We start from the raw sequence: 57671 nt of genomic DNA, 5'->3' as shown, positions 1-57671 counted from the left end.
CCTGACCCGGTCGCTGGCGGGCGGTATTGAGCAGGGCCTGGCGGATGTGCTGCTGGACGGGGCGGATTGGCAGGATGTGCTGTGTATTGAGCAGGCGACCGGCGCCCATATCCTGCCGAACCGGCCGGGCCGGGCGGTGCATACCGGCGAACTGCTGGGCGGCCCGGCGATGGAACATCTTCTGAGCACCTGTGCGGCGGTCTATGACTGCGTGATCCTTGATCTGCCGCCGCTGGGTCCGGTGGTCGACGGGCGCGCGGTTCTGCACAATCTGGACGGGCTGTTTTTTGTGGCCAAATGGGGCGCCGCCGATGTGAACCACGCCGCCGCCATCCTGGGCAGCGACCCGCGGCTGCGCGGCAAGTGCTACGGTTCCTTTTTGAATATGTTCGACGCGAAAAAGGCCGCTGCCTATGGCAGTTGCGAGGGGTCGTCTTATGGCTGCGGGAGGGCCTACGGCCGCTATTACAATGACAGCTAAAGCCCTGCTTCTGGCGCTGGCGGCCTTGTGCGCAGGGCTGCAATGGCAGGGTTTGCGCAGCCATCTGGCCCACCAGGCGCATCACCGCCTGGCCGCAGAGGCCGGGGCCGGGCGGCTGGAGATGGCGGACAGCGGGTTGGTGGCGGCGCTGCTGGCCGCGCCAGCCGGTGCGGCAGCGCTGTTTGATCCGCATCTGCACCGCAGCAGGGCGGTTTTGCATCAATATGCGGCGGATCTGATAGCAGCGGCAAACGGGCTGGACCCGCTGCGGCCTGCGCCGGACCCGGAGGCAGTTGCGGCCCGCAAAGCCGCCCTGCGCCAGCTTGAGGCGGCGGCGGCCCGGCAGCCGCTTGACGGGGATCTTTGGCTGCGCCTGGCTGTGACGGGGCGGACACTCGGCCTGCCTGAACGGCAGCTGGAACGCTATTTGGAACGCTCGCGGCTCTCAGCTCCTTATGAGGGCTGGATTCTGAGGCGGCGGGAAGCGTTTTAATTTGTTAAACAACTTATGAATGTTTAACTGTCCGCACTTTACGAATCAATTGACACAATTTTGACATAATAGATAATTGCCTGATGTTTACCCGCCTGATTGCGGCGGATGGTTAAAACTTCCATTAAACCTTGGGTGTTAAAGTTAAATGTTCGACTTTGAAGTCCCGGAACGGGATCTGCCTTATAATTCAGTTGGTCCGCCGCCCCGCAGCACCCTGTCCGGATTTGTGTTTGCCGGGGTAAAGCGCACGTTTGATCTGGTTGTCAGTTGCGCGATCCTGCTGCCGCTGGCACTGATGTGCGCCGCAGGTCTGCTGCTTCTCAATCCGTTTTGGAACCGGGGGCCGCTGCTCTATTCGCAGCGGCGCATGGGGCGGGACTGCCGCCCGTTCACCGCCTATAAATTCCGGACAATGCGCCCCGCGCCGGAAATCCGCCGCACCGCTGATTGCCCGCTGGAAGAAGAGCGGATCACCCCGCTCGGGCGGTTTCTGCGCCGCGCCCGTTTGGATGAGCTGCCGCAGATAATCAATGTTTTTAAGGGGGAAATGAGTCTGATCGGGCCGCGCCCGGACTATATCGGCCATGCACGCCGGTTTCTGTCTGACGTGCCGGGATATCAGGAGCGGCACGCGGTGCGCCCCGGCATCAGCGGCTGGGCCCAGGTGGAGCTGGGGTATATCGAAGGCGTTGATGCCACCCGGAACAAGGTGCGCGCCGATCTGCATTATATCGCCAATGCGGGCTTTGCCATGGAAGCCCGCATCGTGTGGCGCACCCTCAGCGTGATTGCGCGGCGCGGCGGCGCCTGACGCGAGTGCGGTCCTGCGGCAGCGGGGCTCAGGACAACCCGCCCCCGGCTTGCGGCGCGGCAACCGAATACCAGGCTTTTGGATCTGTTTCCGATTGGATTTTCAAAAACCGGTATCCGGTTTCCCGCCAGGGCCGGATTTCATTTGTGAGATTATCCAGGGCAAAATCGCCACCGCGAAAACGTATAATCAATACGGCGTGGCCGGTGCCGGCCGGTGTCAGCACCGTTGCCAGCCGCAGCGATGCGGACGGCCAGCCCAAATCCATTAATCTTTTACGCTTTAAAAGTGCATAATCTTCGCAATCACCGCGCACCGTATTCAGCCGCCATTCATCGGCAATCCCCTGCACGGTGCCGTCCGCTTGCGGGGTGATGTCCCGGTTGACCGCCAGATTAACCGCCACCACCCCGGCCAATTGCGCCTGAGCGGAGCCGGCAGGCTGCGGGCTGCCGCTGCGCACGGCGCATTGACCGGGGTGGCGCAGACAGAAACGGGCATGGGCCAGAGGCGGCAGCACTTGCCGGGACACCGGCACCAGGGCAGGGGGGACCTCTGCAGAAGGCAGCGGCTGGGCGGCGGCGGCGGACGCGGCTGTCACCACTGTCAACAGGCCGGCGGCCAGCACTGCATGGATGCCGGGCAGCAGCCGCTGCCGCATGCGGCGGCCAAAGCCCTGCCCAGTGCGGGTTTCCGTTTGCTGCTGTGCCATTGCGTGCTCCTCGCAGAATGAATCCGGTCGAGGGCAGGTCTATTGGCGCAATCGAGAATGGTTGCGGGACTGCTGTGGCTAGAAAGTGGCTCTTGTTTTCAATTTGTTAGGAATTGCTATCAAACCGTTACCCATACATCCGCAAGCCGCGCCCCCGCGCCGCGCAGCGGCGCCGGGCCCAACCGGAAGAGGCTATCTGTGATAGCGGATGACGGGCGGGAGCCTGCCGCCTACTTCAGGAGCCCTTCGAGATAGGCACCATAGGCGTTTTTGGCGAATTTCGCGGCCCGTGCCTTCAACTGGGCCGCATCAATCCAGCCCTGGCTATAGGCGATCTCCTCCAGGCAGCCGGTCTGCAGCCCCTGGCGTTCCTGCAGGGTGCGCACGAAATTGCCCGCATCCAGCAGCGAGCCATGGGTGCCGGTATCCAGCCAGGCATAGCCGCGGCCCATGGTTTCAACCCGCAACGACCCTTCCTCCAGATACATCTGCAAAAGGTCGGTGATCTCCAGCTCGCCGCGCGGCGACGGCGCGACCTGCCGGGCCCGCTCCGGCGCCGTGCCATCCAGGAAATAAAGGCCCGTCACCGCATAGTTCGAGGGCGGCACCGCAGGTTTTTCGATGATCTCGCGGGCGCGGCCCTCATCGTCGAAGCCGACCACGCCATAGCGTTCCGGATCTGCCACGTGATAGCCGAACACCGTGCCGCCGGCGGACTGCGCATCGGCGGCGGCCAGCAGGTCCGGCAAACCATGGCCAAAGAAGATATTGTCGCCCAGAACCAGCGCCGAAGGGGCGCCCGCCAGGAAATCCTCGGCCAGGATAAACGCCTGCGCCAACCCGTCGGGCGAGGGCTGCACCACATAGGTGAGCGACACCCCCCACTGGCTGCCGTCGCCAAGGAGGCGGGTGAACTGCTCCTGATCCTGCGGCGTGGTGATCACACAGATCTCGCGGATGCCCGCCAGCATCAGCACGCTGAGCGGGTAATAGATCATCGGCTTGTCATACAAGGGCAGCAGCTGTTTCGAGACCGCCATGGTGATCGGATAAAGCCGGGTGCCCGAGCCGCCCGCCAGAATGATGCCTTTGCGACCCGCGCCGGGCTTGCCGTCAGTCATGCCAATTCTCCCAAATCTTTCAGAATCTCAGTCAGCCCCATCGGCCAATCCGGCTGCGGGATGCCGAAAACCGTCTCCAGCGATGTGCAGTCGAGACGTGAATTCAAGGGGCGTGCCGCAGGCGTGGGATAGGCGGAAGCGGGAATGTCCTCCACCTCGCAGGCAATCCCGGCCCGGGCAAAAATCGCGCGCGCGAAATCCGCCCAGCTGGTCCAGGGCGCGCCTGCCAGATGATAAATGCCTGATTTGCCCGGATCCTCAGCCAGTTGCTGCGCCATGGCAAGGCAGGCCGCCGCAATGTCCCGCGCCGGGGTCGGCGCGCCGATCTGGTCGGCAACGATCATGAGGCGCTCGCGCTCCTTGCCCAAGCGAAGCATGGTTTTCACGAAGTTGCTGCCATGCGCCGAGACCACCCAGGAGGTGCGCAGGATGGCATATGCGCCGCCCGCCCCGCGCACCATCTCCTCGCCTGCCAGCTTGGAGCGGCCATAGGCGTTGAGGGGGCTAACCGCATCGGCAGGTTTCCAAGGAGCATCGCCGCTGCCGTCAAAGACATAATCGGTGGAGACGGTGACAAAGGGAATGTTCAGCGCGGCGCAGGCCCGTGCCATGGCGCCGGGAGCATCGCCGTTTATGACGGCGGCCAGTGCCTCTTCGTCTTCTGCCTTGTCGACGGCGGTATAGGCCGCGGCATTGATCACGGCCTGCGGCTGCGCCTGCCGGATCGCGTCGGCGCAGGCTGCGGGATCAGACAGATCCGCCTGATTGCGGCCCAGGCAGGTGATACCCTGATGCGCCGTCAGTTCGCGGGCCAGCTGGCCGGTCTTGCCGAAAACAAGGATCATATGCACCTCCCTTTGCGCCACAGATACAAGGCCCACCCCCAGATGCCCAGCTCCAGCAGGAAGGTCCAATGCAGCAGGAAGGACAGCACCCAATGGGGCTGGCTGGCGGGCACTTCCACCAGCGCAAAAAGATGACCGCTGAAAGGCGCGCCCCACAGGATGCCGCCGCCAACGCTGTCCAGCACCATGTGCAGGAAGAGAGCCGCAAAAAACACCAGCCCCGGGGCCAGCAGGGCGCGGGACCACAGAGCCAGAACAGGCAATAGAAGAGCCGCAACCGCGGCCCAGAAGACTGGCACATGCACCCAGTAACGGTGATGATGAATGCTGCCCTGGTCAATGAGATAAAACCACAGCATGTCGAAATCCGGCAGCACCGCGCCAATCAGGGCGGCCGGCAGCAAGAACCGGTGCCCCTCAGGCGCCAGCCGCGCCAGCACATAGCCAGACGGCAGATGCGCAGTCAGCATGGCAGCCGGCCCGGCCGGCTCACTTGCCGGTGCCCAGCCGCTGGCCGACGCCGTCGCGGTCCTGCAGGGCGCGCCACCAGGCCTCATTGTCGAGATACCATTGCACGGTGCGCTCCAGGCCTTCCTCGACCGTCACCGAAGGGCGCCAGCCGAGTTCGTCGCGGATGCGGCTGGGATCGATGGCATAGCGCGCGTCATGGCCGGGACGGTCGGTGACAAAGGTGATCTGGTCCTTGTATGACTTGCCGTCGGCACGGGGCCGCTTTTGATCCAGAATCGAACACAGCGTCTGTACCAGCTCCAGGTTCGAACGCTCATTCTCGCCGCCGATATTGTAGCTGCGCCCCAGCGCGCCCTTTTGCACCACCAGCAGCAGGGCGTCGGCGTGATCCTCGACATAAAGCCAGTCGCGCACGTTGGAGCCGTCGCCGTAGATCGGCAGCGGCTTGCCCGCCAGCGCATTCAGGATCACCACCGGGATCAGCTTTTCCGGAAAGTGATAGGGGCCGTAATTGTTGGAGCAATTGGTCAGCACCACCGGCAGACCGTAGGTTTCGGCCCAGGCGCGCACCAGATGGTCGCTGGCGGCCTTGGAGGCGGAATAGGGCGAGCGCGGATCATAGGCGGTGTCTTCGGTGAACATCACCGCGGGATCCGCGGGCAGGCTGCCGTAGACCTCATCGGTCGAGATGTGATGGAAGCGGAAAGCCTCCGGCTTGCCGGCCGCGGTCCAGTATTTCCGGGCGGCTTCCAGCATCTGATAGGTGCCGGTGATATTGGTCTCGACAAAATCGCCCGGACCGTCGATCGAGCGGTCGACGTGGGATTCCGCCGCCAGATGCATCACCGCATCGGGTTTATGGGTGTCAAACACGCGGTTCAGTGCGGCGCGGTCGCGGATGTCGGCCTGTTCAAACGCATAAAGCGAGCTTTGTGCAGCCTCGGCCACATTCGCCAGGCAGGCGGCATAGGTCAGCGCATCCAGGTTCACCACCTGATGGCCGCGCGCCACCGCCAGCCGCACCACTGCCGAGCCGATAAAACCGGCCCCGCCGGTTACCAGAATTTTCATGCCGCGCCTCCGGCTGCAAGTATCTTCATTACTTATCCTTCCCAGGCAAAGGGGCTGTCGAAATCCGCCAGCGCCGGTGCGCTTTTGTCTTTGTCCGACAGGACGGGCGTGCCGTCAAATGCCCAATCGATGCCGCAGCTGTCCCAGGCCACCGCGCCGTCGCACTCGGGCGCGTAGTAATCGGTGCATTTATAAATCACCTCGGTGTCCGGCGCACGGGTCAGGAAGCCGTGCAGGAACCCTTTGGGCACCAACAGCTGCCTGCCGTTCTCAGCGCTCAGTTCAATACCGAACCATTTGCCGTAAGCGGGCGAACCTTTGCGGATATCCACCGCCACGTCGAACAGAACCCCCTGGCCGCAGCGCACCAGCTTGTCCTGGGCATGGGGCGGGGATTGGAAATGCAGGCCCCGCAGGGTGCCGGTTTGGGCCGAAACAGAATGGTTGTCCTGCACAAAGTCCAGATCGATGCCCTGGGCGGCCAGCCGCTGCCGGTTCCAGCTTTCGCTGAAAAAGCCGCGCGCGTCGCCGAACCGTGCCGGTGTCAGCACCTTCAGCCCAGGCAGCCCTGTTTCGTCTATCTGCATCGCCTCTGACCTCTTGTCTTCTGTGTTTCCGCCTGCATCAGGCCGAAGTACTGCTGCCCGATCCGGTCCCATCTGTAGCGCCGCCGTGCAACGTCGCACAGGGCTGCTGCTGCGGCGGTATCGTCAAATCCGCTGGATATCAACTCTGCCAGCGCCGCGGAGGAGGTGAAAAAGGCGGCCTGCTGTTCGGTGGTGAAGCGGTTGAAGCTGCAATCATAGGCCAGAATCGGCAGGTTGAAATGCATCATCTCGACCAAGGCGGGATTGGTGCCGCCGGCCGAGTGGCCATGCACATAAAGCGATGCGTTCGAGCGCAAACGGCAAAGCGCGGCGGGATCGTAAACCGGGTCCAGCAGATGCAATGCGGGATGGCCGCCGAACTGCGCCCGCAGCCTGCGCCCGAAGGTGCTGTTGTTCCAATTGCCGGCAAAGACCAGCGGCTGCCCGGCCTGCGCAAAAGCTGTCAGGATCATTTCGGGATTGTTCTCAGGCTCAATCCGGCACAGCGCCAAAGCGTAGCGGGCGGGCAGCGCGGTATCATCATCTGGGGAGACGCCAGAACCGGCAAGCGCGTGATCGCCTCCATAGGCGATGACTTCGGCGGTGACGCCGTAGGTTTCACGCAAGTAATCGGCAATGCCCTGGTTGTCGGCAATGACCTGATGCGACCAGCGCACCGCAAGCCCTTCGGACCAGCGCAGGAAACGGCGGGCGAGTCCTTGCCATTTTGCCCGCTGCCATTCGATCCCGTCGACATTGGTGATGATCCGCGCGCGGGACACCAAGCGGATCAGCGGCAGCACACAGGCGCCCGAAACCCCCAGCAGCAGCAGCACGTTGTGGCCGCGCCGCACCGCATCCAGCGCTGTCATGGCATCATAAAGGATGCTTTGAATGCCGTTGGCGTTCAGCCGCGAATAGCGCAGCCGGGCGTTCAGGAACCGGGCCGGGCGGCTGGGGTAGGCGCGGGCGCTGCAATAGACGGTCAGATCCGCCTCCTTGCGGTGTTGCGCCATGGAATAGCGCACCAGGTTTTCCGCCAGCGTTTCAAACCCGCCATAGCGTCCCGGCACCCCGACGGTGCCGAGAATGGCGGCTTTCATCTGCGGGGCAGGGCGTGTCTGCTGCGGCGCGAGGCCTGCCAGAAACCGTGCCTTGAAACCCTGCAGGGTAAAGCGGGCCTCGTATTGCGCCCGGTTCTGGCGGGCGCCGTCCGGGTCTGTCCCGGCCAGTTTGGCGGCCAGCGCCTGTGCCAGCGCTTCGGCATTGCCCGGTGCCACCAGCGTGCTGGCGGTGCCTTGCAGTGCCTCGGGCAGACCGCCGGTATCGGAGGCCGCGACCAGGCAACCCGCGCGCAGCGCCTCCAGCGCGGTGGTCGGGAAGGGGTCGGCAAACAGCGACGGGATGCAGGCCACTTTGCTTTGCGCAAAGAAAGCCGCGGCGTCGGGGCGTTCGCCCAGATAATCCAGCTGCAGATGGGTAAAGCCTGCAAATGTGCCGGGCGGCAGGGTCTCGCCGGGCAGGCAGCCGCCCAGGATCAGGATTTTGGCGCCCCGGTGCCGGGGCGTGTCCAGCAGGCGCAGGGCGTTCAGAAAGACGTGAAACCCCTTCTGCGCCGTCAGCCGCCCGGCAAAGGCGATGTCCCAGGGGCGGCTGTCGCCGGTGGCGGCGTAGCTTTTGTCCAGATCGGGGATGCCATTGTGAATGACCTGCACCTGCGCGGCGGTTTCCAGCCCCCAGGAATCTTTGATGGCTTGTGAGACGGTTATGACCTGCAGGCCGGACAGCTGTATGGCCGCCTTCAGCACCGCTGCCGCCGCCGGGCCGGGGGCAGTTTCATGCAGATGCAGAATGCAGCGGCGGCGCAGCATGCGGGCAATCAGAGCGGCGGGCAAGGTCGCGAAAGTGTTGCAATAGAGGGTCCGGTGGCGTGGAAAACCTCTGCGCAGCAGGGCGGCAAAACGGACGGAGTTGCGGATCACCTTGGCCAAGCTTTTGAACGGCGCCTGCCGGAAGTCCCGCATCACCAGGACCGGGAGATCCGCCCGTGCGGCATAGCGGGCGGCGGGGTCGTTGTGTTCCACCGCGACCAGCGCATCCACACTATATCCGGCGTCTTCCAGAAAGGTGATGATGAAGCGCGCGATGCGGGACGATCCGTACATGTCGGAGACCGAGTCCAGAAACAGGACCGGCGCGGTGCTATCTGCCTGAGGGGCCGCGCCGGGCGTGGTTTCTTGCGTGGTTGCCGCCGTTCTCCGCGCAAGCCGCCAGGAGGGTTTCAATGATCTCATCAACAATGTGTTCAATATCCCTATCAACTTGGACCGCCGCAAAATGGTGGTTTTCGCGGGCCATCTGCTGCAGCAGATCCACCTGTCTGGCGGTTTCCTGAAGCTTGAGTTCCGGTTTTCTGCCGTGCAGCACCTCTGGCGGGCCATGCAGCGCAAAGATGATGTCAGGTCTGGGTGCCAGACGCTCGATCAGCCGCAGCAGCCGCGCCGGAACAGTCATGCGGTAGCGCAGCTGGTCAAGGCGGATGTCGTTCAGGAAGCGGTCGAAAATCACCAGATCCTTGCGGATCATCCGGGGCAGGACCACCAGGAAATGCCCCAGGATGTAATCGCAGGAAAAATACAGCAGCCGCGCCAGCGACACCGCCCGCCCATGCGGCACCACATCGTGGGGGTTGGGGTTTTCCTGTTTCTCAGGCGCCGGGTTCCAGAATTTGAGCCGCCCCGGCGTTGGCAGCAGCCGGGGCCGCCAGTAGAGAAGAGTGACGCCGTGAAAAACCGGTGACAGCCTTTTGTGCAGTGCGGCGATCAGGGTGGATTTGCCAGAGCCGTCCGGCCCCAGAAATGCGACGCTGCAGCCCACCGGGTGGCGGATCCGCTGCAGGTGCCGGCGGGTTTCCTGCACCGCGGCAATCAGGCGGCGGCGGCGGCCCATGCGCGCCTTGCCATAGCGGGCCAGCCGCCGCCGCAGCGCTGCGCCCTGTTCCGGCAGCCGGCGGGCTGCTGCGGCCTCGGCCGCGTCCAGAATGACAGGGGGAAAGGCGGATTTGAAGGCGTGCATGTCCACGGTGGCGTGCAGGTCCCCGATCCGGGCGGCGCGGTAGGCCCGGTTGTCGTTTTTCAGCACATGCCGGACCGCCAGATAGGCCAGCTCGGATTGCGGCGACAGGGTCCAGAACATGCCGTTGTAGACTCTGTTGCGGGCAAGTTCCGCGTGGCGCAGCACCTCGCCGGTGCGGAAGGAGCCGTAGCCCGCCATGATGTCCAGCTTCAGCATCACCCGCCCGGCGCTGCCGCGCTGGACCAGCGTATAGGCACGGCTGCAGGTGCCGGACCAGATATCAAACAGCAGCAGCAGCCCGTTATCCTGCGCGAACTGCCGCACCAGCCTGGCAATCAGTGCCCGGTCGCCGGGGGCGGCTGAGATATCCACGTCCAGATCATATTCCGGGTTCTCGGCCGCGAGGCCGGACAGCACGCAATAAGAGACACCGTGCTCGTCAAGGCAAGCAAAGAACCGGAGCAGAATCTGGTCGCGCTGCGGCAGGCTGAGGCCGTTCATGTCAGCTCCTGTTCGTTGGTTTGCGGCAGCAGTCAGGCGCCGGTTCAGTAGACTTGCAGCACATTGCGCGGCCCCCAGATCAGGATTGTCCCGGCTGCCAGCATCAGGAAAAAGGCAAAGCCGCCGACAGCGAAAAGCGCGTCTTCGCGCAGCACGCGGCGCAGGAACAACGCCAGGAACAGCGGCTCCATCATCTGGGCGGGCAGGTAGATCCGGTCGCGGAACAGCACATTGTCCCAGAACACAGCCGCCAGGATCAGCAGCGCCAGATAATAGCGCAGCAGCAGTTTTTCGGTGTCCTGCAGTCGCTGCCATTCCAGCAGAGCGCCGAGAAACACCAAAAGCGGGATTGCGTGCTGCGGTTTCAGCGATGCGTTTTCATAGGCGAACTGTCCGGTGGCGGCGTAATGCTGGTAATCCTCGAACCGCTCGATCCAGGGTGCGGCGCCGGCGGAGACATAGGGAAAGAGCAGGAACAGTGCTGCGGCAGCGCAGATCAGGGCACCGGCGGACAGGGCCGCGCGACGGGCGGTGGACAGATCGGCGGCGGACAGGAACAGCGCATGACCCAGTGCGGAATAGTGAAACCCGCCGCCCGCCAGCGCCAGGGCGAAAAAGCTGCGGCTGCGCCCCGCAGTAACCAGGATCAGCGTGGCATGCAGGATCAGCGCCGCCGCCAGGCCGTTGCGCAGGATCAGGATGTTCACGGTCCAGAACACCGGCGAGGCGCAATACATCGCAAAGGCAAACCCGGCCAGCCGGGGGTTGAAGCGCGTAAAGCCCAGGTAGACAATCAGGTTGGCGGCAAGGGCGCTGGCGAACAAGTAGAACGTGCCATCGGTGCTGAAGTGGCGCAGCAGGCGGAGCGCGGCGATATAGGCGGTCTCGACAAAGCGCTCAAACCGTTCGGGGTGGCTGTACATTTCCAGATAGATCCGGGTGTCGGCGCCAAGCTGGACATCGCGCCAGCTGACCGCCAGCGAAACCAGGGCAACAACCGGCAGGCCGGCCAGCAGCTGCCCCGGCCGGCCTTTGACTTGCAGCGCCGCCAGGGATGCGAGGCCCGCGGCCAGGACAATGGCAAAATAGATCAGATGCACCGGCGCGATCATGCGGCGTCCTGCGCGGGTGCTGCCAGCAGGCGCTGCAGCATTACCGGGCTGGCGGGGCAGGCATTGCCCCGGAAAATCCGGTCCAGAAGATAGGCGATCAGCAGGAAGCGGGCACCATCGGGCGATCCGCGGTGCCAGCGTGCCTGCATCAGGCGCAGCAGTGGCGCCGGATCGCCCAAGGGCGGCGCGGCACCGATGCTGAGCAGGAAATGCAAATGGTCCCAGCCCAGCGGGCGGCGGGCCGACAGCTCCCAGTCGAAGACATAAAGGCGGGCGCCGGTTGCGGTGCAGTTCCAGGGGGTGAAGTCGCCATGCGCCAGGGCGGCAGGCACCGTGCTGCGGGCAAGGATACGGCGCAGGGTTTCCAGCCCGCGGGCGGCCAGATCGGTTGACGCCGGCAGCAGGGATTTTGCTGCCGCGGCGTGCTGCTGCTGCAGACCGTAAAGGTATTGCCCGCTGAGAGGGGCTGCCGTTTTTGCCGCCATTTCGTCCAGAAAGCCGGAATGGCTTTGGCCCAGGGAGCGGGCGGGTTTGAAATCCGGGCGGGTCTCGTCGCTGCAGATATACGCCCGGCGGGGGCCGAACCGGGTATATCCCAGCACGGACGGCAGCAGCGCCGAGGACAGGTCCAGCTTGCGCACGGATCGCAGCGCCCGCACCTCATTTGCGATCAGCGTGTTGGCAAGCGGCGAGCAGGCCAGTTTCAGATAGGCGTTTTCGCGGCTGTGCGCGCCGCGCAGCTGCACCGTTATCTTGCGCTCAGGCCCCGGTGTGCCCGAGAAGAAAGCCGCCGATGGCCAGCTGTGCAGGCAGGAAGCGTGCGCACGCGCCTTCAGATAGATGCGGTTGCGGGCCCAGACCGGGCGCAGCCCCGCGCCGTTGAGGGCCAGCACGGCGGATTTCGCCAGCCGCGCGCGGCGCGACATCGGGGTCAGCATCCGCAAGGCATCGGCCACAGCCGCGCGCCCCAGAAGCGGCACCAGCAGCCAGCGCTGGACGCTGGCGGCCCTCAGCACTGCAAAGGCGGTGGCGCCGGGATCAGCGGCGGCGCAATGTTCAATGCCCAGCAGGTCCAGTTCTTCGATGAAGCCGGGGAAGCCGGGCTGCGTGACGGGAAACATGCAAGGGTTCATAGCAACGGCAGCCGCAGGCCAAGGGTCCGGTAACCGCCGGCCGCCAGCGGCAGATAGGCCGCCAGAACACCGGCCGTGGCGGCCATGCCTGCGCCCTGCAAGCCGTAGTGCGGCACCAGCAGCCAAGTGGCGGTGGCAAGAACCGCCGCGCCGGTCAGCTGGCTGGCCACGCAATAGGCCTGATGGCCGGTCATCAGCAGCATCACCGTCACCGGCCCGAAGGCTGCGCGCACCAGCTGCGCAGCAAGCAGCAGCAGCATCACCGGGTAGATGCCGCCGGCATATGTTTGGCCCAGCAGCAGGCGGATGATCTCTTCGCCAAAGACATACAGCGGCGCGGCAATCAGCAGGGCCGCTGCAAACCCGGCCAGCGTCAGGGTCAGGTACAGCTTCCGGAGGCCGTCAAAATTGCCCTGCGAGTACAGGCTGACAACCCGGGTGGCCATCAGCAGCTCCAGGATACCGACCGGCAGCGCGGCAAACTGCGCCGCCTTATCCGCCAGATTGTAATAGGAGACGTGCTCCTCCTGCAGCAGGACGCCAACCATAAGCAGGTTCAGCTGCAGGCCCAGGATCATCAGCACCGCATAGGCGATGTAGGTTTTGCTTTGCGCGGCGACCGGGCGGACCAGGGCGGGGGCGCGGGCGGTATCGGCGGTGCCGCGAAACCCTGCGGTCAGCCGTCTGAGCCGCCATTGCGACAGCACCGCGCCCAGCCCATAGCCGGCGGCCATTGCGGCCAGCGCAGCCCAGGCGGTCCGGCTGCCGGTGAGGGAAATCATCAGCAGCAGGGCAGCAGCCGAGGCTGCCGGGGCCAGGATCAGGAGGCAGAGCTGCCCTTCGGCGGCCCGCTCCAGCCCGCGCAGCGCGGCACTGCCGATGTTGATCACCCCGATAAAGGCGGCAACCAGAAAGATCAGCGCAACGGTGCTGCCGGTGAGCGGCAGCGGCAGGGCGCGGGCGCTCCAGCCGGCGGCGAGCAGCAGCAGGAACACCAGCGCCGCAAGGCTGACCAGCAGCATCGCGGCGGCAATGTGCGGCCGGATTTCAGGCTGCCGGCCGCTCTTGTGAAGCTCTGCCACCCGCCGGGTCAGAAATTGCGACACCCCGCCGGAGGCCGCCGCGGCGCCGATCGCGGCCAGCGACCAGGCGATGGCATAGACGCCGTATTCCTGCGGCCCCAGCCAGCGCGCCAGCAGCACCGAGATCGACAGCACCAGCGGCACCGACGCCAGTTTGATGATCCCGACAACAGCGCCGTTGCGCAGATAAAAGGAAAGAGTGCCTGCCGGGCGGGGCTTGGGCCGGGTCTTGGGCCGGGGGCGGGCTGTGGAAATCATTCCGGTTGCTCAGACAGATCCGGCTGCCGTGCCGGACTGCGCCAAAAGGGAGCAGTAAACGTCTGAGTGCCGTGCCGTGATTGCATCATAATTATACCTGTTCAAAGCCAGATCCATTGCAACCTTGGCTTTTAATTGCCGCAGATCTTCATCCCCGGCCAGCGTCAATAATGCCTGCGCCAGCACTCTGGCAGCATCGCCGGAGTGCGGCGGCGGCAGGGTTATGCCGGCCTCCTGACCCACCGCCCGGCCAATGGCGTCCCCCTCCAGGCAGACGGTGGGCAGGCCGGTCAGCATGGCCTGCAGCAGAATGGTCGCCAGCCCGTGGTGGTAGCTGGGGTAGAGAAAGACATCAGCGCGGTTCAGCTCGCCCAGCAGCGTCTCCATCGGCAGTTTCCCGGTCAGGGTTACCGCGGCATCCAGACCGTTGCGGGTGATTACCTTGCGGATCGCAGTCTCCTGGTTGCCAGCGCCAACCATCGTGAGCCGGGATTGCGGATAGGCGGCATGAAATGCGGCAAAGGCGCGGACTGCCAAAAGCGCGCCTTTCCAATCAACAAATTCACCTGCATAGATAATCCGGATCACCCTGCCGCGCTGCGGCTTGGATTTCCGCAGCGCCATCCGCGGCGCAGGTTCAATCCCGGTCTGCACAAAAGGCACCACTTTGTTCTGCAGTCCAGCGGGGAAATTGCCCGGCGTGTGCGACAGGATCACATCCGCCCTGGCGCGGGTGCGGCGGACGGCGGGGTCCAGATTGCGCAGGCAAAAGCGCAGCGCAGAGCGGGTGGTATCCTTGAGCCGGGCGCGCCAGGGCATCTGCCTGCGGATCAGAGGATGGGTGTTTTCACTGCCCACCGGCCCCCAGACAAACGGCTTTTTCTGAAAGGCGGCGCCGGAGGGCATCCAGTCCATGCCGCCGGTCAGATGGTGGATGACATCAAAGCCGTATTGCCGGTCAAACCGGCGGATTGCGGCGGCAGAGCCAAGCTGCCAGAGGTAGTAATACAGCAAAAAGTTCTTTTTTCCGCGGCCCTTCAGGGCGGTGAACAGGCGCGGCAGGTCGTAATAGAGGAGCTTCAAATCCGGGTTCCGGTTTGCCGCGGCCAGGGCAGGGTGGTTATTGCTGCGGGTCAGCACCCAGACCTGATGCGCGCCTGCCAGCCGGTTTGCCAGCGCCCAGCCGATTTCGCCTTCACCGCCTTTGCCCGGCTCGCAGGCATATGCCAGAATGAGTACTCTCAAAATTCCCTCAGCAAAATGGCGGGGGTGCGGCACCCACCCCTGTTTCAGAGGCGGAGTGCATCCCTTCCGATCGGTTGCGGGTCAGGGCGGGCCGCCGGGGCGGCGGCATAAAACTGCGTTTATTGATACTGCAATGCTGCTCAATCTGCTATGCAAGCATGGCGCGAGTAATCATTTATTATGGTTTTTTAATAATTTAATCAAAATGGATACTGCCTGAGGGCCTCCAGCCGGAAAAGCGTATTCCTCAGCTCTGGGTAAAGGACCTGGAGCAGGCTCAGGACCCGTTCCTGTTTGATAACCGGAACATGACGGTTGCAGCGAAAGCGGTGGCAGCCAAGAACACCTTTGGGCAGTGGCCGGATCAGGTTGCAACCCGGCGCACCGCTGTCAGCATGGAAGGATCAAGCCCTGCTGCACCGCCCGGACCACTGCAAAGGTCCGGGTGTTCACGCCCAGGGCAGCCATCGCATTTCTGATGTGAAAGTCGACTGTGTGGCGGCTGATGTTGAGGATGATCTCGATTTCCGCTGAAGATTTCCCCAAGGCTGCAAGCTGCAGGCATTCCAGTGCCCGCGGAGAAATGCCGCCGGCTGACTGGGCTTCGCCTTCAGAGGGAACGGTGTCGCTTACCGCCTGGCCGATCAGCTGACCGTAATAGGTCGCACGGGACAAGTCCTTGTCTGAATATGCTTTTTTCCGCGAGCTGGAGAAGGACACGATCTGAATGCTGCCATCGAACTGCCGCGAGGACAGCAGCACCCCTGAATGAATGCCGAAATCGCCGGCCGCCTTGTAAACCTGATCATGTTTTTTCTGAAACGAGGCGCAATTCCGCACGGTTTGCCAGCAAATGGCCCGGCTGGTGCGGGGGGCGAACTGGATGACCGGGTCAGAGCCGATCAGGCCGGTGCTGCGGTAATGCGCCGTCCACTCCTTGGGGAAGTTTGTTTTCATGCTCTGCTGCGCTGCAGTGATGCCGCGGGTGGTTTCCGCGGTTATGTGGCAGGCGGCGAAATACTCAAAATCCGTGTTTTCCTGAAGTTCGCTGAACAGGCTGTCCACAATGGAGCCGCGCGCGTTGCATCCGCTAGTAACAGCATTCTGCATCACCAAATCCTAAAAAATTAACCTTACGTAAGGTTATTTCAGGTCCGCCCTGGGCGCAACTTATAATTGTGGCTCAGCCCTGCGCGGATCTGCTATGCGGGATGTCGGAAAGAACACGCCGATACAGGCTCTTTTCCTCACCCAGGGTTGCATTTCCAGACCATAACCACACTTGTGGGTGAAGCATCCCTAGCAGAGACCCGACTTCAGATGGCCAAGAAATTTATCACTTTCGCAATCGCCCTTTTACTGGCCGGTCTGGCCGTCACAGCCGCCTTGCGGGTCTGGCCCGCGCAGAGCGCCCGGGCGATGATCTCTGCCTTTGTCTATGTCTCCGGATTGGCGGCGAAACAGGCTGAAACCAAGGTTGGCACTGTGCATTATCTTGAGGGCGGCGAGGGAGAAACGGTTGTCCTGCTGCACGGTATATTTGCGCGCAAGGAACATTGGATCGACATGTCCCGGCAGCTGAGCGGCGGCTACCGCGTTATCGCGCTGGATCTGCCTGGGTTCGGGGACAATTCCGTGCTGCCGGAAGGGGAGTATGATTATGCCGGGCAGGCGCAGAACCTCATGGCGGTGCTTGATACGCTTGGGGTGGAGCGCTTTCATCTGGCGGCAAATTCGATGGGCGGGCAGATTGCCGGCCTGGTGGCCACGCAGTTTCCTGACCGGGTCGCCAGTGTTGCCTTTATCGGCAGCCCCGTCGGCGTGAATTCGCCGCAGGAAAGCAAGTTTGAGGCGGCAATGCGGACAGAGCAGAAAACCCTGGTGGTCGACAGCCGGGAGTCCTTTGAGAAGCGCAACGCCTTGTTGTTCCCGGAAAAACCATATGTGCCTGCAGTGATTGAAAACCTGTGGGCGGGTCAGGAAATTGCCAATGCGCAGGCAAACCGGCGGATTTGGAAAGAGGTCAACGGCTCGGATACGGTTCCCCTGCAGAGGCTTGCCACCCGTATCACCCAGCCGAGCCTGATTGTCTGGTGCCGCGAAGACCGGATTTTCGATCCCAGCGGCGCGGCGGTACTGGCCGAGGCCCTGCCGGATTCCGAACTGGTCTGGCTGGATCAATGCGGCCATGTGCCGATGCTGGACCAGCCGGCCGGGTCGGGCCGGGCGCTGCGCGCCTTTCTGGATGCGCAGCACTAGGGCCGGACGAATCCCGGCACTCCCGGCCGGGGCAGCGGGACCAGGGCCGGCCGGAGTGCACGCAACTATCAGGTTACAGTGTTTACCGCTGCCGGGATCATCCTGACACTGCCACTCAAATTCAGCGAAGCGGGGCTTGGGTGACATGCGGACTATCATCGTGAACAATCAGAATATCGGGAAATACGCGCACTACTGGCGCGCGCATTTCAAGCTGCGGCACCAGATTTTCGTTGAACGTCTGGGCTGGGACCTGAACAGCTACGACGGCATGGAGTTCGATGAATTCGACACGCCGGCAACCGAATATGTCCTGTGCATCAACAACGCCGATCAGGTGGTCGGCGTCTCGCGGCTGCTGCCGACATCCTGCACCTATATGATCGAAAAGAGTTTTTCGCAGGAATATGACGGACCGCTGCCCAAAAGCGACCGCGTCTGGGAAGCAACACGGTTCGGTGTTTGCCGGTCGCTGAACGGCGCCGAGCGGTCTGAGGCAATCGACGCCATCACCAGCCGGATCTACAATTTCGGCCAGCAGCAGGGCCTGTCAGAGTTTCTGCTGCTGATGCCGTTGTTCATCTATTCACGGATCCTGATCCCGCGCGGATACGATCTGAAGGTTCTGGGTAAGCCCTGGCGCTGCGGCAATATGACCATCGCCGTTGCCCGCGTCCGGGTTGAGCAGGCCGAAAGCACAATCCGCCTGACAGCCTGACGGCCCGTCCGGCGTGCGGACAGCGTTTATCACAAAAAGGAAGTTCGATTATGCCTGAGGATACCCTCGAGGAGTTTTCAATCGCGCCCGGAGACCGCATTTGCGTCACCGGCGGCGGCGGCTATCTGGGCCGCCATGTGGCCGCGGCCCTGCTGGCCCGGGGATTGCGGGTGGTGATTACCCTGCGCGACATTCAAAAGGCCGGCCCGGTCCGCGCCTCGCTGCAGGACTACCTGGGCAAGGACAGCCTGCCGCTGGAATTCATCGAGGCCGATCTGACCTCTGACAACGGCTGGGATCTGGCGGCGCAATCAAGCCGGGCGATCATCCACACGGCCTCGCCCTTTCCTGACCGCCCGCCGAAGAACCCGCAGCATCTGGTGAAACTGGCGGCGGAAGGCACCGAACGGGTGCTGCGCGCCGCCGCCGCCCATGGCACCCGCCGCGTTGTGGTGACGTCTTCCATCGCCGCGGTCACGATGAAACCGCTGGAGCCGGGCCGCCTGTGTTACGACGAAAGCGACTGGAGCGACCCGGAGGATCCCCGCACCGATGCCTATGCCCTGTCGAAACTGAACGCCGAGCGCCGGGCCTGGGAACTGGCGGAGGAACTGGGGCTGGAGATGACTGTCATCAACCCCGGCCTTGCCTTCGGGCCGCCCATCGGCAGCAGCGGCGCGACGTCTATCGGCGTCATCCAGCGGTTCCTGAAGGGCCGCGATCCGGCGCTTCCCAATGCGGGTTTCCCCTGTGTCGATGTCCGTGATGCAGCCGAAGCCCATGTGCAGGCACTGCTGCGCAACGGCGCCTGCGGGCAGCGGGTCATCGCCGCCAGTGAAACCCGGACGATGGTTGAAATTGCCAGGGTGATTGCCAAGCAGTTCCCGAGCCGGGCCATCAAGACCGGTGCCGCCCCGGATTCGATGGTGCGGGCCGCGGCGAAATTCGACCCGGTTCTGCAGAATGTCCTGCCGCATCTGGGCGTGGCGCCGGAAGTATCCTGCGACCGTGCGCAGAGGCTGCTGGGCCTCAGCTTCCGCCCGATTGATGACAGCATCGCGGAAACCAGCCGGGTGCTGATGCAGCAGGAACTGGCCGCCGCGGATTAATCCGCGGCCCAGTCCGGCGGGGCCGGCATAATACCGGTTTCCTGGGCGATCCTGTCCCGCAGCAAGCGGGCCAGGACGCTCCGGAACCGCAGCGAGGTCCCGCCCATATTGGTCACCGGCATGATCAGCCGCAGGCTGTTGCAGGCAAAAACCTCATCCGCGGACTGCAGCTCAGTAGCGGTGAGCGAGGCTTCTTCGGCGGTCAGCCCGGCGTCTGCCGCCAGACACAACAGAAGCCCCCGCGTCACCCCCGGCAAGACCCCGTCGTGCACCGGCGGGGTGATCAGCCTGCGGTCTTTGATGGCAAAGATGTTTGCCATCGTGGTGCAGGCGGCAAACCCGCGGGTGTTCAGGAACAGCGCATCACCAAGCCCTTTCTGGCGGGCGGTGCCGGTGGCCAGGATCGCATCGAGATAAGATGCGGCGGTTTTCCACTGGCTGAGAGGCGAGGTCTCGTTTCTGGCGGCTTCGGCAATATCCAGCGCAACCGGCTGGAATTGCAGCGACGGCGGCAACGGCGACAGCGTGGCGGTCACCCGGCTGTAGTGCGACAGGTCGGTTGCCAGCCCGCGTGCCCCTGCACCGCGGCTGATGGACACCCGCAGGATCGCAGCTGCGTCCGTTTCGGCGCAGATGCCGTAAGCGGCTGAAATCAGGCGGCAGTCCGCACGATGGGCAAAGAAATCCGCCGTATGTTCCAGCCGCCGCTGGTGGGCCTGCCGCAGCACTGCCTTGCCGCCGAGGCAGAGCACCGTGTCAAACACCGCATCGCCAAGCGTGGCGCCGCGTTCGGATGCCGCATAGACCGGGCTGCCGGGCGGATGGAATTCGCCGTCCGACCACAGCAGCGGCAGCGCCTTGCCGCCGGTCATTCCGCAGCCTGCGGCTGGCTGCCCGCAGCCCCAAGCCCGATGGAGCGCGCCAGCGCATCTTTGAAGGCAGGGATCATTTCATTTTCCATTTCGGCACAGGACACCGCGTCTTCGTCCCACAGGAAGACGGCGCGCAGGCTGTCCGGAGTTGTGGTGATCAGAAGCATGATCTTGCCCGGCGGAAACAGCTGCGGAAAGCTGAAGTACCTGCGGGTCTGCAATGCCGAGGCGTTCAGTATCTGCGGCGGTACAGGGCCGATGTTGGACAGGATAAACGGCGATTTCACCACCAGCATCAGCACCAGTTTGGTCGCCAGCACCTTGGGCAGAAAGGCAATCACCTTGTGGTAAAAGGCGTAGCGGGTAAGGTCGTCCAGCACCTTGCCCGCGCGCAGGGTCTCAACCGTTTCAAAAATCCGCTCGCGCTGGGTCCGGGTTGACGGGCCGGAGGGAACCTCGATCGCGTAGGGCACGGCGCAGATGTCATAGTAGCCGTCCAGATCCTGGTCCGAAAACGGCCTGAGCGAGAAATTGTCGATCAGCTTGACCTTGCCCTTGGGCTTTTGCCCCCTGGCGGCATTGAAAGCGGTGATCGTTTCAACCCAGGCCGCCAGATAAAACGGGTGCCGGCTGATCTGTTCGGAGCGGGCGAACTGGCGCAGGTGCTGCCAGACATCGGGGCCAAGATCTTCGAAACGCACCCGGGTCCGTCCGCGCTGCAGCTTGCTGCTGGTGTTGCCCGCCAGCGCCACCGGGGCGGTCACCGTTTCGCGCAGCATGTCCAGCATCGTCGCCGCGAATGATCGCAGATGGCGCCAGGCGGACCATTTGGGCATGAACAGTTTGGCATTTGCCCTGTCCGGAACCCCGGCCGGGCTTTCAACGGGGACCTCGTCGCGCGTCAGCGCCTCATAGGCGCTGACCAGCTGAACCGAGATCAGGTTGGCGGATTTTCCGCAGGTGTAGATATGGCTGGTGACGCTTTGCAGGATGGTCAGGTCGTCATATTCGGTGACAAAGATCCGCCATGGCGGGCCATTGGCGTGGTCCAGCGGCTCACCCCAGACATTTTGCGGCACCAGCTGGTCGGCGGCCTGTTCCGGGCAGCGTCCCCGCGTGCGCACATAGCGGATGTCGGGCTGCGCCTGCGGGTTGCGGGTCCAGCCCCACCCGGTCAGCCCGGCAAAAGAGCCGGCCGCCTGCAGGGCCGCATGGCGCCGGGCCACCGAGGCCGCGGCCTGGCGCAGGATATCCAGATCCGGTGCGTTTTCCAGTTCGAACCAGTCGCAGGAATTGCCGTTCAGCCCCTGACGGGCAAGCATCTTTTCATAATAGATGTAGATGCGGTTCAGCGTCGTCATCGGGTGGCGTTCAGGCATTGGCCAGTTCCTTGGCCGCTGCGGGCTTGCCTTCCGGTGTTTGCGGCTGTGCGGCGTCCGCTGCGGGCTGCTGCCGCAACTGTTCGCGGATTTCGCGTTTGAGCACTTTGCCAGTCAGCCCGCGCGGCGGTTTGGCGCCCTCCGGCAGGATGATCACCTCCGACAGGTGCTGCGCCCAGCTGCAGTTTGCTTTCACTGCTGCTAGCAGATCTGCAGGGCTGCCCGCATGTCCCGGCGCCATCTGCAGCAGCAGCACTGCCTCGTCCGCACCGGAAGCCGGGCGGGCCGCGAGAGCGGCTTCTTGCACGAATGGCAATTTCAGCGCTTCTTCTTCAACCGGCAGGCCGTAGACCGGGCCCTGGGCTGTGTTCACCGTGTCGACATCGCGGTCGATCTGGTAAAACCGCCCGAAATTGTCCCGGAAGCCGACATCCCCGGTCCACCACCAGCCGTCGCGGACCACATCATGGGTGCGGTCATGCTGGTTCCAGTAGCCTTTGAACAGTGTCGGCCCCTTGACCATCATCCGCCCGACCTTGTGGGCCGGCAGCCGGCGGCCTTCGGAATCGGCAATTTTCACCGCCGGGCTGGCCGGTGTCGGCCGCCCCACCATCCGGCCGAAATTCCGGGTCCGCCGTTCACTGATCTTCACCAGCGCCGCAAAGCCGATTTCGGAGGTCCCGAAGAACTCCATGAACAGGGAGCTGACCAGCGGTTTGCCGAACAGCCGCAAAAAGGCGCCCTTGGCCGTCAGCTGCCGGATGTAATGTTCGTGCATGGCGTCGCCGCTGGACATCCACATCCGGACCGACGACAGGTTGTAACCGTCCAGGCCGGTCTGACACATGTTCTGGTAGATGTCGGGAAAGGCAAAGAACAGGCGCGGCTGCCAGTCGCTGATGGACTGCAGGATGTGTCCGGCGCTTAGGTCCGTCACCACATGGGTCCGCACCCCGGCCGCAAGCGAGGTGATGCAGCCGGCCTGGCTGATATGGTGGTTCATCCAGCCTGCGAACATCACCGGGTTGCGGCGGGTAATGAACTGGATCCGCATCTGGCCCTGGGCCGCCAGAATAAAACTGTCCGACCCGTGCAGAACCCCCTTGGGGAAACCGGTGGTGCCGGATGTGTGGCAGATCATGACATGCTGATCGCGGTCCATATGCGGCGGGGTGTATTCCACCGCTGCCCGGGCAAAGGCGTCCGGTACCGGGATCACCTCGACACCCGGGACGGCCAGGCTGCCATTGGTCAAAAAGACCCGCTCAATCCCGTCCAGCGGCAGGCCGCTGTCCAGCAGGCTCTGCAGTCCGGCGCAATCGGTTACAACTGTCCTGGCGCCGCTGTGGCGGATGAAGTTCAGGAAATTCTGCACCGGCATCCGGCCATTGACCGGAACCGAGATGGCGCCCCGGCGCATCGCCGCATAGCTCCACAGAAAATAATCCAGCGAGTTGCCTTTCCAGATTGCCACCCGGTCGAACCGGCGGACGCCATGGCTGTGCAGCATGTGGCACAGCCGGTTGACGGTACGCCGCAGCCCGCCCCCGGTCAGCCCGTCATCCGGGATGCCGTACTGCGGCAGCTGCTCGTCGGTGGTGAAAAAGATCTCATGCTCGCGTCCCGCGATTGCGGTGTCCATCAGGGTTGCGATATTGACAGTGCGGTCGAGAATGAATTGCAGACGTTTCGGAAACACGGTTAAGCCCTTTCCTTTAAAAGAATATCCGGTATTCGATGCCGATGTTGGAGCTGTCCTCCAAGGTGCCGTAGGGCGACCCCGCGGGGCCATCCAGCCAATCGGCATAGAGGTAAATCACGCTTTGGGAGCCGAGCCGGTACTTGCCCCGCAGCCGCACATAAAGGTCGTCTTCAAACCAGCTGGAAACAGTGGCTTCGGCGGACCGTCGGGTATCGTCGCTTTCCCAGGTGTAGGACAGGCTGGACCCCGTTTGGCGGTCTTCATACTGCCCGTAGACGGTCCTGACGCCGGCCGCCAAGGGTACCAGCGGACCGGCACCGGTGCTGCGGCTGGTCTGCAGGTCGCGCCAGAACAGCTGAACGGCCAGCCTGCTGGTGCCCGCCAGCTCGCGCTCGGCACCCAGGACGGCCTGAACCTCATCTTCGGGCAGCAGCGCTGCGGGAATGGCGAAACTGCCGGACTTATACTCATGCAGCACGGCCTCGCCGTAGAACCGCCAGGCGCCGCGGACCAGGTCGAAATCCGCGCCCGCCATGAACAGATGCGGCACCACCGGCTGCACGCCGGTTCCATTCGCCGACAGATAGGGCAGGTTGGCCGGGCCTGAATAAACGCTGATCCCAAGATCGCCGAACCCTGCGGCCCAGCCGATCCGCCCGCCATAGGCCTGATCGTCGCTTTCGACCGGTTCGTCCGGCAGCGACAAAGCACCGGGGTAAATCCCCTGCGGCAGAACGCTGCTGCGGGTGTTGGTATAGGCATAGGCGGACGCCGTGACGTCGGATCCGAGAAACACCGTGCCCCAGATCCCGTCGGACCCGAACCGGTTGCCCTGTTCCTCGTAGACGGCAAAGCGGAAGTTGCGCGGCGAGACGACGTCGGTCGGGATGAACCCGTCTGCAACCCCCTGCACATGCACGTGCCGCCCGGCGCCAAGAGTAAAGCTGCCTGCCTGGTATTCTGCGTATGCTTGGCGCAGGGACTGGGTTTCATTGATGGCCCGGTCCTCCCGGCCGCTGCCCTGCAGGGCACCGCCGGCAAACAGATCCAGCGTGCCGGCGGCCGCGTCCATGCTGTGGGAAAAACGATAGTTCAGCCGTCCGAATACGCCGGTGCCGCTGTCGGTGAAATTGGGGTTGCCGCCTTGCACCCCGGTGGCGAAATACCCGTTGAATTCAGCCCGCGCCGGTGCCGCGGCGGCCAGCGCCGCAGACAGGGCCACGGACAGGATCAGACCCGGTTTCAGAAGTCTTTGCAGCATGGTCAGGCAGCCTCGGCGCCGGTGTAGTCCCGGCAGAACAGGCTTAGCTGCCCGGGCGAGGCCAAAAGGCTGTCCAGCCGGGTCAGTTTCAGATTGCTCTCAAACGGATCACCCGACGGCGGCGCGTGCAGAAGATCCGTCATCTGCCACGAGAAGGCCTGCCCGGCCCAGGCCCGCTTCAGCGCCTTTTGCGCATATTCTGCCAAGGCCTCCTGCCGGCCCTCGAACAGCAGCCTGCGGAAGCTTTCGCTCAGCTCGCGGATGTCGGCGATGGCCAGGTTCAGGCCCTTGGCCGCCGAGGGCGGCACAGTATGGCCCGCATCGCCTGCCAGAACCACATTCCCAAGCTGCATCCGGTCCGCCACATAGCCCTGCATCCGGACCATCAGCCGTTCTGTCACCTTGCCGGGGCTGAAGGTCACATCCGGCCCCAGGCGGCGCTGCATCTCGCTCCAGAAGCGGTCATCGGACCAGTCTTCGGCCTGGTCGTCCGCGCCGCATTGCAGGTAGGTGCGGCTGACCGTGTCCGAACGCATCGACCACAGCGCAAACCCGCGCGGGTGATAGGCATAGGTCAGCTCGGGCGAGACCGGAGGGGTTTCGCTCAGCACGCCGACCCAGGAAAACGGCAGCCGCTTGCTGCTGCCGCCCCCGGCGCCGTTCACCAGCCGGCGCGCCGGGCCGTGCGCCCCGTCGCAGCCGGCGACAAAGCGGCATTCCAGCCGGTGTTCAGCGCCATCCTTGCGATAGGTGATGACATGCGGTTCCGATTCCGGATCCGACAGCCGGATATCTTCGGCGCCGTAGACCGGGCTGCGGCCGCTTGCGGCCAGCGCATTGGTCAGATCGCAGGTCAGCGCCGACTGGCCGTAAACCATGCAGGAATGCCCGCCGCTCAAGGCTTCAAGGTCGATACGCCGCGTCTGACCGCGCCAGCGCAGGTTCATGCCCCGCTGCGGCAGGCCCAGCCGGTCCAGACGCCCGGCCAGCCCGGCCTGGCGCAGGAAGGCAACGCTGGCGTGATCCAGCTGCCCGGCCCGCACCCGGCGCTGCACATGCGCGCGGCTGCGGTGTTCCAGCACCTGATTGTCGATTCCCAGACGGTCCAGAAGAATCGAAAGAAGCAGCCCGGACGGGCCGCCGCCAATAATACCAACCGTCGTACGCATGGGGATTTCCGCTCCGCTTTGCTGTTTCGCGCCGACGCTAGATAGCCGCGGCGGATACCGGAACTCTCAAAGTCGATAGGTGACAGGCGGGCCGCAATTCCCGCCTTATCCGGGCAATTCATTTCAGCCTGACGGCGTTTCCAGCCGGTTGATGAGCCTATGGCAGTAAAGGGATACAGAGCCTTGAAACTTCTCCTCGTCGACAATTTTGACAGCTTTACCAATAATATAGCCGACTTTTTGCGCGGCCAGCGCGATGGTCTTTGCATCGATGTCATCCGCAATGACTGCTACGGCTTTCTGCAGAGCCCGGAATTTCTGAGCTATGATGGAATCATCATCTCGCCGGGGCCGGGCAACACCGGCGTCGCCAAGGATCTTGGCATTTCCCTGGAAATTCTACGCCGCGACAGCCGCCCTGTGCTGGGGGTCTGCCTGGGCCATCAGGCGATGATCGTCGAGGGTGGCGGCGTGGTTGAGCTGGCGCCGCAACCGATGCACGGGCGGGTCAGTCAGATCACCTGCAGCGGCGAGGGGCTGTTTGCCGGCCTGCCCAAGACACAGAAAGTGATGCGTTATCATTCCTGGACCGTGAACCCGGAGCTGCCGCAGGGCTTTGTCTGCGATGCCTGGACCGAAGATGGCATTGTGATGGGCATCCGCAGCACCGAATCCCCTCGCTGGGGCGTGCAGTTCCATCCGGAATCGATTGCCACCGAATACGGCCGGGCGATTCTCGGCAACTTTCTGAATCTGGTCGAGACGCATCAGGGCCGGACCGCAGCCAAGGCCCGCCGCAATGCCGCAGGCGCGGCGCCCGCCCGCAGCCTGTACTGGCACAAGCTGGGCGCCGCCATCGACCCGGCGGCGCTGGTCGAAGCGCAGGGCCTGGTCAACGGCCGCCGTCCGCAGCTGCTGGAAAGCAGCCTCGCGCAGGAGGGGCTGTCGCGCTATTCCATTGTTGAGGCGCCCGCGGACCCGGACCGCAGCATGACCTATTGCGTGCAAACGCAGACCCTTCGCGAATACGAGGGAACCGCGCTTGCCGCCGAGCGGCAGATACCGGTGCTGGACTATCTCAGCAGTTGCCTGGGTGTTGTATCCTGTCCCGGCGGGCATCCGCCGTTCCCGTTCCTCGGCGGCCTTATCGGCTGGCTGGGCTATGAGCTGAAATCGGAATTCCTGGGTGTTTCCTCGCCGCCCTCGAAAACCGAAGACGCCGCCTTTCGCCATGTGCCGCAGTTCTTTGTGATCGACCATCTTGAAGATGCGGCCTATGCGGCGGTCTGCTTGCCGCAGGACGCCGAGGAAGCCCAATTCGACAACGCCCTGTCAGCGCTGCAGACAACGTTCGCCAAGGCGGCCAGGATGCAGGTCGCCCTTGCGCCGGCCAAATCCCGCCCGCCGCTTGAATTCACCATGCGGCACGACCCCCAGGCCTATCTGGACCGGATTATCAAATGCCAGGAGCAGATCCGCGCCGGCGAAAGCTATGAGCTGTGCCTGACCAACCAGATTACCGCCGAGCTGAAAGATCTGGATGCCTGGGAATTCTACAAGCTTCTCCGCCAGCGCAACCCGGCGACCTACAGCGGCTTTCTGAATATCGGCGGCACCGAGGTTGTGTCTTCCTCGCCGGAACGTTTTCTGCGCGCGGATCAGTCCGGCCTGCTGGAAAGCAAACCGATCAAGGGCACCGTCAAACGGGGGGCCACGCCGCAAGAGGATGCAGAGCTGGCCCGGCGTTTGCAGAGCACCGAGAAAGAACGCGCCGAAAACCTGATGATCGTCGATCTGGTGCGGCATGACTTTGCCGCCACTTCGATCCCCGGTTCCGTCGATGTGCCCAAGCTGTGCGCGATTGAGACCTATAAAACCGTGCATCAGATGGTCTCGACCATCCGCGGGCGGCTGAAACCGGGCCTGACCAGCGTTGATGCCATCCGCTCCTGTTTCCCCGGCGGCTCTATGACCGGAGCGCCCAAAATCCGCTCGGTGGAAATTCTCGATCAACTCGAGGAAGGCCCGCGCGGGGTCTATTCCGGGGCGATCGGCTGGATCGGCTACAACGGGCAATCCGATCTTTCGATCGTCATCCGCACGGTGGTGAAGCAGGGCGCGTCCGTCTCCATCGGCTGCGGCGGTGCCATCACCTATCTGTCGGACCCCAAGGCCGAACTGGATGAGATCATGCTGAAAAGCCAGGCCCTGGTGCGGGCACTGGCGGAACATCTTACCGGCCATTCAGAACACTACCGGATTTCCAACGGCCTGCAGGCGGCGCCGGCAGGCACCTTTGCAAAGTGAAGCAGGACTTCGAAAAGGATACCCTCATGCCCGATTCTATTTCACGGCTTCCCCGCCGCGGTTTTCTTGCCCTTGGCGGCGGCAGTCTGGCCACCGCCATGCTGGCGCCCGGCCTGGTGCTGGCGGCCCCTGATGCGCTGGAGGTTGCCACCGCGGTCAACAATATCGAGCTGACCGGATCAATGGCGGCAATGGCCAAGGTCGAGCTGCGCCGCACCGGAGCGCCGGTGCGCACCCGCGATCTGGAAGTCTCCACGGCCCGGCAGGGCGGCAAGGATCTTAGCGACCGCCGCTATGTCTTTCTGGCCCCTGCGGATGTGCGCGACACCAAACTGCTGGTGCACGAGCAAGGCCGAAAGGACAATGATCTTTGGCTGATGCTGCCCAGCCTTGGCAAAGTGCGCCGCATTTCCGCCTCTAAGCAGGCCAATGCCTTTGCCGGAACGGATTTCAGCTATGCCAACCTGATGGCGATGCGGCTGGAAAACTTCACCCATGCGATCACCGCCGGCAACGGCAGCAGCATCACATTGGAAAGCACCGTGCGCAGCGCCGGCTACGGGCGCAGCATCGGCTATGCGCGCGCGGTGACCCAGGCCAGGGCCGGGTCGATGGTGCCGTTCCAGATCGATTACTTCGATCAGAAGGGGCGCCATCTGAAGACACAGAAAATGTCCAAGGCGGCCCAGGCACCGGATGGCAAACACATCCTGCGGTCGCGCCACATGATTGTGCACGGCAAAGGCCGGGAAACCCTGATCAGCCTGAGCAAAATCGATTTCAGCCCAAATTTCGGCGGCGGTCATTTCAGATCCCAAAGCCTTTGACGCCCCATCAGGAGAACTAAGCCTATGCCTCTGGAACATTTCGGACACCTTAATGAGCCGAACCCCATCAACCCGCTGCTGGACCGCAAGCTCAAGACCTGCGGCCTTTACACCCAGGTCGTCGGCGCCAACGGAAACCAGCTGCACTGCGGTGACAACAAGCTGGTGCTGGACTTTGTGCCCGGCCATGGCTGTCTGCCGCTGGGCCATGGCCCGAATCCTGTTGCGGAAACGGTCGCAGAAACCCTGAAACTGCCGCTGACCAATCTGGTCCAGCCCTATTTTTCAGAAGCAACCGAAGTGCTGGCCCGACGTTTGATGTCGCTGTCGCCGATCATCACCGAGCGTGTCAACTTTGCCACCACCGGCACCGAAGCGATTGAAATCGCGCTGAACTCTGCCCGTCTGGCGACCGGGCGGCTGCGCTTTATCGCGGCGGTCAATGGCACCCATGGCAAATCCATCGGCGGTCTTTCTGTCACCCATACCGACCCGGTCAATGAATTTGCCGAACTGGCAGGCACGGTTTTTGTGCCCTTTGGCGACATTGATGCGATGGACCGCGCTCTGGCGGCCGAGGGTGACTCGATGGCGGCGGTCATCCTGGAGCCGGTGCAATCCGAGGGCGGTGTCAAACTGGCCTCCAAGGCCTATTTCGAAGCTGTCCGTGCCCTGTGCGACAAACACGGTGTTCTGCTGATCCATGATGAGATCATGACCGGCACCGGCCGCACCGGGCATTTCTTTGCCACCGAATGGACCGGCGGCAATCCGGATATCATTGTTCTGGGCAAAGCTTTGGGCGGCGGCGTGATGCCGATTTCGGCCTGTCTGCTTGGCCCCCGTGCGGTGACCAAGTCGCTGGATTTTCAGCAGATGTCCAGTTTTGCCGGCAGTGCCTATGCCGCAACCGCCGCCAACGCGATGCTTGACGTGCTGCTGGAAAACGACAGCGAGCTGCTGCGCAGCATCCGCGCCCGCAGCGGCACCCTGGAAGACATTCACCAACGGCTGCAGCGCGCCTATCCGGATCTGATCGCAGACACCCGCGGCTGCGGGCTGCTGCATGGCATCGAATTCAGCCGTCAAACCAATGTGGTCGCAGGGTCGGAGGGCGCGTTCCTGGGCCTGGCAGGTTCCAGCCAGCAGTATCCGGCGCTGACGGCGGGGCATATGCTGTCAAACGGCGTCCGGGTCACTCCGGCGGCGAACTGCAAGGGCGTGCTGCGGATCATGCCCAGCTATCTGACCACCGACGAGGAATGCCAAACCTACGCAGCCGCGCTGGAGGAATGCCTGGATGCGCTGGCAGCACAGGACACGGTGCGCGCCACCAAGCATATCACCGGCACCGCCAAGGCAGGGGAACGGGAATCCGCGGTTGAATTCCTAGGCGCGGATCCGGTCGGTGAAATCGGCCCGGACGAAGGCCGCTTCGGCTTTATCGTGCATCAGCTGGAAACCGACGATCTGCAGAACCTCGATCCGCTGCTGCGGCAGGTGACCCGCAGCCAGCGCGACGTGCTGACCAATCTTCTGGGCGAGTTCGACGAGCCCATCCTGCTGAGCCGCGCCCGGATCAAGGGCAAGGACGGCTCAAGCGCGGTTGGCGACTTTATCCTGCTGCCCCGCAGTGCCCGGCAGCTGCTGGCGATGCCGCAGGACGACGCCTGCGAGCTGGTGCAGAAATGTGTGAACCTGGCCGTCAAGCGCGGTGCGCGGATTGTCGGTCTGGGCGGCTATACCTCGATTGTGACACGGGGCGGCTCCCGGATTGATCCGCTGGGCCAGGCGGTGACCACCGGCAACGGCTTCACCATCGAAGCAGCCCTGATGGCCGCGGACCGCGCCACCACCACGCTGGGCCGCAGCCAAAGCGACGCCACCGCGGCGATTATCGGCGCGGCAGGATCAATCGGCAGCGGCATGGTGCAGATGATATCGGCCCGGGCCCGCCGCCTGTATCTGTTTGTGAACCCGGCGACCCCGCTGGAAAAATCCTTTCTGCGGCTCAAGCGGTCGCTGGCTGCGGGGCTGAAAGCGTCCCGCGACGGCGAGCTTCCGGCCCGTGCCGGCTCCGTTCTGGACCGCGCGATGAAGCTGATGGACGGCCAAACCGACCCTGCGGCACTGGCGGAACAGCTGCTGCGCGATCCCGAATATTTCGTGATTTCCGACAATTGCAGCCGCGATCTGCGCAATGCCGACATCATTTACTCGGCCACCAGCTCCACCGATAAGCTGATCACGCCTGAGGATCTGCGCCCGCAAAGCGTGGTCTGCGATCTGTCCCGGCCCGGCAACATCAGCTATCGCTGCCGCGAAGAACGCGATGATGTGCTGATCATGGACGGCGGTGTCATTGCCTATCCTGGCCGCCCGCAGCTGGCGCTTGGCATTCCGATGCCCAAAGGGGTCGCTTTTGCCTGTATCGCCGAAACCGTCATGCTGGCGCTGCGCAAACACTATGAAAACACTTCAGTCGGGGCTGCGCCGTCGCACCGCGAAGTCAGCATGCTGCGCGAAATCGCCGCCGATACCGGGTTTGAACTGGCAGACCTGCGCGCCTTCGACAAGCCCATCGGCCGGGTCGATTGGGGCAGCCTGATCGGCGACGGCAGCCCGGAAGCCGCCGGAAGTGACGACGCACTGTCCCAGGCCAGCGCTGCTGCGGACCCGCATTCGCTGACCAGTGATGACAGCATTGACTATTATCACCGCATGATCGGCCAGCGTGCGGAAGGCATCAGTGCAAGCGATCCGGCGATCAAGGAGATGGACGGCGGGATTTTCACCTGGAAGGATCTGGATCATGCGGCGGGCGTATCGGCTGCCCGCTTCCTGACGCTGGGCATTGATCGCGGCGCGCGGGTGTTTGTGGCGGGGGCAGGCAATTTTGCCCATATCGCCGCGGTTGCAGGCCTGTGGCGCATTGGCGCCGTGCCGGTCACCCTGGACAGCTCGCTGCCGCAGGACCGCCTGCGCGCCATGATGCAGGTCGCCGCACCGGTGCATGCGCTGTGCAGCCCCGGCATGGAGGCGGGCCTGGCGGATCTGCTGCCGGTGGCACTGCTTGAAAGCAACGCCCAGCTGCTGAGCCAGACCGCAGCCGGCCCGCAATCCGCAGCCGCAAGCGCCGGGGAGGAAGCCGTTGTGATCTTCACTTCGGGGTCCACCGGATTGCCCAAGGCGGTGCCGCATTCCTTCCTCGACCTGGTCAACATGGCCGAGAACTATGGCCGTCACAACGTTGGCCTGTCGCCGAAGGACAACGTTATCGTCACCTCCAAGCTTAGCTATTCCTATGGCTTTTCGGTGTCGATGACCGCGCTGTATCACGGTGCCGCCCTGTTGCTGGGCAACGGCCGGTTCGATCCCGCCGCCATTCTGGACCAGATCGAACAGCAGAAGGCGACGGTGCTGTTTTCGGTGCCGACCGTCTACAGCATTCTGGTCAAGCAGCCGCCGCGCGATCTGTCGACGCTGCGCCAGTGCATCGCCGCCGGCGAGGCCCGCTCGCCCTTTGTCGATGACGCCTGGGAACAGATCAGCGGCATCAGCATTCAGGATGGTCTTGGCGCCACTGAAATCATGTCCTTTGCCCTGGCCACCCCCAAGGGTGAACCTGGCGGCAGAAGCATCGGCACCATCGTTCCGGGTTTCAGCATCGAAATCCGCAATGCGCACGGGCAGGTGACCCGCACCGGTGAGGCCGGCGTGGCCTGGGTGCGCGGCAATTCGGTGGCGACGGGCTATCTTGGCAATCCGGAAGCAAGCGCCCAGGCGTTTCAGGATGGCTGGTACCGGACCGATGACATCATGCGGATGGATAAGGATGGCCGCTTCCACTACCTGGGCCGGGCAACCGACCTGACCAAGGTCGGCGGCGTCTGGGTGTCGCCTGCGGAAACCCAGAACTTCCTCAACGCGCATCCGCTGGTCGCCGAATGCGCAGTGGTCCTGCGCGAGCATCCCGAACCCCTGGTGCGGCCCTATGCCTTTGTGGTGCCCGCCGCTGGTGCCACCGCCGGCCCCGGGCTGGAGCAGACCCTGAAAGCTGCCATCAGCGGGATGTTTGCCAAGTCCCAGGTTCCGCACAAGATCTTCTTTCTCGACGCGCTGCCGCGCACCGGCAACGGCAAGGTGCAGCGCTTCGCCCTCTCGGACATGGTCCAGGACAAAATCAACCTTGAATCCATCAGGCTGCAGTAAGATCCATGACACATTCAAAACCCCTTCTCGCCAGGTTCATGCGGCGTTTCGCATCCTTTGTTCTGGCACAGCGCATATTGGCCGTCGTCTTTATGCTGGCGGTCTCCGCCACCCTCATGAGCGGCCTTGCCCGCGTCGGCTTTGACACCTCTCCGGAAAGCTTTTTCCTGGAGGGGGCCGAGGTCATCGAAGACTGGTACGCCTTCAAGGAGAAATACCAGTCGGATGAGTTTTCCTTTATCGTGCTGACCCCGCCAGAGGCCAATGCGGCTTTTGTCAAAGAGCTGGAGGGATTTGCAACGCAGCTGGAAGACATCGACGGTGTCGACCGGGTGACTGCGCTGCACAATGTCCGCTCCATCTCGGGCGAGGATGATGTCCTTGATGTCGGTGACTATCTGCATGCCGGCCTGACGCAGGCCGAAGTCACCGAACGGCTGGAAAAGGCTGCCGCCCACCCCTATTACCGCGGGCTGTTCGTAAACGATCGCGGCAGCCAATTCGGTGTGCTGGTGGAAACCGTCAGCACCTTCTCCAATGCTGACAAAGAGGGCTTCACCCAGGCGGTGCGCGCCATTCTTGCGCAGCCGGACTATGCTCAATGGAACGGCACAGCCATCGGCGCGCCGATCCTTGATGCGGACGTGCAGCGCATTGTCGGCATGGAAAGCGGCATTTTCGGCAGCATCACCTTTACCCTGGTGATGGCGGGCTTCTTCATCGCCTTCCGCCACCGGCTGGCCTTGGCGCTGCCGCCGCTGGTTGCTTGTCTCTCCATCGGTGGCGCCCTTGGCGCAATGGGGCTTTGGGGCGCGGACGCGGGCCTGCTTACGCCAATTGTCCCTTCTTTCCTGATTTCGGTCGGATTGGGCACCGCGGCCTATCTGCTGTCGGATTTCACCACTGCCCGGCGCAAGGGCGAACCGGTGCAGGCGGCCATTCTGGACACTATGGAACAGGCCGGCGGCCCGGCGCTGCTGGCAAATATCACCACCGCCGGCGCGCTGTTTGCCTTCTCCGGCTCGCGCGTGCTGCCGGTGCGTGATGTGGGCCTGACTCTGGGCATCGGCCTGATGACAGCCTGCATCTTCACACTGATCCTGTTCCCGCTGCTGGCCAATCTGTGGGGCCACCGTATCCGGCAGCAACCGGGCCGCAGCACGCACAGCCCGGCGCTTGCCGCGATGGCAAATTTCGCCATCGGCGCGCCGCGGCTGATTGTGGCGGTGTTTGCAGTGCTGGTTGCCTTTGCTGTCGCCGGTGTCAGCAAGCTGGAAACGGATTACTACTATCTGGGCACCTTCAAGAAGGACTCGGATCTGTTTCAGGCGCATCAGGCCGCCAATGCGGCAATTCCGGTCTCCAACTCGATCGAGGTGCTGATCTCGCTTGGCAAGACCGACGCCTTGAAAGAGCCCGCCGCCCTGCGCGCTGTTGATGCCATCACGCAACAGGCACTGGCAGCGGTGGATCAGGATGTGGCAGTCAAATCCTACACTCTGGCTGATGTGGTCAAGGAACTGTCGGAACAGACCCTGGGCAACTACGCCATTCCTGACAACCGCAATGCCATTGCCCAGCTGATCCTGCTGTTCGAAAGCTCCGGCCATGACGAGATGGAGCGGGTCGCCAGTGCCGGCTTTGACGAAGCCCGGCTGACCTTCCTGGTGCCGTCGCGCGCCTACAGCGCCTATACGCCGCTGGTCGAAACCATCAAAGCCGAGGCCGCTGCCGTGATGGCCGAAGCGGGTTATCCGGATGCCGGGGTTGTGGTCACCGGCGTGGTTCCGATGTGGCTGGAGATCAGCACCTTCCTGACGGAAACGCAGATTTCCTCCTTTCTGATGGCAACCGCGATTGTGGCGCTGGTGATGATGCTGATCGCCCGGTCGGTGGTGATCGGCCTGACAATGGCGGCAATCAACGTCTGCTGCGTGCTGCTGGTCCTGGGCTTCATGGGCCACATGGGGATTATCCTGGATCCCTTCACCATCCTGATCGGCGCGATTGCATTGGGCATTCTGGACGACGACACAATCCATTTCGCCCGCAACTTCCTGGACCGCCGCAAGCAGGGCGCGGATCTGGACACCGCCCTGCACCGCACCTTCCAAAGCGCGGGCAAGGCGATGGGCATACAGACCCTGATCCTGGTGGTGGCCTTCATCGTCTACACAACCGGTTCCGTGCAAAGCCTTGCCACCTTCGGGTTTGTCACCACGGCAACGATCTTTCTGGGGCTGCTGGTTGAATTCACCGTCACCCCGGCGCTGCTGATCCTGCTGTCGCGCGGCAGCGCGCACAGAACCGCCAAAGACCCGGTGCCGGATGCCGATCCGGATGGCTACCGCCCGGTGCTGGACATGCCTGATCCCATGCGCCCGTCGCAAAGCTGAGGGATGCCGGATGTCATATCTCAAACCGCATGAACTTGCCGAGGCGATGGTCGAAGCCGGCGCCTCCAAGGTCGGCCTGTCCGCAAAGGACACGTTGATCCGGGCCTATATGGCGGGGGCGATCCTGGCCCTGGCCGCCGGGTTTGCAGTGACCGTCACCGTCAACACCGGCAACCCGCTGATCGGTGCGCTGCTGTTCCCGGTTGGTTTCTGCATGCTCAGCCTGCTGGGGTTCGATCTGCTGACCGGCGTCTTTACCCTGGTGCCCTTTGCAGTGCTGACCAACCGTCCGGGCTGCACCCCGCGCGCCATGCTGCGCACCTGGGCACTGGTCTTTGCCGGAAACTTTCTGGGTGCCATGACAACAGCCATCTTCATGGCGACGATCCTGACCATGGGTTTCACCCAGGAAGCCGGCGACGTCGGGCAGAAACTGCGCACCATCGGTGAAGCCCGGACACTGGGCTATGCCGAGGCCGGGCTGGGCGGCATGACAACCCTGTTTATCCGGGCCGTGATGTGCAACTGGATGGTCTCGACCGGAGTGGTTGCCGCCATCATGTCGACCAGCGTATCGGGCAAGGTGATCGCGATGTGGATGCCGATCCTGATATTCTTCTATCTCGGGTTTGAGCATTCGGTGGTGAACATGTTCCTGTTTCCCGCCGGGCTGCTGCTGGGGGCCGGTTTCACCTGGGCTGATTACCTGCTCTACAATGAGATCCCCACCGTGCTGGGCAATCTTGCCGGGGGCATCACCTTTGTCGGGGCAACGATCTATTCGACCTACTACCGCCACAACGGAACCAGCCCCGAAACGGCAGTGGATGCCCCGCTGGAGAATGTCTGAAAACACCGCCTGCGGACTGTCATGGCAGCGGTACTGAAAAACGGAAAACGGCTGCGGCTCCGTTACAATCCAGGCTCCGGCATCACAGGATGCCGGAGCCTTTGGTCTCCAAAGCTGATCTGGAATCAAGCGGATCAGCAAATGCGCGGCACAGATCCGGATCTGGTCAGCAGGCGGCAGTCACGATGATTTCCACCTTCAGATCCGGCCGCGCCAGCCGCGCCTCGCCGCAGGCCCGGGCCGGGGCGTGGCCTTCCGGCACCCAGGCGTCCCAGACCGCATTCATCCCGGCAAAGTCCTTGATGTCGGCGAGCCAGACAATCGCCTGCAGGATCTGCTGCGGCGAGGAGCCCGCTTTTGCCAGCAGCGCCTCGACCCGGGACAGGCAGTCGCGGGTCTGTTCGGCCACGTCTGCGCCGTCCCCGACCTGACCGCAAAGATAGGCCACGCCGTTGTGCTTCACGATCTTGCTCATGCGGGGGCCGGTTTCAATCCGTTCGATCACTTTTCTCTCCTATTCAGCGGCAGTGGCGGATGGGTCGTCCATCGCAGCCAATTCGCCCAGTGTTACGGGTTTGATCGGCGGGCGGATGCGGTAGTAACCCGTTTCATCCGGGGTCTGCCCGTTGGCCTCGGCCAGAAGCGCGGTCACGGCCGGCCCGCAATAGCGGCCCTGGCATGGCCCCATACCGGCGCGGCCAAAGGCCTTGGCCTGGTTTGGTCCAAGACAGCCAAGCTTGGCATAGCTGCGGATGTCACCTGCCGTGACTTCCTCGCAGCGGCAGACAATGGTGCTGTCCGCAGGCTGCAAAGCCGCACCGTAGGGCGGATAGACCGCATCCAGAAACGGCCGCACCGCGGTCTCCCGGCTGCGCCGGCTGAGCAGCGGCGCGGCAAGCCTGTCGCGCTCCTGCGCGGTGATCCGGCCCAGTTCCTCTGCCGCTTTCAGGGCTGCGGTACGGCCCGCGAATTCAGCGGCCAGGGCGCCGCCGATGCCGGCGCCGTCGCCGGCGATCAGCACGCCTTCCTTGGCGGACTCGCCCCATGTCCCGACCTCGGGCACAAAACACTGCTGCGCTTGCGACCAGACATGCGGCACATTGATCGAGCGGGCGGCCTGGGTGTTCGGCACCACCCCGTGATGCAGCAGGGCTGTGTCGCAAGCGATGCGGTGATCGCGCCCTTTGCTGCGGAAGGCCACCGCCTCGGCCTGGGTGCTGCCCTGCACCGTGATCCCGGTTGCGCCGGTATAGCGGGACACGCCCGCCCGCTTGATCTCTGCCAGCATTTTCAAGCCTTTGACCAAATACCGCCAGCCGCGCAGCGCCCCGGGAAGGTGGCGGGCTGATGCCATCGGGCTGATGCCAGTCTGGGTTTCGACCAGCGCCAGCGGCGGCATGCCTGCGCGCACCATCTGCGCCGCGATCAGGTAAAGCAGTGGCCCGCACCCGGCGAGCACGGCGCGGCGCGGCAGAACGCCGGATTGCTTCAGCAGGATCTGCGCGGCGCCTGCCGTCATCACACCGGGCAGGGTCCAGCCGGGCACCGGCATCGGACGCTCCAGCGCGCCGGTGGCCAGGATCACACGGTCTGCTTGGATCTGATCGCCGCGCCCCTGGCGGGTGAAAGAAATGCGCAAGCCGTCCTCGATGGCCCAGACGATGGCGCCGGAGATATGGCTGATCCCCGATTGGCCAAGGCCCGCCGTCAGGGTAGCCCCATGCAGATACTCCTGCCCCAGGATGGCGCCGCGCAACCCGGCAGCGCGGTCGACGTCGCGGTAGATCTGCCCGCCGGGGCGGTTCTGCTCGTCCAGCAGGATTACACTCAGGCCCCGCTGCGCGGCCTCGGCAGCTGCAGCCATACCGGCAGGGCCGGCGCCGATGATTGCCAGGTCACAGTGTTGCATCGCCAGCCTCCGCTTCATGCGGACGGGAAATTTTCATGCCCTCTTCCACTTCCAGCATGCAGGCCTGGCGCACGCCGCCGCCGGTCTCTACCAGGCATTCGAAACAGGCGCCCATCATGCAGAACGGCGCCCGCGGCGCGCCCGAAACGTGTGTATGGCGGAACACCTGCACGCCGGCGGCCAGCAGCGCGGCGGCCAGATTGGCGCCTGAAGGCAGGTCCAAAGGCTGGCCGTCGAACCAGACCCGCACGCGGGGGGCGTTGTCCTGCAGCTCAAGAAACGGGGAATCGGTCTTCACTGAACACCTCCAGATCAGGGGCGGCCGCGGTGCCTTCCAGCCAGTCCGGCAGGAACAGCGCATGGGCCGCGGCCAGGGTAATGCCGCTGTGGCAGGTAACCAGGTAGGCGCCCGGCAGCTCCGGGCTTTGCTGATAGATCGGCAGGCCGTCGGGCGACAGGATACGCAGCGCGCCCCAGCTGCGCACCAGCTGCGCACGGGCCAGCGCCGGATAGGCGGCAATGGCCTCGGCGGCGAGACCCGAAAGACCGGGCTGCGTTACCCCATCGTCCAGCCCGACCTCCTCGTTGGTGGCGCCGATCTGAATACCGCCCTCATCCACCTGGCGGGCAATCAGCGACGGGCGGTTGATCATCTTCGGCAGCTTTTCGGTGATCAGCACCTGGCCGCGCTGCGGCCGCACCCGCGCCTTGAAGCCCAGCTTGGGGCCAAGCTCCATCGCGCCCAGCCCGGCGGAGAGCACAACCTTGCCTGCTGTGACCGCGGTGCCGTCGCTGCACTGAACCTGAAAGGCATCCGGTTTGGAAACCTCGGTGACGGTCTTGCCGTTCAGGACCTTGCCGCCCAGCCGCCGCACATCGTCGGCCAGCGATACCAGCAGCCGCAGCGGATTTGCGTGCCCGTCCTGGTGATGCAGGATCGCGCCTGCCACCTTGGGCCCGATATGCGGCTCCTCGCGGCTCAGCGCGTTGCGGCCCAGAACCTCGTAAGGGTAGTTGCCGCCCAGCTTGTCCTTCAGCGCATCGTACTGCGCCACGGTGGCATAAAGCGTCTCTTCGGAGAAATGCAGATCGTAACCGCCGTTCTGCTGCAGCCCGACGGAACGGCCGGTGCTGTCTTCCAGCTCGGCGGCAAACCCAGCCCAGGCGGCTGCGGACTGCTGGCTCCAGCTGGCATAGCGCGGCTGCTTCATGCCCTTGGACTGCACCCAGACCAGGCCGAAGTTGCCGCGGCTGGCCCGGAACGATCCGTCATCGCCGTCCAGCACCGTGACGCGCTTGCCGCGCCTCAGCAGCCCCCAGGCCACCGACAGGCCGACAACGCCGCCGCCGATCACTGCATAATCTGCTTCCATTCTGCCGTATCCCAAAGGTTTGCAGCACTTGCGGGGCGGCACGCGGCCGCCCCGGTCCTTCATGCGGGCTTACTTGCCGATCTGGTCAAGAATACCCTGGCCCCAATCGGCGCCGACATCTTCCAGAACCACCGGCCAGACGTCGCTGCGCACTTTTGCAGCCATCGCACCCAGCTCCTCATCGCTCAGGTCGACGATCTTGGCGCCAAGGTCATCTGCCAGCCGCTGTTCCCATTTGCCCTGATCCTCTTCGGCGACGGTCCAGCGCTGCGCCTCGAAACCGGCAGCAGCCGTTTTCAGCGCCTCCTGATCCTCAGCATCCAATTCAGCCAGCGAGCCGTTGGAGATGATCATATACCAGACTTCAAAGTGGGTGTTGGCGGGCACATAGGCCTTGGTCACATCGCGGAACGACGCATAGTAGCCCTCGGCGCCGGAACCGATCACGCCGTCAACCACGCCGGTCTGGATCGCGGTGAAGGCTTCGGAGAAGGGGATTGGTGACGGGATATAGCCCAAGGCCTCGCCGGTCAGCTGGAAGCTTTTGATGCCGGGCACCCGGACCTTGATGCCGTTGGACTGCGACGGGTCGCCCGGGCTGACCGGATCGGTATTCAGAGCAACACCGCCGAAATACACCGGGTAGGCCGCCAGCATGGTGATGTCCTGCTTGGCGTAAAGCTCGGCCATCACATTGCGCACCGGGCCGTCGGGGCCATAGATCGCACGCGCCTCGGCCCAGTTGCCGGCCAGATAGGGAAAGGAGCTGATCTGCATCCGACGGTCCACCGCGGCAGCCGCAGGCTGGGTGGCCATGTCGATGGCGCCGACGCTGATGCGTTCCTGCACGGTGGTGTAATCGCCCAGAGCAGAAGCCGGGAAGATGCTGACCGACACGTCGCCGCCGGTGGCCTCGTCCACTTGGGCTGCAAAGGCGCGCAGTTCCTTGTCGATGGTGGTGTCCTGCGGGCGCACGTGGCTCATCTTGAGGTCGGCGGCCTGGGCAAACCCCGCCAGCGACATCAGGGCAGCAGCAGCGGTGCCTGTCAGAAAGTGTTTCATGGGTAGTCTCCTCCGTAGGGTGTCAGGTGTAATTCTCGGGGTGGGATCAGTAGCCGAAGAAACGCGGCAGAAAGAGCGACAGATCGGGCCACAGCGAGGTCAGGAAGACCACCGGCACATAGCCTGTCAGGATCAGGATCATTGCGGGCGGGATCACCTTGGTGACCTTCACATTGCCGATCCGCGCGCCAAGGTAGAGGATCGAGGCATACGGCGGCGTCACCCCGCCCATCGCGGTGTTCACACCCATGATCGCGGCGAACTGCACCGGGGTGACCCCGATCGCCTGCATCAGCGGCAGCAAAAGCGGCGCGATCAGGATGATGGCGGTGACGTCATTCACCACCATGCCGACCAGAAACAGCAGGATGTTGATGAAGATCAGCAGCAGCACCTTGTTCTCGGTGATCTCAAAAATCGCGCTGACCATCTGCTGCGGGATGCCTTCATAGACGAACATCTGGCTCAGGATCATCGAGAACAGGATCATCACCATGATCGCGCCGACGGCAGTTGCGGCCTCCTTGCCGGCATCCAGGAAGCTGTTCCATTTCAACCCTTTGTAGATGAAGAAACCGACCGGCAGCGCATAGATCACCGACAGTGCTGCGGCTTCGGTCGGGGTCATGATGCCGCCGTAGATGCCGCCCAGGATGATCACCGGCATCAGCAGTGCCGGGGTGGCGTTAAAGCCCTTTTTCGCAACGTCTCCGGCCAGCGCCGAGAAGCTGGGCGTGTCGTCCAGCACCAGGTCGAACTTGCGGCTCATCCACAGGTTCATGGCCGAGAAGTTGAACATGATCAGCAGGCCCGGCCCCAGGGTCGCCAGAAAGCAGGCAAGGATCGAGGTATCGGTCACCCAGCCATAGACGATCATGGTGACCGACGGCGGGATCAGCAGCCCCAGGATGGACGAATTGGCGATCAGCGCAGTGGCGTATTCCCGCGGATAGCCGCGCTTTTCCATCTCGGGGATCAGCAGCGGGCCGATGGCGGCGATGCCGGTCAGGCCTGAGCCGGAGATCGCGCCGATAATGGCGCAACTGACGGCAGCCACAACGCCCAGACCGCCGCGGATATGGCCGATGAAGGCATTGACGAAGTTCAATAGAGAGGCCGCAATGCCGCTGGCCGACATGATGGTGCCCGCCAGCACGAACAGCGGAATGGCCAGCAGCACCGGGTTGCCCAGCTGCTGGGAGCCCCACAGCATCATGCCTTTCATGGTCACATCACCAAGGAAATACATGATCATCAGGGACGCGCCAAAGCAGTAGGGCAGCGGCACGCCAAGGGTCAGCGTCAGCACCAGGACGGCAATGGCAAGAAGGGCGACTTCGATCATTGTGCAGCTCCGGCGCGCAGGTCTTTGATATGGCGCAGCAAATGCACCGCGGTGTAGAGCATCATCAGGGCCAGTCCGGCCGCCAGCGCCACTTCGGAAAAGAATGTCGGCAAGTAAAGCGTCGGGCTCTCCTTCCAGACCCGCCAGGCGTATTGGGTGTACTCCCACGCCCAGCTCAGCAGCCACAAGCCGACCGTCAGGCTGATAACCTCGCCGATGATCGCCAGCACGGTATGGCCGCGCTCTGTCTTGATGGCGATTTCCAGCACGTTGGCGCGGATGTGGGTGTCCTCGCGCGAGGCGTTCACAGCCCCAAGCAAATAGAGCCAGACGGTGGGGTAGAGCATGGTCTCCTCCAGCCCCATCACCGGGATCTGCAGCAGATAGCGGGTGACCACCTGGACGAACTGGCCCAGGGCCACCAGGCAGATCAGCCCGGTCAGCAGATATTTTGAAAATGTGTCCATCTGTCCTCCTTCCGGTGTCCCCTCACCGGGTTTGGCGGATTTGGCTGGACAAAGGGCATAAGATCAATTTCAAAATATCTGTGACTCCATAAATTGCCTTGATACCTATGCCATGAATTTCTCGATCCGCCAGATCTTCACCTTCCGCGAGGTCATGCGCAGCGGCTCCATCTCGCAGGCGGCGCGCACCGTCGGGCGCACCCAGCCCGCCGTCAGCACCATGATTTCGACGCTGGAGAGCGAGCTGGGCTTCAGCCTGTTTGTCCGCGAGCAGGGAAAACTGATTCCGACCCCGGAAGCCCGGTTCTTTCTGGAGGAATGCGAGACCGTGCTGGAACGCATCGAGCGGATCGAGCGCACGGTGAGCAAAATCCGCAGCCAAGAGGCCGGCAAGCTGCGCGTCGCGTGCCATCCGGCGGCGGCCGGGCTGTTCATGCCGCGGATTCTAACGGATTTTCTGCAAGGCAAGGATGAGCTGGAGGTCTCGCTGATCATGCGCTCGTCGGACGTAATCGAGGATCTGATTGCGTCACAGCAATTCGACATCGGATTTGCCGAAACACCGGTGCCGCGGCCCTCTGTCCGGCAGATGGATTTCGATCTCGAATGCGTCTGCGTGCTTCCAGCCGACGATCCGCTTGCGGCCGCCGAAGAGATCACACCGCAGGATCTGGACGGGCAGCCGATGGCGGCGCTGTTCGACGAGCACCCGCTGACGGCCCGGACAGAGGCGGCGTTTCACAGGGGCGGCTGCCGGTTCCGCAAACGGCTGGAGCTGCGCACCTGGACGCCGGGCCTGCAATTCGTTGCAGCGGGTATGTGCTACATGATTTGCGACATGATCACCGCCTACAGCTGCCTGCAGCAGCGCCAGACCACGGCCGGCCTGGTGATTCGCCGGTTCCGCCCCCGGATCAGCACCGGTGTTTCGATCCTAACACCGGGCTACACGGCACAATCCCTGACCTCAAAGGCCTTCACAACCCGGCTTTGCCAGTCCATCGAAAGCATGCAGGCTCAAATGAACAGCAGCCTCTAGGAAGGCAGCCCTGAAACAATGGCTGCTTCCGGGAAGCTGCGGCGCGGCGGAAGGCGAAAGCGTGCTCGATCACGAGATTGAACAGTGTCAGACCCCCTGAGATTTCCCGCAATTTCGCGCCGGGCGCGGATGGCCCGGACTTGCTTCGTCATCTGTGGCCGTTCCTTGGTCAGCCGCTACAGCTTAGCCACTGGTCCGAAATCCTGCGAGCATCCCTTATAGCAAAAACAAACCACTCGTCTTTGGCAAACATCGGGATCCAAGGAGCTTTCAGCAATGTCTGTACGTTCCAGTATATTTTACATAAGACCGATTACAGGCTTTTTCATTGCAGCCGCGGTGCGCGCTACCCCCAACTGCGACTCCTATTAGAAACCAGAGGGTTATCTAATGAGGAGAGACTGGCATGGGCGCCGTATACTCGAAACTGAGTATAGAAGAACGCCGTAGAACTGAACGCTGGAGACACGCGAAGGTTCCTGTTCTTGAGATGGCGCGCGTGCTGATTTGTCAGTAAATGATCTATCGCTACATCTACTTCAAAGAAGGCATGGCTGATGAGCTGTGGTGGTATCTGCCCAAACACAGAAAGTACCGCCGGCCGCGCTGTGCCAGAAAGCATCAGGCTCCAAAGTTCGACCGGGATGTCAGCATCCTGTTCCGTCCCGACGATGTCGCGCACCGCCGCCAGTTCAGGCATTCGTTGCCCGGCAGGCGATACTTGTCTCGCCGAGAAGGGCAAAATTATGAAGACCATCCGCGATCTGCCGCACCTGCAAGCCGGGGCAGGAACGTAAACTTGGTTCTGCGATCCGTCTTCGCCCTGGCAGAAAGGCACTGTCGGGAATACAAACCGGCGGCTGCCACGCAAGCGCAATTTGGCGGCAGTCTCAGATCATGAACTGAAGATGCTCTGCGACCGCCTCAACAACACACCCCGGAAATGCCTGGGGTGGAAGACCCCGGCAGAAGTCTTCAGGGAAAAGATGGTGGAAGAGATGGGTCGCCCCCCTACTCTCGACAGCAATAGAAGCCGCGGTTCAGGTATCGCTCACACCAGATCCAGTCCGACCGTGACAATCTCCGGCATGATCGCCTCCCAAAATGGATTGTTGCGATCCCACCTCGGCACATCGATGCCGCCGGGGGGCGGTTTCAGCATCAAAGCCCATCGCACCTACAAACTGGGGCCGGGACTGCGCTTACAGTTAAACTGTGCTGCGGTCTGTAACAGCGTTACCCCGGCCCGGCTGCGGGCCGTTCTGCTAACCGTTCTGAAGCTGCCACAGATCCGCGTAGGCCCGCCCGTTTTCCAGCAGCTTGCCATGGGTGCCCTGTTCAATGATCTCGCCTTTGTCCATTACAAGAACGCGGTCGCACAGCGGCATGCAATTCAGCCGGTGCGCGATCATGATAACGGTGCGGCCATCGATAATTTCCGGCAGTCTCCGCAGAATCCCAGCCTCAGTCTCATAGTCCAGCGCCGAGGTGGCTTCGTCGAAAATCAGGATCCTGGGATCCGCCACCAGCGCGCGCGCAATGGCAATCCGCTGGCGCTGGCCGCCGGACAGGTTGCCGCCCCGCTCGCCGACTTGCGTATCGAAACCATGGCGCAGCTGCTCGACGAACTCACTGGTGCCTGACAGCCGCGCGGCATGCAGGATCTCCTCTGGCTTCGCCGTCGGGTTGCCGAGGGCGATATTGTCCCAGACTGATCCGTTGAACAGGAAGTTCTCCTGCAGCACAACGCCCATGTTGCGGCGCAGGTTGGCCGGATCGGCCATTGCAAGATCAACATTGTCCACCAGCACCTGGCCGCTTTGCGGCACGTAAAGCCGTTGAACCAGTTTGGTGATGGTGCTTTTGCCCGATCCGGACAGGCCGGTCAGTCCTATCACCTCTCCGGCATTGACGGTCAGGTCAACGCGCCGCAGAACTTCGGCACCATCCGGTGAATAGCGGAAAGTCACCTTTCGCAGATCGATGCGACCCTTGATATCTCCCAGCGAGGAGCGGCCGGCGCTGGCTGCGGTCTCGGGTTCCTCCTGCAGAATGTCGCCGATCCTGCGGATGGAAATCCCGGTGTGCTGGAAATCCTGCCAGATCTGCGCCAGCCGCAGGATCGGCATGGTGACATGGCCGGAAAGCATGTTGAAGGCCACCAGCTGACCCACGCTCAGCTCGCCTTGCAGCACCAGGCTGACACCAAACCACAAAAGCAAAGCCGCCGACACCTTCTGCACCAGACCGATAGCCCCGCCTGCCCAATGGCCCAGCATGCTGGCGCCGAAGGCCGCCTTGAGCGACGCGCCCAGCCTGTCTTCCCAGGCCCGGGCGAATTGCCCGCCCATGCCCAGGGACTTGATGGTTTCAATGCCGGTTACGGTTTCGGTCAGAAAGGCAGAGTTTTCCGCATTCCGTTCGTATTCCCGCTCCACCCGCTTGCGCAGAAACGGCCCGATGATCAGCCAGGTCAGCCCGAACACCGCAAGTGTCGCCAGAACGACAAAGGCCAATTTGCTGGAATAGGCAAACATGACCGCCAGAAAAACGCTGATGAAACAGAGGTCCACCACCATCATCAGGGCAGAGCCGGTCAGGAAGTTGCGGATATGGTCCAATTCCTTGACCCGGGCCAGGATTTCACCCGCCTGGCGGTTGCGGAAGTAGTCCAGCGGCAAGTAGACCAGATGCCGGAACAGGCGCGCGGACAATTCCGAATTGGCACAGCTTGCCATGTGTGAAAACACCAGCGACCGCAAAAATGTCATCAATGGTTCAAAGAAGGCAATCCCGATAAGAGCAATTGCCAGCACGTCCAGGCTTTGCAGGCCCCGGCTGACCAGCACCTTGTCGATCACAACTTCGAACAGCTTGGGCGATACCAGGGCAAAGGCCTGAATGATCAGCGAGGCCAGCAGAATGCGCCGGAACCGCGCTTTGTGCTTAAGGATCGAAGGCAGAAACCAGGAGAACCCGAAAGCCTTTTGCCCGGACATCCAAGACGGTTCCCGGCTGCACAGGATGACCTCGCTGTCAAAGTCGCCAGCAACATCTTCGGGGGCATTGCGGGTGGTGCCGCCTGTCAGCGGATTTGTTACCTGCAGCTGCCCGCCAACCGCGCCGGTAACAGCGTACCATTGCCCGGTATCAGCCTTGCGGATCAGATACGGCACCGGGGCAGACAGCAGCCGCCGTTCCGGCAGGGGCGCCAGCCGCGCCTTGATCCCCATGCGTTTGGCGCAGCGGATGATGTCCGTGGCATCAAAAGCAGCGTCGGTTTTGCCATGCAGATGCCAAACCTGGCCAGCATCCGCAGCAACATCCAGCTGGCGGGCCGCCGCCATCAGTGCCAGCAGGCCCGTGTCCTGCTCCGGGGAAACCGCCGCCGCATCGCTTCCCTGCAGGAAGGCTGTATCCTGCAGGCTTTCTGCTGCCATGCTCATCACCGTTCCCTCAGGGTTTCGGACTGGTATTCGCGCAGCGGACTGAGGACGTAGTCGATGATCCGCCGGTCCCCGGTCTTGATTTCCGCGGAAACCGTCATGCCCGGCGACAAGGCGATGCGCTCGCTGCCGGATGCGATCACCAACCGCTCCAGCACAACCCGCGCCGGATAAACCAGCCCCAGCCGCTCATCCTCAATGGCGTCGCCGGACACATTTTTGACCTCACCCACGACAGTGCCGAACTTGGTGTAGGGGAAGCTGTCGATCTTCACTTCAACCGGGTGGCCGCCACGGACAAAGCCGATGTCCTTGTTCAGAACCATGACCTCCGCTTCAAGGTTTGCGGCATGCGGCACAACAACAAGCAATTCCTGCGCAGGCTGGACAACGGCACCAATCGTCGAGACTGCAACTTGCTGAACCACGCCGCTCACTGGTGCGGTGACGGTCATTTTCCGCGCGTTTTCATCGGCCTGGATCAGCTGGTTGCGCAGGTTCGACAGCTGGATCTGTTCCTGTGAAAGCCGGTCCAGCAATGATTTGCGGGTTTCATAGCCGAACTGCTCGATCTGCTGATTGAGGTCGTTCTCCTCGGACTTCATCTGAGTTAGCGACACCTCGGTCTCTGCCAGCTCGCGGCGCTGCTCGATCAGCTCGCGCGACAGTTCAAGAAACTGGTAGCGCGGGAACAGGCCCTGTTCCATCAGGGTGCGGCGGCTGTCCAGACGTTCCTGGGTGTTTTCAATCAGGGCCTTGGTCTCGGCGGCAATGGCGCCCGAGGCCTGCTGCCGCAACCGCACCTGCTCGACCCTGTTCTGCAGGACAGTCAGCTGGGCTGCTATGCTGTCGGTTTCGGCCTGCAAGCGGTTCTGCGCAGTCTGTGCCAGTGCTGCGGGTGTTCCCTCGGGGATCAGAAAATCACCCAGCGGCCCGCCGCTCAGCAAGGCTTGCAGCCGGGTAACCTCCAGTGAAGCCGCCTGCAGCTGGCCCCGCAGCCGGTCGCGCTCGGCTGCGGCCGAGGTCGGGTTCAGTTCAATCAGCGTGTCCCCTGCCCTGACCTCCTGCCCATCACGGACCGAGATCAGGCTCACTTCGCCGCGCTCCGGCGCCTGCACCACTTTGGAGCGGTCATCAACGATCAGACGCCCTGAAGCGGTGGCGATAATGTCGATCCGCCCATAGAGCGCCCACAGAACCACCCCGATGCACAGCAATACGATCGCAAGGCTGAACCCGCGTGCGGCACTTGAGGGCGGCCGTTCCAGGATCTCCAGATACTCCGGCAGGAATTCCAGCTCCAAGGAGCTGCGCTTGCCCGTCTTGGCGGCGGGAGCCGGTTTTGCGGCGGGCATTTGCTCCGCCGCTTTCCGGCGCCGTTTAGACAATAAGTCCATCTGCCTCTCCCTTTGCCAGGGCCGCTTCCGCAGCCTTGGGGTTCTGCCCCTCAATGGCGAGCTCGTTTTTTTGCAGGTTCCACAGGTTGCGGTAGGCGCCATCCGGGTTCCGGAGAAGCGTATCGTGGGTTCCGCTTTCGATTATCCGGCCTTGATCCAGCACATGAATACAGTCGCAGTCCCGGACGGTGGACAACCGGTGCGCAATCACGATGACGGTCCGGCCCTTGCGGATTTCATCCATGTTCTTCTGAATCAGCGCCTGGGAATGATCGTCCAAAGCCGAGGTTGCTTCGTCCAGAATCAGAATGCCAGGTTCGCTGAGCAGCGAGCGGGCAATGGCGATCCGCTGCCGCTGCCCTCCCGAGATCGAACTGCCGCCTTCGGACAGGATGGTGTCATACCCGTCTTTCATTTCGAGAATGAACTCATGGGCCCCAGCCTTGACTGCGGCTTCAGCTATATCCGCCAGCGGCGCCGATGGCCGGGTCAGCGCAATATTGTCACGCACTGATCTGTTGAACAGGAAGTTCTCCTGCAGGACGATGCTGGTGTTCTGCCGCAGGGACACAGAATCCAGCGTTGCTATGTCGGTGCCGTCAATGCACACTTTCCCGCTTTCGGGAATGTAAAGCTTCTGCACCAGCCGTGCGACCGTGCTCTTGCCCGATCCGGACCGCCCTACAAAAGCAACCATCTGGCCGCCGGGAATTTCCAGGTTGAAGTCCTGCAGCACCGGTTCGCCATCCGGTGCATAGCGGAAGGTGACGTTCTGGATGGAAACGGCCCCCTTTGCGATACGCTGCACAGGTTTATGGGCCTTGGACACTTCGGGGATTGTGTGCAGCACATCGCCCAGGCGCTCGACCGAAACGCGCGTCTGCACGAACTGGCGCCAAAGCTCGGTCAGGCGCAGAACCGGCTGGCTGACGTGGTTGGCCATCATGTTGAACGCGATCAGCTGCCCGATCGACAGCTCCAGACCGATGACCTTGCGCGCACCGATCCACAGAACCAGCACCATCGTCAGCTTCTGAATGGCCTGCACCAGCGTGTTCGACAGCTGCATCAGCCGCTGAACCTTGTAGTTCGACAGCACAAAGTCGCGGGTCTGATATTCCCATCGCCGGATCATCTGGGCTTCCAGCGCCAGCGCCTTGACTGTTTCGACCCCGGTCAGCATTTCGGTCAGGAACGAAGTGTTGACGGCGCCATCCCGGTACAGTTCCTCGATCCGGCGCTGCAACGGCCCCGTTATCAGGAAAGAGACCGCCATATAGCAGGGCACCGAGGCCAGTACGACAAAGGTCAAAACGGGTGAATAATAGTACATCACCGTAAAGAAGATAAAAGTGAAGCTAAGGTCGATCACCAGCGTGTTCGCCGCACCGGTGATGAACTCACGGATTGAACTCAGCTCGTTCACCCGCGCAACGGTCACACCAACCGGGCGCGACTTGAAGTAAGTGAGGGGGAGATCAACCAGATGCCGGTACAGATTGCCGCCCAGCCGGGCATCGATCCGGGTTGCGGTGCGTGTTGCCAGATACTGCCGCAGCGTCTTCAGCGCCACCTCGAACACAGCCACGGCAATCAGCGTGACCACCAGAACATCCAGGGTTGAAACCGAATTATGGACCAGCACCTTGTCCATGATGACCTGAAAGAACAGCGGCGAAATCAGGGCCAGGCATTCAATTGCTGCAGAGGCCGCCAGAATTTCGAACGCCAGCCCCTTGTACCGGGTCAGTTCCGGCAGGAACCAGCGGATGTCAAACTTCTGAACAATCTTGTGAAACCGCTCGCGTACCCGCAGCACAGCCGCCTTCCCGGACCAAATGCCGGCAAATTCTTCACGGCTCAAGGCTTCGGGAGCCGGCGCGTCCGGGCGCTGTATCAAGGCGTTCTGATCCGAGAGGCTGGCCAGCAAAAACCAGGCTCCGGCGTTGTCCCGAAGGATCAGCGGCAAAGGCTGCTTTTCCAGCTTTGCCTGTGTCAGGTTGTGAAACCGCATTCTCAGCTTAAGGGCCCGCGCGGCGGAGCGGGCAAAACGCTCTTCCGCCACATCTCCCGTCTTATCCAGCAGCTTGCGGACTGTTTCCTCTGCCTGCGGAATCTGCATGACTCCGGCCCAGATTGCCAAACACTGGACCAGGCTGCCTGCCCTGCGGCTGGTTCCGGGGCTGCATTCACCGTCATCTTTCACGGAGGCCGGGGTCATGCCATAGCACCGAAGCGGTCAGCAACCGGCCGCCGGTTGCTGCAAGCTGCCTGCTTGCAGGCCACAGCAGATTTTCGCATCGTGATGTCCGGGCAAGCCATTACGCGTCCCCAAAAACAGAAGCCAGCTGGTTCGCAAGTTTGCGCACGCAAGCTGGGGAATTCGGGGGGCAGACCACATGGAAATCAATCCTCCCAAGTTCAGGAAGGTGTTTGTCCAGCACCTTGACCGAATAGGGGTTTCTGTTTGCTCTCAAGAAGGAATCAACGGTGAAACCAACGCCATAGCCGCGCCGGATCGCATCAAAATATGAGGTGAGAGAAGAGGTTTCAAAAACCACCTGGTGCGCCCGGTTGCTGCGTTTCAGGATTTCATCTGCCGACGGACCGCGGCTGACATTGCCATGCCAGATGACAACCGGGACTTCGGCATCATTTGCCAGTGTGTTTTCATCGAACTGCAGGCCGCAGATCCAATTCAGCGAACAGCGTTTGGAAAAAACGCTGTTCAGCGGCTTTCCTTCCCGGCTGCAAATCACTGCAACTTCGATCTGCCCCAGTGATACCTTTTTCACCAGATTGTCTTCGCTGTCAGTAACAATTTCCAGTTTCGGCCCGGTTCCAGGCGTGTCCAGTTTCCAAATCATTTCGGGTCCGAAAAAGAACTCAACAGCAGGCAGAACGCCGATCCGGAACCGTGTGCAGCTGGTCTTGCCGATCAGTCCCTCGATTTTTTCCAACTCTCCCACAATGCGCTGTGTGATCTGGTAGAGTTGCTGGGCCTGTTCCGTCATGCCCCGGTGCGGGTTCCGTTCAATGAAAAGAGAAAACTGCACCGTATCCTCCAATCGCTTTATGCGATTGCTGATTGCCGGCTGCGATAGGTTCAGTTTCTTTGAGCACGCGGTATAGGACTTAAGCTGCGCGAGTTCGAAGAACGTCCTCAAAAGGTCGATGCTGACCTGGCTCATATGCGCCAATCCTGTATTTGGGGGATCGTTATGTGCCAGCACGAGTTTACTCTCCTTAACAACTAATCACAAATCACTATAGCTGCCGACACGGAAGCACCTGCCTTGCGGCAGAGGCCTCTGGTTGTGAAAGAGTGTGCCGTGCACATGTTGCGGGCACCGGATTTGCACCGGTGCCCGCTCTCGATTGACGGGATTGCGGTTACACAGCTGGTGTGACCCACAGACGGGTGATCTCTTCCTGGATCGTTGCCCCCGATTGTGTTGCCGCACCGTAGTCAAACCGTGCATGCCCCGCCATCTGAGACACCAGCAGATCGATGTTTGCGCTCGACAGGCTTTTGCCGCCGGCTGCCAGTTCCTCGATTTTGCCTGCTCCGTCTTCGCTGAAGTAGCCATTGATACGCTGACTGCCGTCAGCTTCAGAACCACTTTCGCTGTTCAGGATGTAAAGATCCTCGCCGTCGCGGGTGAACCACAGGTTGGAGATCCCGATAGACCGGCCGTTGAGGTCTTCATAGATGATCCGGTCGGTGCCTCCGGCGTCCGAGATCACATCATGGCCATCGCCGGCGCTGTAGATATAGGCGTCATCTCCCTGGCCGCCCCGAAGGTCATCGTCACCCTTGCGGCCCCGCAGCAGGTCATTGCCGCCCTGCCCGTCCAGATAGTTGCTGGCGGCGTTGCCATAGAACTGATCACCGTGAGAGGAACCGATGGCCCCTTCGAAACTGGAAAGTTTGTCTTCCTCATACCAATTGCCGTCATCAGCCTTGTAGCGTGCAAACTGATTGCTCCCCAACTCGATCCAAACAGCGTGGTTCGCATCATAGTAGCTGGCGATGTCATATCCAGCCCCGCCATCCAGGTCATCGACGAACGACCCGCCGTTGATCAGGTCATCGCCAGCCCCGCCAGTGATTGTATCCGCGCCATTTCCGCCCTGAAGGAAATTCGCGCTGCTGTTGCCAATCAGCACGTCATTCAGCCCGCTGCCGATGACCCCTTCAAAGCCGGAAACACTATCGCCGTTGTTCCAAACGCCGCTAGCAAAGTACTGCTCAGTCTGATCGCCGCTGAGATCAAACCGAATAGCCCAGCTCGCTCCTTTGTAGCTCGCGGTGTCAAACCCATCGCCGCCTTCCAGGTGGTCCAGCCCTGCGCCGCCATGAATAAGGTCATCACCGCCATAACCGTAGAGAAAGTCCCGCGTATCTCCGCCAGACAGGAATTCCTCCGCATCCGTCCCGACAAAGTAGTCCTCTCCGGTGCCGCCAATCTGCTGATTGGCAAAGCTGCCATTGAAGTAGTCAAAGGCGGTCTTCTGCCTGTCCGACACGGTGTGGATCTGGGCCTGCGGCAGCGGCGCTTCGGCGGGCCGCACGAACCGGGCACCCGCCCAATCCGCATGATCCGCACCATTGCCGTCGCCGGCGTCGCCAACCACCAGCCGCAGCTGGGAATACCCGGCAACCGACACATCGACTTTGCCTGCACCGTCATTTCCGGTCAGGGTGCCGCTTTCGAACAGCAGCTGGTTGTCGCCATAAACCTTGAAGGTAACAGAGCCGTTGGCGCCGACTTCGTCATCAACCCCGATATCGGAGATGAACCGGCGGGCACCCTCGGGAATATCCACCACGATCTCCGACCCGGCATGCACGCCCACGCCTTTGGCATAGGTTGCGCCGCCGATTGTGATCTGGTTCCCGTCAGCCGAACCGGCTTCACCGTTCGACCGGTTCCGTTCTGCAGCGCCCCAGCCGTTGCTCTGGGAACTGAAGGTCAGATCGCTGAGATAGACGTTCTCTTCACCGGGCGCGTTGGACACAGTTTCCGTTACACCGGTCGTGGTAAAGGTGATCTCTTTGATCCAGCGTGCCTTGCTGAAGGTCCCGCTGACCCCGACCAGCCGATAGCTCTTGTAAGGGATGCCACCGGTCCGGATCTGTACCGTGTCGCTGCTGTTGCCGGCAGGTTCCCAGTCATAGACGTCAGAAACATCCTGCCAGTTTCCTGTGTTATCCAACGCCTGGATCTTGAACTGGCTCTTCGGATCAGCTGTGTTCTGGCTGCGCAGGACGTCGATCGCGATGTCAGCCGCCGCCTGCTTATCCTCGGCATAGGCCCTGCTCGACAGATCGCTGTCGATGGTCAGGCTGGTCAGAAGGATCTTGTCAGCCAGGTCAAACCTGATCCAGGCGTTGCCGTTCAAAGCGACATCATCTTCGCCTGTTGCCCAGGCTGTTGCGTCCCGGTTCAACTGCCAGCCGTCCACGATGTTCGAGGGGTTGGAGCGGCTGCCCCAGCTTGTCGAATCCACTTCCGACACCCCGATGTCCGCGCTGCTGGAATGCGCAACTGCCAGCGAGCTGGCTGCCTCGCTCTCCAGGATTTCACCTGACTTGATCTTACCGCCATCCAGATCACGGTTGGCCCAGTAGCTGCGCACGGTTGAGAAAGTCGACAGAGAATCGCTGACCGAGACATTGATCAGCCCGCCTCGGTCGCCTGCCTCGTAGCTGGCGAATTTTTCGTCACCAGACACAATATCCGCGGCCGACACCCCGGCATCCATAAAGCGTTTGATGGCATCGGCACTGGTGATGCCAATCCGGAAATAGGCATCAATGCGGGCATGATCGCTGAGGCCCTTCTCAGCCATCACAGCGGCGACTTCCTTTGCGGCTGACCGCTGGTATCCGGCAATGAAGAGAGCCTTTTCGATCAAGACCGCATCCTGGCTGGTGGCCGTGCCGCTGATCAGATCCCGGACTGTCTTCACGTCCTGCGGCAGAACTCCTTCGCTCAGGTACTGCTCGCCCTGGATGGCGTTCAGCCCCCCGTCTATTGCAGCCAGTACAAAGTCTGCATTGGCACCAATCCCCCGCAGCTGGGTGACAAAGGCCAGGTCAAACTCATCCGGACGGATCTTGTCCCGAACCCCGGACGACGCATCTTTCAGCAGTTCGTCGCTGAACAGCTTGATAACCTCCGCATCCTGCAGACCGGCTTTCAGATACGCGATCGCATTGGCAACCGCTGGTTTGTTCTGGAACCCTAGGCTGTCAACCAGGTGATCAATCAGGCCGCTCAGGTCTCCTTGCAGGCGCTGTCCGCGCAGCAGAACCTTGGCCTCCGCTGCAGTCAGTGATTGATCCAGGAACTCAAATCCAGCACCCGATTGCACCCGGCTGCCAGCCAGCTCATAGGCGTTTTCGCCAAAGTAGATTGTGCCATCAAAGTCTGGGTGGAACTCCTCAGCTGACGGATGCTCCAGCCCGTCAGTGAACGCATTCCAGGCAATCGAGGGCAGTTCGGTCTGGAACAGCAACCCTTCGGTGTCATGCGCGATCCGCAGACGCCGCGTCGCCGTATCCATCGCCACCAGGATCTGGCCTTTTTCAAAGGATTTCAGATGCGGCGAGCCGGGCGAAGTCTGGAACTGGCGTAAATGGCCGCTCCATTCCCGCAGATGCAGTTCCAGATCCCCGTCGCGGTTGACCTCTATCCGGATACCAGGCTTGCTGCCCCAGGACGTCTGGTCAAAGATCGTGACCTTGGTATCGAACTGGCTTTTGTCCTCTTGTGACAGATAGGCGAAATCCCTGTTTTCCAATTTCTGCCAGCCGGAGGTCGTTCTGGGCGCCTGAACCAGAGTGTCTTCAACGTTGAACGCCTCCACGGATTGCGCCTCAGCCGCGGTCAGCCCGGCATTGACATAGTGGACCACGTCTTTACGGGCGATGCCGGCGTCCAGATAAGCCTGGTACTGCGGATCCCCGTCCGGAAGCTGCACGTCATGGTTATAGGTGTCGCCATGCGTCGCCGTGGCACTGCTGCGCCAGGCAAAGCTGATCAGGTCCGGCTCCAGATAGTAGTTCTTGAAGTAAAGCGACTGCGAACCGTCAGCCGAGGTCAGCTTCAGATCAAGGCCGATCACTTCCTTTGCATAGGCGGCCACATCCGTGTCCAGTTCAACATACCCATAGCCCTGGTTGCTGCCAAAGGCGAAATGCGGCTGCTGCGGCAGGTCGAAGAAATGCGGCTTGCCGTTGTCCACCAGCTGAATGCGCTGGTGGTTGCGGGCATCCAGTTCATAGAAGTTGGTCTCTCCGGAAACCAGTGCAGGCAGCCCGTAGGTGAATCCGCTTACACCCAGGCGGACCCGCAGGTGACGCGCTTCGGTTTCCCGGTTGAAGTTCTTCAGCGTGACCTGGCTGTTCTGATAGGACAGGATCAGATCGCCGCCCTGATGGGTCAGCACCACGTCGCGCATGTCGTCCGATGCAACGCCTTCCAGCTGCAGCATGTCATAGGTCAGTGCGCCGTCGGTGTTGTCGATGACATAGGATTTGCTGCCTGACAGGTCCACTGTGTAGGTGTCGCTGCCTGCGCCGCCGGCCATCTCGGTGTAGTTGGCGCCGGACATCTCGTCGTCGCCGCTACTGCCCAGATAGCTGTCTGTTTCCGCTGCAATCGCCTGCGCGGTCACCGACTGTCCATTCACCGACAGCCCCGGAGCAGAAGCAGCCGCGTAATAGCCTTCGATCAGCAGCGACTGCTGCGCTTCCAGCCCCAGCGCGGGGTCCAGTCGGCTTTCGTCATAGACCAGCAGATCATCCCCCATACGCAGATAGGCAATCTGCGACAGGGATGCGATGGAAACCGCCAGCCCCGCTGCGGCGTCCGCCTGTGCGACATAGCGGCCTTGCGCATCGGTGGAACTCAGTTCAACCGCATCGCCTGCCTTCACCGGAGTTGTCGAGCGCAAACCTGACACTGCCTCTTCCGCCTCGGCTGTCCCGCCGGCAAGATTTTCTATGGACAGACGGCCGCCGCCTTCTGCAGGCAGTTGCAGCAATGCAGGAACCGCGTTTTCGGCACCGGGCGTGTTGGCATAGATCGAAATCTGTCCGGCATGTGCGTGGTAATCCGGAATGATGACTTCGATGGTATCGTCGAGGGCGAAGTACAGAAGGGTCAGTTGCCCATCTTCATTGTAGAAATAATCCACCTTGTCCAAATCGGCATTCAGCACAACCGACATCATCCGCTGGGTACGCGGCTCCAGAACAAAGGAGCCGGAACCGGGATTGAGCCGGTAGGTTGAGACTGCCTGATCACCGGCAAGGCGTGTAAGGTCGTTGTCGCCCTCCGCCTTTTTCTGGAAAACAAAGGATTTGGACACCCGTTCCAGTGAAACCGGATAAACGTTGCTGCCGTCACCCCGGTACTTGTTTTCCAGCGTCAGAGAGAAGCTGGCGCCGCTCTTGTCCCGGAACTGCAGGATCTTGTTCTTGCGCACCACACCTTCGCCTTCGAAGATATCGCCAATCTGCAGGGACTTGCCATCCGGCCCGCGCAGCACCAGCGCGTTGGCCGAGGTATCCAGCGTGTAGCGGTCATAGTTGTCCGGCAGTTCGATCAGCGCCGCCTGCGGGCCGTCGTTCTTGTCCAGCCAGATCTGGCCGTGGCTGCCCGCGCTCCACAGGAAAGTGTCGTCGCTGGTGCTGTGAATAACGATGCCGCTGTTGACGACAATTGTATTGGCGCCGCCGCCGCCATGCACCTCATAACCGCTGGCAAAGCCATCGCCCCGCACATCAAGCAGGTTGTCGCCATCGTCGCCATAGACCTTGGTAAAGCTATGCGCATTCACCACCGATATGTTCTCGATGCTGGACAGGTTGAAGTCGAGCGGGTCCGGATGCACGATCCGCCCGGTGCCCGCTCTCAGGTCGATGGTCGCTGTATTCCCATCCGCATCCAGGATCAGCGTATCGACACCGGCGCCGCCATCCAGATGACCCACTTTGGCTTCCGCGGACATGTTGTAGACATCCGCCAGATTGCCGCCTGTCAGCCGAGCCAGCTCGGTGGAGTTGTCCAGGCTGAACAGGTTCTTCTTCGCGAGATCGCCGGTAACCGACTCACCGGCCTTGCGGCCAAGCTCCGCCCAAACGGTGGTGCCGGCAGCAATCAGCTGCGTGGTGATCCGCTCCAGACTGCCAAAAACCGGACCTTCCTGCTGCAGCAGATAGCCAACCTCATCCTTGTCGCCGTCATTGTCGCCATCATAGTCGACAATGCCGTAGTTCACGTTAAAGCTGCGGTTGCGGACATTGAGGTCCTTGTGGCCGCTTTTGGCAAAGATGTCAGATAGATAGGCCTTGGTTTCATTCCAGCCGTCCAGCAGGCTGGTTTCCGTGTCCGCTGCCGCTTCCTCGCCCTGTTTTTTGGCCTTGGCTTCCTTGAACCCGCGGGTTTCCACGCCGACCCAGGCGGCGAAGAACTGATGCACCTTGTCTGCGGTGTTCTCAAAATAGTCGCCGTATTCCTCGATCTGCAGCGCACCTTGAACGATGCCCTGGATAATG

At 62.4% G+C, this 57671-nt stretch carries 43 protein-coding genes (2 of these 43 cut by a window edge); 12 read left to right on the top strand and 31 right to left on the bottom strand.

All coding sequences use genetic code 11. From position 1 onward, the window contains the following. The 3 genes from L1069_RS09945 to L1069_RS09935 form a co-directional block, all read left to right on the top strand. Window positions 1–481 carry the final stretch of a Wzz/FepE/Etk N-terminal domain-containing protein gene (locus L1069_RS09945; protein WP_237455571.1) on the top strand. 1835 nt of this gene lie to the left of the window's left edge, so only the last 481 of its 2316 coding nucleotides appear in the window; its start codon lies off the left edge, out of view; its stop codon occupies window positions 479–481. Beyond that, window positions 471–974, top strand: coding sequence for a hypothetical protein (locus L1069_RS09940; RefSeq protein WP_237455570.1), 504 nt, complete (start codon window positions 471–473; stop codon window positions 972–974). The genes L1069_RS09945 and L1069_RS09940 overlap by 11 nt, the downstream gene beginning before the upstream one ends. Before the next feature lie 148 nt (window positions 975–1122). Beyond that, window positions 1123–1788 (top strand): sugar transferase, encoded by a 666-nt coding sequence (locus tag L1069_RS09935; protein WP_237455569.1) that lies wholly within the window; start codon window positions 1123–1125, stop codon window positions 1786–1788. Window positions 1789–1816: 28 nt separating this feature from the next. Here the strand turns inward: L1069_RS09935 and L1069_RS09930 are convergent, their stop codons facing one another. The 13 genes from L1069_RS09930 to L1069_RS09870 form a co-directional block, all read right to left on the bottom strand. Continuing rightward, the gene (locus L1069_RS09930) at window positions 1817–2500 is read right to left on the bottom strand and encodes a transglutaminase-like cysteine peptidase (RefSeq protein ID WP_237455568.1); all 684 of its coding nucleotides are present in this window, start codon (window positions 2498–2500) and stop codon (window positions 1817–1819) included. Between the two features lie 230 nt (window positions 2501–2730). Continuing rightward, window positions 2731–3621 carry a glucose-1-phosphate thymidylyltransferase RfbA gene (rfbA, locus tag L1069_RS09925; RefSeq protein ID WP_129373346.1) on the bottom strand — a complete coding sequence of 297 codons (891 nt, stop codon included), beginning with the start codon at window positions 3619–3621 and terminating at the stop codon, window positions 2731–2733. Beyond that, entirely contained in the window at window positions 3618–4466 is an 849-nt protein-coding gene (gene rfbD / locus L1069_RS09920) for a dTDP-4-dehydrorhamnose reductase (protein ID WP_237455567.1), read from the bottom strand. The genes rfbA and rfbD overlap by 4 nt, the downstream gene beginning before the upstream one ends. Then, complete coding sequence (locus tag L1069_RS09915; protein WP_237455566.1) at window positions 4463–4936, bottom strand: metal-dependent hydrolase; 474 nt, start codon at window positions 4934–4936, stop codon at window positions 4463–4465. The genes rfbD and L1069_RS09915 overlap by 4 nt, the downstream gene beginning before the upstream one ends. 19 nt (window positions 4937–4955) lie before the next feature. Then, complete coding sequence (gene rfbB, locus L1069_RS09910; RefSeq protein ID WP_237455565.1) at window positions 4956–6008, bottom strand: dTDP-glucose 4,6-dehydratase; 1053 nt, start codon at window positions 6006–6008, stop codon at window positions 4956–4958. Between the two features lie 32 nt (window positions 6009–6040). Further along, a complete protein-coding gene (gene rfbC, locus L1069_RS09905; protein WP_134831640.1) occupies window positions 6041–6595 on the bottom strand; it encodes a dTDP-4-dehydrorhamnose 3,5-epimerase in 555 nt (184 codons plus the stop codon). Continuing rightward, window positions 6586–8760, bottom strand: coding sequence for a glycosyltransferase (locus L1069_RS09900; protein WP_237455564.1), 2175 nt, complete (start codon window positions 8758–8760; stop codon window positions 6586–6588). The genes rfbC and L1069_RS09900 overlap by 10 nt, the downstream gene beginning before the upstream one ends. 37 nt (window positions 8761–8797) lie before the next feature. Beyond that, complete coding sequence (locus L1069_RS09895; RefSeq protein ID WP_237455563.1) at window positions 8798–10171, bottom strand: hypothetical protein; 1374 nt, start codon at window positions 10169–10171, stop codon at window positions 8798–8800. A 44-nt stretch (window positions 10172–10215) separates the two neighbouring features. Then, a complete protein-coding gene (locus L1069_RS09890) occupies window positions 10216–11283 on the bottom strand; it encodes an EpsG family protein (RefSeq protein WP_237455562.1) in 1068 nt (355 codons plus the stop codon). Beyond that, window positions 11280–12404, bottom strand: coding sequence for a phosphotransferase (locus tag L1069_RS09885; protein WP_237455561.1), 1125 nt, complete (start codon window positions 12402–12404; stop codon window positions 11280–11282). Before L1069_RS09885 ends, L1069_RS09890 begins: the two co-directional genes overlap by 4 nt. An 8-nt stretch (window positions 12405–12412) precedes the next feature. Beyond that, window positions 12413–13756 (bottom strand): lipopolysaccharide biosynthesis protein, encoded by a 1344-nt coding sequence (locus L1069_RS09880; RefSeq protein WP_237455560.1) that lies wholly within the window; start codon window positions 13754–13756, stop codon window positions 12413–12415. A gap of 9 nt (window positions 13757–13765) precedes the next feature. Continuing rightward, window positions 13766–15001: a glycosyltransferase family 4 protein gene (locus L1069_RS09875; protein ID WP_237455559.1), complete on the bottom strand. Its 1236-nt coding sequence runs from the start codon at window positions 14999–15001 to the stop codon at window positions 13766–13768. Window positions 15002–15391: 390 nt separating this feature from the next. Then, the gene (locus tag L1069_RS09870; RefSeq protein WP_237455558.1) at window positions 15392–16111 is read right to left on the bottom strand and encodes a LuxR family transcriptional regulator; all 720 of its coding nucleotides are present in this window, start codon (window positions 16109–16111) and stop codon (window positions 15392–15394) included. Between the two features lie 210 nt (window positions 16112–16321). On the opposite strand from L1069_RS09870, the gene L1069_RS09865 reads away from it, so the two are divergent. From L1069_RS09865 to L1069_RS09855, 3 genes are all read left to right on the top strand, one after another. Further along, window positions 16322–17260, top strand: a complete 939-nt coding sequence (locus tag L1069_RS09865; RefSeq protein WP_129373357.1) for an alpha/beta hydrolase — start codon at window positions 16322–16324, stop codon at window positions 17258–17260. 145 nt (window positions 17261–17405) lie between these two features. Further along, window positions 17406–17978 carry an acyl-homoserine-lactone synthase gene (locus L1069_RS09860; RefSeq protein ID WP_129373358.1) on the top strand — a complete coding sequence of 191 codons (573 nt, stop codon included), beginning with the start codon at window positions 17406–17408 and terminating at the stop codon, window positions 17976–17978. 50 nt (window positions 17979–18028) lie between these two features. Further along, a complete protein-coding gene (locus tag L1069_RS09855) occupies window positions 18029–19087 on the top strand; it encodes an NAD-dependent epimerase/dehydratase family protein (RefSeq protein WP_237455557.1) in 1059 nt (352 codons plus the stop codon). Here the strand turns inward: L1069_RS09855 and L1069_RS09850 are convergent. From L1069_RS09850 to L1069_RS09830, 5 genes are read right to left on the bottom strand one after another with little or no spacing between them, the layout of a single operon-like run. Continuing rightward, on the bottom strand, window positions 19084–19959 hold the full coding sequence (locus tag L1069_RS09850) for an aminotransferase class IV (protein WP_237455556.1): 876 nt from the start codon (window positions 19957–19959) through the stop codon (window positions 19084–19086). The genes L1069_RS09855 and L1069_RS09850 overlap by 4 nt on opposite strands. Continuing rightward, complete coding sequence (locus tag L1069_RS09845; protein ID WP_237455555.1) at window positions 19956–21338, bottom strand: hypothetical protein; 1383 nt, start codon at window positions 21336–21338, stop codon at window positions 19956–19958. Before L1069_RS09845 ends, L1069_RS09850 begins: the two co-directional genes overlap by 4 nt. Continuing rightward, window positions 21331–23037: an AMP-binding protein gene (locus L1069_RS09840; protein ID WP_237455554.1), complete on the bottom strand. Its 1707-nt coding sequence runs from the start codon at window positions 23035–23037 to the stop codon at window positions 21331–21333. The genes L1069_RS09845 and L1069_RS09840 overlap by 8 nt, the downstream gene beginning before the upstream one ends. Before the next feature lie 16 nt (window positions 23038–23053). Beyond that, window positions 23054–24301 carry a hypothetical protein gene (locus tag L1069_RS09835; RefSeq protein ID WP_237455553.1) on the bottom strand — a complete coding sequence of 416 codons (1248 nt, stop codon included), beginning with the start codon at window positions 24299–24301 and terminating at the stop codon, window positions 23054–23056. A 2-nt stretch (window positions 24302–24303) separates the two neighbouring features. Continuing rightward, window positions 24304–25470 carry a 4-hydroxybenzoate 3-monooxygenase gene (locus L1069_RS09830; protein ID WP_237455552.1) on the bottom strand — a complete coding sequence of 389 codons (1167 nt, stop codon included), beginning with the start codon at window positions 25468–25470 and terminating at the stop codon, window positions 24304–24306. Between the two features lie 183 nt (window positions 25471–25653). Here L1069_RS09830 and pabB point away from each other — a divergent pair, with 183 nt between their 5' ends. The 5 genes from pabB to L1069_RS09805 are packed head-to-tail and all read left to right on the top strand — an operon-like array spanning window position 25654 to window position 36062. Then, window positions 25654–27777: an aminodeoxychorismate synthase component I gene (gene pabB / locus L1069_RS09825; RefSeq protein ID WP_237455551.1), complete on the top strand. Its 2124-nt coding sequence runs from the start codon at window positions 25654–25656 to the stop codon at window positions 27775–27777. Between the two features lie 26 nt (window positions 27778–27803). Continuing rightward, entirely contained in the window at window positions 27804–28604 is an 801-nt protein-coding gene (locus tag L1069_RS09820) for an outer membrane lipoprotein-sorting protein (RefSeq protein ID WP_134831624.1), read from the top strand. A gap of 24 nt (window positions 28605–28628) precedes the next feature. After that, window positions 28629–32816 carry an aminotransferase class III-fold pyridoxal phosphate-dependent enzyme gene (locus L1069_RS09815; RefSeq protein WP_237455550.1) on the top strand — a complete coding sequence of 1396 codons (4188 nt, stop codon included), beginning with the start codon at window positions 28629–28631 and terminating at the stop codon, window positions 32814–32816. Between the two features lie 5 nt (window positions 32817–32821). Then, entirely contained in the window at window positions 32822–35212 is a 2391-nt protein-coding gene (locus L1069_RS09810) for an MMPL family transporter (protein WP_237455549.1), read from the top strand. A 10-nt stretch (window positions 35213–35222) separates the two neighbouring features. After that, complete coding sequence (locus tag L1069_RS09805; RefSeq protein WP_129373369.1) at window positions 35223–36062, top strand: formate/nitrite transporter family protein; 840 nt, start codon at window positions 35223–35225, stop codon at window positions 36060–36062. A gap of 166 nt (window positions 36063–36228) precedes the next feature. Here the strand turns inward: L1069_RS09805 and L1069_RS09800 are convergent, their stop codons facing one another. The 7 genes from L1069_RS09800 to L1069_RS09770 all read right to left on the bottom strand — a co-directional run bounded on the left by L1069_RS09800 (window position 36229) and on the right by L1069_RS09770 (window position 42218). After that, window positions 36229–36567 (bottom strand): Rid family hydrolase, encoded by a 339-nt coding sequence (locus L1069_RS09800; RefSeq protein WP_237455548.1) that lies wholly within the window; start codon window positions 36565–36567, stop codon window positions 36229–36231. Between the two features lie 9 nt (window positions 36568–36576). Further along, window positions 36577–37971, bottom strand: coding sequence for an NAD(P)/FAD-dependent oxidoreductase (locus tag L1069_RS09795; RefSeq protein ID WP_237455547.1), 1395 nt, complete (start codon window positions 37969–37971; stop codon window positions 36577–36579). Then, entirely contained in the window at window positions 37958–38269 is a 312-nt protein-coding gene (locus L1069_RS09790) for a 2Fe-2S iron-sulfur cluster-binding protein (RefSeq protein ID WP_237455546.1), read from the bottom strand. Before L1069_RS09790 ends, L1069_RS09795 begins: the two co-directional genes overlap by 14 nt. Continuing rightward, window positions 38244–39344, bottom strand: a complete 1101-nt coding sequence (locus tag L1069_RS09785; RefSeq protein WP_237455545.1) for an FAD-dependent oxidoreductase — start codon at window positions 39342–39344, stop codon at window positions 38244–38246. The genes L1069_RS09790 and L1069_RS09785 overlap by 26 nt, the downstream gene beginning before the upstream one ends. 69 nt (window positions 39345–39413) lie before the next feature. After that, window positions 39414–40406: a TRAP transporter substrate-binding protein DctP gene (dctP, locus tag L1069_RS09780; protein ID WP_237455544.1), complete on the bottom strand. Its 993-nt coding sequence runs from the start codon at window positions 40404–40406 to the stop codon at window positions 39414–39416. Between the two features lie 46 nt (window positions 40407–40452). Next, window positions 40453–41751 carry a TRAP transporter large permease gene (locus L1069_RS09775; RefSeq protein ID WP_237455543.1) on the bottom strand — a complete coding sequence of 433 codons (1299 nt, stop codon included), beginning with the start codon at window positions 41749–41751 and terminating at the stop codon, window positions 40453–40455. Further along, a complete protein-coding gene (locus L1069_RS09770; protein ID WP_211038103.1) occupies window positions 41748–42218 on the bottom strand; it encodes a TRAP transporter small permease subunit in 471 nt (156 codons plus the stop codon). The genes L1069_RS09775 and L1069_RS09770 overlap by 4 nt, the downstream gene beginning before the upstream one ends. Before the next feature lie 112 nt (window positions 42219–42330). On the opposite strand from L1069_RS09770, the gene L1069_RS09765 reads away from it, so the two are divergent. Beyond that, a complete protein-coding gene (locus L1069_RS09765; RefSeq protein WP_237455542.1) occupies window positions 42331–43257 on the top strand; it encodes a LysR substrate-binding domain-containing protein in 927 nt (308 codons plus the stop codon). Window positions 43258–43603: 346 nt separating this feature from the next. On the opposite strand, the gene L1069_RS09760 is transcribed toward L1069_RS09765, so the two are convergent. The 6 genes from L1069_RS09760 to L1069_RS09735 all read right to left on the bottom strand — a co-directional run. Further along, entirely contained in the window at window positions 43604–43957 is a 354-nt protein-coding gene (locus L1069_RS09760; protein ID WP_237455541.1) for a hypothetical protein, read from the bottom strand. Window positions 43958–44522: 565 nt separating this feature from the next. Next, the gene (locus tag L1069_RS09755; RefSeq protein ID WP_237455540.1) at window positions 44523–46703 is read right to left on the bottom strand and encodes a type I secretion system permease/ATPase; all 2181 of its coding nucleotides are present in this window, start codon (window positions 46701–46703) and stop codon (window positions 44523–44525) included. Further along, entirely contained in the window at window positions 46703–48100 is a 1398-nt protein-coding gene (locus L1069_RS09750; protein ID WP_167738199.1) for an HlyD family type I secretion periplasmic adaptor subunit, read from the bottom strand. Before L1069_RS09750 ends, L1069_RS09755 begins: the two co-directional genes overlap by 1 nt. After that, on the bottom strand, window positions 48084–50321 hold the full coding sequence (locus tag L1069_RS09745) for a type I secretion system permease/ATPase (protein ID WP_275423065.1): 2238 nt from the start codon (window positions 50319–50321) through the stop codon (window positions 48084–48086). Before L1069_RS09745 ends, L1069_RS09750 begins: the two co-directional genes overlap by 17 nt. Before the next feature lie 100 nt (window positions 50322–50421). Further along, window positions 50422–51291: a LysR family transcriptional regulator gene (locus L1069_RS09740; RefSeq protein WP_237455538.1), complete on the bottom strand. Its 870-nt coding sequence runs from the start codon at window positions 51289–51291 to the stop codon at window positions 50422–50424. Window positions 51292–51493: 202 nt separating this feature from the next. Then, on the bottom strand, window positions 51494–57671 hold the 3' portion of the coding sequence (locus L1069_RS09735; protein WP_237455537.1) for an NPCBM/NEW2 domain-containing protein. It continues 4805 nt past the right edge of the window; only the last 6178 of its 10983 coding nucleotides appear in the window; its start codon lies off the right edge, out of view — the gene reads right to left on this strand; it ends in the stop codon at window positions 51494–51496.

This window comes from Leisingera sp. MMG026, assembly GCF_021654205.1.
In the GTDB taxonomy this organism is placed as follows: Bacteria; Pseudomonadota; Alphaproteobacteria; order Rhodobacterales; family Rhodobacteraceae; genus Leisingera.
The sequence above is the reverse complement of the archived record's forward strand: the minus strand, read 5'-3'. Positions and strand labels throughout refer to the sequence as shown.

What these genes read in the sequence shown, in the direction of transcription:
- L1069_RS09880 (WP_237455560.1), bottom strand. Translation starts at nt 13,756, where the DNA reads ATGATTTCCACAGCCCGCCCCCGGCCCAAGACCCGGCCCAAGCCCCGC.
- L1069_RS09865 (WP_129373357.1), top strand. Translation starts at nt 16,322, where the DNA reads ATGGCCAAGAAATTTATCACTTTCGCAATCGCCCTTTTACTGGCCGGT.
- rfbD (WP_237455567.1), bottom strand. Translation starts at nt 4,466, where the DNA reads ATGATCCTTGTTTTCGGCAAGACCGGCCAGCTGGCCCGCGAACTGACG.
- L1069_RS09750 (WP_167738199.1), bottom strand. Translation starts at nt 48,100, where the DNA reads ATGGACTTATTGTCTAAACGGCGCCGGAAAGCGGCGGAGCAAATGCCC.
- L1069_RS09850 (WP_237455556.1), bottom strand. Translation starts at nt 19,959, where the DNA reads ATGACCGGCGGCAAGGCGCTGCCGCTGCTGTGGTCGGACGGCGAATTC.
- L1069_RS09940 (WP_237455570.1), top strand. Translation starts at nt 471, where the DNA reads ATGACAGCTAAAGCCCTGCTTCTGGCGCTGGCGGCCTTGTGCGCAGGG.
- rfbA (WP_129373346.1), bottom strand. Translation starts at nt 3,621, where the DNA reads ATGACTGACGGCAAGCCCGGCGCGGGTCGCAAAGGCATCATTCTGGCG.
- L1069_RS09795 (WP_237455547.1), bottom strand. Translation starts at nt 37,971, where the DNA reads ATGCAACACTGTGACCTGGCAATCATCGGCGCCGGCCCTGCCGGTATG.
- L1069_RS09890 (WP_237455562.1), bottom strand. Translation starts at nt 11,283, where the DNA reads ATGATCGCGCCGGTGCATCTGATCTATTTTGCCATTGTCCTGGCCGCG.
- L1069_RS09935 (WP_237455569.1), top strand. Translation starts at nt 1,123, where the DNA reads ATGTTCGACTTTGAAGTCCCGGAACGGGATCTGCCTTATAATTCAGTT.
- L1069_RS09755 (WP_237455540.1), bottom strand. Translation starts at nt 46,703, where the DNA reads ATGAGCATGGCAGCAGAAAGCCTGCAGGATACAGCCTTCCTGCAGGGA.
- L1069_RS09770 (WP_211038103.1), bottom strand. Translation starts at nt 42,218, where the DNA reads ATGGACACATTTTCAAAATATCTGCTGACCGGGCTGATCTGCCTGGTG.
- L1069_RS09915 (WP_237455566.1), bottom strand. Translation starts at nt 4,936, where the DNA reads ATGCTGACTGCGCATCTGCCGTCTGGCTATGTGCTGGCGCGGCTGGCG.
- L1069_RS09860 (WP_129373358.1), top strand. Translation starts at nt 17,406, where the DNA reads ATGCGGACTATCATCGTGAACAATCAGAATATCGGGAAATACGCGCAC.
- L1069_RS09845 (WP_237455555.1), bottom strand. Translation starts at nt 21,338, where the DNA reads ATGCCTGAACGCCACCCGATGACGACGCTGAACCGCATCTACATCTAT.
- L1069_RS09870 (WP_237455558.1), bottom strand. Translation starts at nt 16,111, where the DNA reads ATGCAGAATGCTGTTACTAGCGGATGCAACGCGCGCGGCTCCATTGTG.
- L1069_RS09900 (WP_237455564.1), bottom strand. Translation starts at nt 8,760, where the DNA reads ATGTACGGATCGTCCCGCATCGCGCGCTTCATCATCACCTTTCTGGAA.
- L1069_RS09820 (WP_134831624.1), top strand. Translation starts at nt 27,804, where the DNA reads ATGCCCGATTCTATTTCACGGCTTCCCCGCCGCGGTTTTCTTGCCCTT.
- L1069_RS09805 (WP_129373369.1), top strand. Translation starts at nt 35,223, where the DNA reads ATGTCATATCTCAAACCGCATGAACTTGCCGAGGCGATGGTCGAAGCC.
- L1069_RS09855 (WP_237455557.1), top strand. Translation starts at nt 18,029, where the DNA reads ATGCCTGAGGATACCCTCGAGGAGTTTTCAATCGCGCCCGGAGACCGC.
- L1069_RS09815 (WP_237455550.1), top strand. Translation starts at nt 28,629, where the DNA reads ATGCCTCTGGAACATTTCGGACACCTTAATGAGCCGAACCCCATCAAC.
- L1069_RS09810 (WP_237455549.1), top strand. Translation starts at nt 32,822, where the DNA reads ATGACACATTCAAAACCCCTTCTCGCCAGGTTCATGCGGCGTTTCGCA.
- dctP (WP_237455544.1), bottom strand. Translation starts at nt 40,406, where the DNA reads ATGAAACACTTTCTGACAGGCACCGCTGCTGCTGCCCTGATGTCGCTG.
- L1069_RS09740 (WP_237455538.1), bottom strand. Translation starts at nt 51,291, where the DNA reads ATGAGCCAGGTCAGCATCGACCTTTTGAGGACGTTCTTCGAACTCGCG.
- L1069_RS09775 (WP_237455543.1), bottom strand. Translation starts at nt 41,751, where the DNA reads ATGATCGAAGTCGCCCTTCTTGCCATTGCCGTCCTGGTGCTGACGCTG.
- L1069_RS09835 (WP_237455553.1), bottom strand. Translation starts at nt 24,301, where the DNA reads ATGCTGCAAAGACTTCTGAAACCGGGTCTGATCCTGTCCGTGGCCCTG.
- L1069_RS09895 (WP_237455563.1), bottom strand. Translation starts at nt 10,171, where the DNA reads ATGAACGGCCTCAGCCTGCCGCAGCGCGACCAGATTCTGCTCCGGTTC.
- L1069_RS09760 (WP_237455541.1), bottom strand. Translation starts at nt 43,957, where the DNA reads ATGCCTGAACTGGCGGCGGTGCGCGACATCGTCGGGACGGAACAGGAT.
- L1069_RS09930 (WP_237455568.1), bottom strand. Translation starts at nt 2,500, where the DNA reads ATGGCACAGCAGCAAACGGAAACCCGCACTGGGCAGGGCTTTGGCCGC.
- L1069_RS09745 (WP_275423065.1), bottom strand. Translation starts at nt 50,321, where the DNA reads ATGACCCCGGCCTCCGTGAAAGATGACGGTGAATGCAGCCCCGGAACC.
- rfbC (WP_134831640.1), bottom strand. Translation starts at nt 6,595, where the DNA reads ATGCAGATAGACGAAACAGGGCTGCCTGGGCTGAAGGTGCTGACACCG.
- L1069_RS09885 (WP_237455561.1), bottom strand. Translation starts at nt 12,404, where the DNA reads ATGTTTCCCGTCACGCAGCCCGGCTTCCCCGGCTTCATCGAAGAACTG.
- L1069_RS09830 (WP_237455552.1), bottom strand. Translation starts at nt 25,470, where the DNA reads ATGCGTACGACGGTTGGTATTATTGGCGGCGGCCCGTCCGGGCTGCTT.
- rfbB (WP_237455565.1), bottom strand. Translation starts at nt 6,008, where the DNA reads ATGAAAATTCTGGTAACCGGCGGGGCCGGTTTTATCGGCTCGGCAGTG.
- L1069_RS09765 (WP_237455542.1), top strand. Translation starts at nt 42,331, where the DNA reads ATGAATTTCTCGATCCGCCAGATCTTCACCTTCCGCGAGGTCATGCGC.
- L1069_RS09785 (WP_237455545.1), bottom strand. Translation starts at nt 39,344, where the DNA reads ATGGAAGCAGATTATGCAGTGATCGGCGGCGGCGTTGTCGGCCTGTCG.